The sequence below is a fragment of the Tabrizicola sp. genome (genome assembly GCF_030694085.1).
Taxonomy (GTDB): Bacteria; Pseudomonadota; Alphaproteobacteria; order Rhodobacterales; family Rhodobacteraceae; genus Tabrizicola.
The window spans coordinates 656,638-710,275 of the sequence record NZ_JAUXZE010000035.1 but is presented as its reverse complement, the minus strand read 5'-3'; the positions used below and the strand labels follow the sequence as shown (position 1 = coordinate 710,275).

Annotated in this window: 63 protein-coding genes and 1 tRNA gene (1 of these 64 cut by a window edge); 49 read left to right on the top strand and 15 right to left on the bottom strand. The window is 63.3% G+C overall.

Annotated elements, in window-relative coordinates:
* The 35 genes from rplP to Q8M85_RS08455 all read left to right on the top strand — a co-directional run.
* A protein-coding gene (gene rplP / locus Q8M85_RS08625; RefSeq protein ID WP_103259186.1) for a 50S ribosomal protein L16 crosses the window boundary here: on the top strand, window positions 1–243 show its 3' portion. 171 nt of this gene lie to the left of the window's left edge; the window shows 243 of its 414 coding nt (coding positions 172–414); its start codon lies beyond the left edge, outside the window; its stop codon occupies window positions 241–243.
* A 77-nt stretch (window positions 244–320) separates the two neighbouring features.
* A complete protein-coding gene (locus Q8M85_RS08620; protein WP_305542938.1) occupies window positions 321–944 on the top strand; it encodes a TIGR02466 family protein in 624 nt (207 codons plus the stop codon).
* Window position 945: 1 nt separating this feature from the next.
* Window positions 946–1,605 (top strand): hypothetical protein, encoded by a 660-nt coding sequence (locus Q8M85_RS08615; RefSeq protein ID WP_305542936.1) that lies wholly within the window; start codon window positions 946–948, stop codon window positions 1,603–1,605.
* Window positions 1,606–1,776: 171 nt separating this feature from the next.
* A complete protein-coding gene (gene rpmC, locus Q8M85_RS08610) occupies window positions 1,777–1,977 on the top strand; it encodes a 50S ribosomal protein L29 (RefSeq protein ID WP_103259183.1) in 201 nt (66 codons plus the stop codon).
* 11 nt (window positions 1,978–1,988) lie between these two features.
* Window positions 1,989–2,228: a 30S ribosomal protein S17 gene (gene rpsQ / locus Q8M85_RS08605; protein ID WP_125324990.1), complete on the top strand. Its 240-nt coding sequence runs from the start codon at window positions 1,989–1,991 to the stop codon at window positions 2,226–2,228.
* 58 nt (window positions 2,229–2,286) lie between these two features.
* Window positions 2,287–2,655: a 50S ribosomal protein L14 gene (gene rplN, locus Q8M85_RS08600; protein ID WP_091302592.1), complete on the top strand. Its 369-nt coding sequence runs from the start codon at window positions 2,287–2,289 to the stop codon at window positions 2,653–2,655.
* Window positions 2,655–2,960, top strand: a complete 306-nt coding sequence (gene rplX, locus Q8M85_RS08595; RefSeq protein ID WP_305542919.1) for a 50S ribosomal protein L24 — start codon at window positions 2,655–2,657, stop codon at window positions 2,958–2,960. Before rplN ends, rplX begins: the two co-directional genes overlap by 1 nt.
* The gene (gene rplE / locus Q8M85_RS08590) at window positions 2,960–3,520 is read left to right on the top strand and encodes a 50S ribosomal protein L5 (RefSeq protein WP_305542916.1); all 561 of its coding nucleotides are present in this window, start codon (window positions 2,960–2,962) and stop codon (window positions 3,518–3,520) included. Before rplX ends, rplE begins: the two co-directional genes overlap by 1 nt.
* A gap of 18 nt (window positions 3,521–3,538) precedes the next feature.
* Entirely contained in the window at window positions 3,539–3,844 is a 306-nt protein-coding gene (gene rpsN / locus Q8M85_RS08585) for a 30S ribosomal protein S14 (protein ID WP_295077076.1), read from the top strand.
* Window positions 3,845–3,857: 13 nt separating this feature from the next.
* The gene (gene rpsH, locus Q8M85_RS08580) at window positions 3,858–4,256 is read left to right on the top strand and encodes a 30S ribosomal protein S8 (protein WP_305542909.1); all 399 of its coding nucleotides are present in this window, start codon (window positions 3,858–3,860) and stop codon (window positions 4,254–4,256) included.
* Window positions 4,257–4,266: 10 nt separating this feature from the next.
* On the top strand, window positions 4,267–4,800 hold the full coding sequence (rplF, locus tag Q8M85_RS08575; RefSeq protein WP_305542906.1) for a 50S ribosomal protein L6: 534 nt from the start codon (window positions 4,267–4,269) through the stop codon (window positions 4,798–4,800).
* 10 nt (window positions 4,801–4,810) lie between these two features.
* The gene (rplR, locus tag Q8M85_RS08570; protein ID WP_305542903.1) at window positions 4,811–5,170 is read left to right on the top strand and encodes a 50S ribosomal protein L18; all 360 of its coding nucleotides are present in this window, start codon (window positions 4,811–4,813) and stop codon (window positions 5,168–5,170) included.
* A gap of 132 nt (window positions 5,171–5,302) precedes the next feature.
* Entirely contained in the window at window positions 5,303–5,893 is a 591-nt protein-coding gene (rpsE, locus tag Q8M85_RS08565) for a 30S ribosomal protein S5 (protein ID WP_305542901.1), read from the top strand.
* A 2-nt stretch (window positions 5,894–5,895) separates the two neighbouring features.
* Window positions 5,896–6,108 carry a 50S ribosomal protein L30 gene (rpmD, locus tag Q8M85_RS08560; RefSeq protein WP_305542899.1) on the top strand — a complete coding sequence of 71 codons (213 nt, stop codon included), beginning with the start codon at window positions 5,896–5,898 and terminating at the stop codon, window positions 6,106–6,108.
* Between the two features lie 190 nt (window positions 6,109–6,298).
* Window positions 6,299–7,885: an FkbM family methyltransferase gene (locus Q8M85_RS08555; protein WP_305542896.1), complete on the top strand. Its 1,587-nt coding sequence runs from the start codon at window positions 6,299–6,301 to the stop codon at window positions 7,883–7,885.
* A gap of 198 nt (window positions 7,886–8,083) precedes the next feature.
* Entirely contained in the window at window positions 8,084–8,524 is a 441-nt protein-coding gene (locus Q8M85_RS08550; protein ID WP_305542893.1) for a GFA family protein, read from the top strand.
* Window positions 8,525–8,752: 228 nt separating this feature from the next.
* Window positions 8,753–9,232, top strand: coding sequence for a 50S ribosomal protein L15 (rplO, locus tag Q8M85_RS08545; protein ID WP_305542890.1), 480 nt, complete (start codon window positions 8,753–8,755; stop codon window positions 9,230–9,232).
* Window positions 9,233–9,360: 128 nt separating this feature from the next.
* A complete protein-coding gene (gene secY / locus Q8M85_RS08540) occupies window positions 9,361–10,722 on the top strand; it encodes a preprotein translocase subunit SecY (RefSeq protein WP_305542888.1) in 1,362 nt (453 codons plus the stop codon).
* Window positions 10,723–10,727: 5 nt separating this feature from the next.
* Window positions 10,728–11,378: an adenylate kinase gene (locus Q8M85_RS08535; RefSeq protein ID WP_305542886.1), complete on the top strand. Its 651-nt coding sequence runs from the start codon at window positions 10,728–10,730 to the stop codon at window positions 11,376–11,378.
* A gap of 180 nt (window positions 11,379–11,558) precedes the next feature.
* Window positions 11,559–11,927 (top strand): 30S ribosomal protein S13, encoded by a 369-nt coding sequence (rpsM, locus tag Q8M85_RS08530; RefSeq protein WP_305542885.1) that lies wholly within the window; start codon window positions 11,559–11,561, stop codon window positions 11,925–11,927.
* Between the two features lie 13 nt (window positions 11,928–11,940).
* Window positions 11,941–12,336: a 30S ribosomal protein S11 gene (gene rpsK, locus Q8M85_RS08525; protein ID WP_305542883.1), complete on the top strand. Its 396-nt coding sequence runs from the start codon at window positions 11,941–11,943 to the stop codon at window positions 12,334–12,336.
* 120 nt (window positions 12,337–12,456) lie between these two features.
* Window positions 12,457–13,473: a DNA-directed RNA polymerase subunit alpha gene (locus Q8M85_RS08520; protein ID WP_305542881.1), complete on the top strand. Its 1,017-nt coding sequence runs from the start codon at window positions 12,457–12,459 to the stop codon at window positions 13,471–13,473.
* A 133-nt stretch (window positions 13,474–13,606) separates the two neighbouring features.
* Window positions 13,607–14,017: a 50S ribosomal protein L17 gene (gene rplQ, locus Q8M85_RS08515; RefSeq protein WP_305542879.1), complete on the top strand. Its 411-nt coding sequence runs from the start codon at window positions 13,607–13,609 to the stop codon at window positions 14,015–14,017.
* Window positions 14,018–14,189: 172 nt separating this feature from the next.
* Window positions 14,190–14,801, top strand: coding sequence for an autoinducer binding domain-containing protein (locus Q8M85_RS08510; RefSeq protein ID WP_305542876.1), 612 nt, complete (start codon window positions 14,190–14,192; stop codon window positions 14,799–14,801).
* A gap of 52 nt (window positions 14,802–14,853) precedes the next feature.
* The gene (locus Q8M85_RS08505; protein ID WP_305542873.1) at window positions 14,854–15,441 is read left to right on the top strand and encodes an acyl-homoserine-lactone synthase; all 588 of its coding nucleotides are present in this window, start codon (window positions 14,854–14,856) and stop codon (window positions 15,439–15,441) included.
* A gap of 96 nt (window positions 15,442–15,537) precedes the next feature.
* A complete protein-coding gene (locus Q8M85_RS08500) occupies window positions 15,538–16,155 on the top strand; it encodes an autoinducer binding domain-containing protein (RefSeq protein WP_305542870.1) in 618 nt (205 codons plus the stop codon).
* Window positions 16,156–16,508: 353 nt separating this feature from the next.
* Complete coding sequence (locus Q8M85_RS08495; protein WP_371135221.1) at window positions 16,509–17,879, top strand: trypsin-like peptidase domain-containing protein; 1,371 nt, start codon at window positions 16,509–16,511, stop codon at window positions 17,877–17,879.
* A gap of 29 nt (window positions 17,880–17,908) precedes the next feature.
* A complete protein-coding gene (locus Q8M85_RS08490; protein ID WP_305542866.1) occupies window positions 17,909–19,216 on the top strand; it encodes a replication-associated recombination protein A in 1,308 nt (435 codons plus the stop codon).
* 262 nt (window positions 19,217–19,478) lie between these two features.
* Window positions 19,479–19,829: a fluoride efflux transporter CrcB gene (crcB, locus tag Q8M85_RS08485; RefSeq protein WP_305542863.1), complete on the top strand. Its 351-nt coding sequence runs from the start codon at window positions 19,479–19,481 to the stop codon at window positions 19,827–19,829.
* Window positions 19,826–20,872 (top strand): RluA family pseudouridine synthase, encoded by a 1,047-nt coding sequence (locus tag Q8M85_RS08480; protein WP_305542860.1) that lies wholly within the window; start codon window positions 19,826–19,828, stop codon window positions 20,870–20,872. The genes crcB and Q8M85_RS08480 overlap by 4 nt, the downstream gene beginning before the upstream one ends.
* Window positions 20,869–21,576, top strand: a complete 708-nt coding sequence (locus Q8M85_RS08475; protein ID WP_305542857.1) for an ATP12 family chaperone protein — start codon at window positions 20,869–20,871, stop codon at window positions 21,574–21,576. The genes Q8M85_RS08480 and Q8M85_RS08475 overlap by 4 nt, the downstream gene beginning before the upstream one ends.
* 233 nt (window positions 21,577–21,809) lie before the next feature.
* Entirely contained in the window at window positions 21,810–22,826 is a 1,017-nt protein-coding gene (locus Q8M85_RS08470; RefSeq protein WP_305542856.1) for an amino acid ABC transporter substrate-binding protein, read from the top strand.
* Between the two features lie 139 nt (window positions 22,827–22,965).
* Window positions 22,966–24,243 carry an amino acid ABC transporter permease gene (locus tag Q8M85_RS08465; protein WP_305542854.1) on the top strand — a complete coding sequence of 426 codons (1,278 nt, stop codon included), beginning with the start codon at window positions 22,966–22,968 and terminating at the stop codon, window positions 24,241–24,243.
* A gap of 1 nt (window position 24,244) precedes the next feature.
* The gene (locus Q8M85_RS08460) at window positions 24,245–25,684 is read left to right on the top strand and encodes an amino acid ABC transporter permease (RefSeq protein WP_305542851.1); all 1,440 of its coding nucleotides are present in this window, start codon (window positions 24,245–24,247) and stop codon (window positions 25,682–25,684) included.
* A gap of 9 nt (window positions 25,685–25,693) precedes the next feature.
* Window positions 25,694–26,461: an amino acid ABC transporter ATP-binding protein gene (locus Q8M85_RS08455; RefSeq protein WP_305542849.1), complete on the top strand. Its 768-nt coding sequence runs from the start codon at window positions 25,694–25,696 to the stop codon at window positions 26,459–26,461.
* 184 nt (window positions 26,462–26,645) lie between these two features.
* Here Q8M85_RS08455 and Q8M85_RS08450 read toward each other — a convergent pair whose 3' ends face one another.
* Both Q8M85_RS08450 and Q8M85_RS08445 read right to left on the bottom strand, forming a co-directional pair.
* Complete coding sequence (locus Q8M85_RS08450; protein WP_305542846.1) at window positions 26,646–27,752, bottom strand: Gfo/Idh/MocA family protein; 1,107 nt, start codon at window positions 27,750–27,752, stop codon at window positions 26,646–26,648.
* A 10-nt stretch (window positions 27,753–27,762) separates the two neighbouring features.
* Complete coding sequence (locus Q8M85_RS08445; RefSeq protein ID WP_305542843.1) at window positions 27,763–28,464, bottom strand: GntR family transcriptional regulator; 702 nt, start codon at window positions 28,462–28,464, stop codon at window positions 27,763–27,765.
* Window positions 28,465–28,552: 88 nt separating this feature from the next.
* On the opposite strand from Q8M85_RS08445, the gene Q8M85_RS08440 reads away from it, so the two are divergent.
* Genes Q8M85_RS08440 through dctP form a run of 6 tightly spaced genes read left to right on the top strand, consistent with a single transcriptional unit; the run spans window position 28,553 to window position 34,138 of the window.
* Window positions 28,553–29,710 (top strand): LLM class flavin-dependent oxidoreductase, encoded by a 1,158-nt coding sequence (locus Q8M85_RS08440; protein ID WP_305542841.1) that lies wholly within the window; start codon window positions 28,553–28,555, stop codon window positions 29,708–29,710.
* Between the two features lie 5 nt (window positions 29,711–29,715).
* A complete protein-coding gene (locus Q8M85_RS08435; protein WP_305543023.1) occupies window positions 29,716–30,606 on the top strand; it encodes an aldo/keto reductase family oxidoreductase in 891 nt (296 codons plus the stop codon).
* Window positions 30,606–31,115, top strand: coding sequence for a flavin reductase family protein (locus Q8M85_RS08430; RefSeq protein WP_305542838.1), 510 nt, complete (start codon window positions 30,606–30,608; stop codon window positions 31,113–31,115). Before Q8M85_RS08435 ends, Q8M85_RS08430 begins: the two co-directional genes overlap by 1 nt.
* A gap of 37 nt (window positions 31,116–31,152) precedes the next feature.
* Window positions 31,153–31,749 carry a TRAP transporter small permease gene (locus tag Q8M85_RS08425; RefSeq protein WP_305542835.1) on the top strand — a complete coding sequence of 199 codons (597 nt, stop codon included), beginning with the start codon at window positions 31,153–31,155 and terminating at the stop codon, window positions 31,747–31,749.
* Window positions 31,750–33,039: a TRAP transporter large permease gene (locus Q8M85_RS08420; protein ID WP_305542832.1), complete on the top strand. Its 1,290-nt coding sequence runs from the start codon at window positions 31,750–31,752 to the stop codon at window positions 33,037–33,039.
* Between the two features lie 37 nt (window positions 33,040–33,076).
* Window positions 33,077–34,138, top strand: a complete 1,062-nt coding sequence (gene dctP, locus Q8M85_RS08415; RefSeq protein WP_305542830.1) for a TRAP transporter substrate-binding protein DctP — start codon at window positions 33,077–33,079, stop codon at window positions 34,136–34,138.
* 103 nt (window positions 34,139–34,241) lie between these two features.
* On the opposite strand, the gene Q8M85_RS08410 is transcribed toward dctP, so the two are convergent.
* The 4 genes from Q8M85_RS08410 to Q8M85_RS08395 are packed head-to-tail and all read right to left on the bottom strand — an operon-like array spanning window position 34,242 to window position 38,039.
* Window positions 34,242–35,264, bottom strand: a complete 1,023-nt coding sequence (locus tag Q8M85_RS08410; RefSeq protein ID WP_305542827.1) for an extracellular solute-binding protein — start codon at window positions 35,262–35,264, stop codon at window positions 34,242–34,244.
* Between the two features lie 15 nt (window positions 35,265–35,279).
* The gene (locus Q8M85_RS08405; RefSeq protein WP_305542825.1) at window positions 35,280–36,083 is read right to left on the bottom strand and encodes an ABC transporter permease; all 804 of its coding nucleotides are present in this window, start codon (window positions 36,081–36,083) and stop codon (window positions 35,280–35,282) included.
* Complete coding sequence (locus Q8M85_RS08400) at window positions 36,076–36,978, bottom strand: ABC transporter permease (RefSeq protein WP_305542822.1); 903 nt, start codon at window positions 36,976–36,978, stop codon at window positions 36,076–36,078. The genes Q8M85_RS08405 and Q8M85_RS08400 overlap by 8 nt, the downstream gene beginning before the upstream one ends.
* Window positions 36,978–38,039: an ABC transporter ATP-binding protein gene (locus tag Q8M85_RS08395; protein WP_305542819.1), complete on the bottom strand. Its 1,062-nt coding sequence runs from the start codon at window positions 38,037–38,039 to the stop codon at window positions 36,978–36,980. Before Q8M85_RS08395 ends, Q8M85_RS08400 begins: the two co-directional genes overlap by 1 nt.
* Before the next feature lie 92 nt (window positions 38,040–38,131).
* Between Q8M85_RS08395 and Q8M85_RS08390 the strand changes: the two genes are divergently transcribed.
* Genes Q8M85_RS08390 through Q8M85_RS08370 form a run of 5 tightly spaced genes read left to right on the top strand, consistent with a single transcriptional unit; the run spans window position 38,132 to window position 42,612 of the window.
* Complete coding sequence (locus Q8M85_RS08390) at window positions 38,132–38,818, top strand: TetR/AcrR family transcriptional regulator (RefSeq protein ID WP_305542817.1); 687 nt, start codon at window positions 38,132–38,134, stop codon at window positions 38,816–38,818.
* A complete protein-coding gene (locus tag Q8M85_RS08385) occupies window positions 38,815–40,464 on the top strand; it encodes an amidohydrolase (RefSeq protein ID WP_305542815.1) in 1,650 nt (549 codons plus the stop codon). Before Q8M85_RS08390 ends, Q8M85_RS08385 begins: the two co-directional genes overlap by 4 nt.
* Complete coding sequence (locus Q8M85_RS08380) at window positions 40,454–40,930, top strand: DUF3237 family protein (RefSeq protein ID WP_305542812.1); 477 nt, start codon at window positions 40,454–40,456, stop codon at window positions 40,928–40,930. Before Q8M85_RS08385 ends, Q8M85_RS08380 begins: the two co-directional genes overlap by 11 nt.
* Window positions 40,931–40,945: 15 nt before the next feature.
* Complete coding sequence (locus Q8M85_RS08375) at window positions 40,946–42,205, top strand: flavin-dependent oxidoreductase (RefSeq protein WP_305542809.1); 1,260 nt, start codon at window positions 40,946–40,948, stop codon at window positions 42,203–42,205.
* Window positions 42,202–42,612, top strand: coding sequence for a DUF3237 domain-containing protein (locus tag Q8M85_RS08370; RefSeq protein ID WP_305542806.1), 411 nt, complete (start codon window positions 42,202–42,204; stop codon window positions 42,610–42,612). Before Q8M85_RS08375 ends, Q8M85_RS08370 begins: the two co-directional genes overlap by 4 nt.
* 239 nt (window positions 42,613–42,851) lie before the next feature.
* Here the strand turns inward: Q8M85_RS08370 and Q8M85_RS08365 are convergent.
* From Q8M85_RS08365 to Q8M85_RS08350, 4 genes are all read right to left on the bottom strand, one after another.
* Window positions 42,852–42,928: transfer RNA gene (locus tag Q8M85_RS08365), tRNA-Arg, on the bottom strand.
* 49 nt (window positions 42,929–42,977) lie between these two features.
* Window positions 42,978–44,318, bottom strand: a complete 1,341-nt coding sequence (locus tag Q8M85_RS08360) for a HAMP domain-containing sensor histidine kinase (RefSeq protein WP_305543020.1) — start codon at window positions 44,316–44,318, stop codon at window positions 42,978–42,980.
* Window positions 44,319–44,411: 93 nt separating this feature from the next.
* Window positions 44,412–45,827, bottom strand: coding sequence for an NAD(P)/FAD-dependent oxidoreductase (locus tag Q8M85_RS08355; RefSeq protein WP_305542803.1), 1,416 nt, complete (start codon window positions 45,825–45,827; stop codon window positions 44,412–44,414).
* On the bottom strand, window positions 45,828–46,556 hold the full coding sequence (locus tag Q8M85_RS08350) for a TVP38/TMEM64 family protein (RefSeq protein WP_305542800.1): 729 nt from the start codon (window positions 46,554–46,556) through the stop codon (window positions 45,828–45,830).
* A 264-nt stretch (window positions 46,557–46,820) separates the two neighbouring features.
* Between Q8M85_RS08350 and rpmH the strand changes: the two genes are divergently transcribed.
* Genes rpmH through yidD form a run of 3 tightly spaced genes read left to right on the top strand, consistent with a single transcriptional unit; the run spans window position 46,821 to window position 47,640 of the window.
* Window positions 46,821–46,955 (top strand): 50S ribosomal protein L34, encoded by a 135-nt coding sequence (rpmH, locus tag Q8M85_RS08345; RefSeq protein WP_103259146.1) that lies wholly within the window; start codon window positions 46,821–46,823, stop codon window positions 46,953–46,955.
* Between the two features lie 32 nt (window positions 46,956–46,987).
* Window positions 46,988–47,395, top strand: coding sequence for a ribonuclease P protein component (gene rnpA, locus Q8M85_RS08340; protein ID WP_305542793.1), 408 nt, complete (start codon window positions 46,988–46,990; stop codon window positions 47,393–47,395).
* Window positions 47,392–47,640 (top strand): membrane protein insertion efficiency factor YidD, encoded by a 249-nt coding sequence (gene yidD / locus Q8M85_RS08335; protein WP_305542790.1) that lies wholly within the window; start codon window positions 47,392–47,394, stop codon window positions 47,638–47,640. Before rnpA ends, yidD begins: the two co-directional genes overlap by 4 nt.
* Window position 47,641: 1 nt before the next feature.
* On the opposite strand, the gene yihA is transcribed toward yidD, so the two are convergent.
* From yihA to ttcA, 5 genes are all read right to left on the bottom strand, one after another.
* Window positions 47,642–48,292, bottom strand: a complete 651-nt coding sequence (gene yihA, locus Q8M85_RS08330; RefSeq protein WP_305542787.1) for a ribosome biogenesis GTP-binding protein YihA/YsxC — start codon at window positions 48,290–48,292, stop codon at window positions 47,642–47,644.
* Window positions 48,292–49,053 (bottom strand): MOSC domain-containing protein, encoded by a 762-nt coding sequence (locus Q8M85_RS08325; RefSeq protein ID WP_305542784.1) that lies wholly within the window; start codon window positions 49,051–49,053, stop codon window positions 48,292–48,294. Before Q8M85_RS08325 ends, yihA begins: the two co-directional genes overlap by 1 nt.
* Window positions 49,050–50,894: a membrane protein insertase YidC gene (yidC, locus tag Q8M85_RS08320; RefSeq protein ID WP_305542781.1), complete on the bottom strand. Its 1,845-nt coding sequence runs from the start codon at window positions 50,892–50,894 to the stop codon at window positions 49,050–49,052. Before yidC ends, Q8M85_RS08325 begins: the two co-directional genes overlap by 4 nt.
* Before the next feature lie 176 nt (window positions 50,895–51,070).
* The gene (locus tag Q8M85_RS08315; RefSeq protein WP_305542778.1) at window positions 51,071–52,558 is read right to left on the bottom strand and encodes a bifunctional diguanylate cyclase/phosphodiesterase; all 1,488 of its coding nucleotides are present in this window, start codon (window positions 52,556–52,558) and stop codon (window positions 51,071–51,073) included.
* Between the two features lie 78 nt (window positions 52,559–52,636).
* Entirely contained in the window at window positions 52,637–53,503 is an 867-nt protein-coding gene (gene ttcA, locus Q8M85_RS08310) for a tRNA 2-thiocytidine(32) synthetase TtcA (protein WP_305542777.1), read from the bottom strand.
* Window positions 53,504–53,638: the final 135 nt, after the last annotated feature.

Here is a 53,638-nt window from a genome sequence, read left to right as displayed (position 1 = left end):
ATGAAGCGTCAGGGCCGGGTCTGGATCCGGATTTTCCCGGATGTCCCGGTCTCGGCCAAACCCGTCGAAGTTCGTATGGGTAAGGGCAAAGGCTCCACCGACTACTGGGCGGCCAAGGTCAAACCCGGTCGGATCATGTTCGAGATCGACGGCGTGAACGACGAAATCGCGCGTGAGGCCCTGCGTCTGGGCGCGATGAAACTCCCGGTCACCACGCGCATCGTCGCGAAGGAAGACTGGTAAGAGTCGGGGTTTACCCCGACCTACGATATCGGCCCCCGCTGGAAACGGCGGGGGCCTTTTCAAATCTGGAGCCGACCATGCCCTACATCACCTCCCTCTTCGTCACCCGCCTTTATCGCGCCGGTCTGAATGACCTTGCGAAGAAGAAGGTCGACTATGCCGAACTCCGCCAGACCTGCGACATGGTGGCCGAGGATGACGAGGCCGGGCAGGAGTGGTGCGAGGCGAACGGCTATCCCGGCTACACCTCCTATGCTTCCTTGGACGACCTCCCTTGGCGGATGCCGATCTTCGGCGATCTGGAAAGGGCGCTGAATCTCCACGTCGCCGCCTTCTGCAAGGACCTTGGCTTCGACCTGGGCGACAAGAAGCTGAAGTGCAATTCCCTCTGGATCAACATCCTGCCTGAAGGCGGCACCCACGCCAGCCACATCCACCCGCATTCGGTGATCTCGGGCACGACCTATGTGGCGATGCCGGAAGGGACCTCGGCGCTGAAGCTGGAAGATCCCCGCCTGCCGATGATGATGCTGGCCCCCGTCCCCCTGAAGACCGCACCACAAGAGCTGCAACGCTTCGTCTACGTCAAGCCGTCGGTGGGCGAGGTTCTCCTGTGGGAAAGCTGGCTGAGACACGAAGTCCCGATGAACTTGTCCGAGGAAGAACGGATCTCGGTCAGCTTCAACTATGGGTGGGCGTGAGATGGATGATGACTTTGACTATATAACCACCCAGAACTATAGGTATCGCGACTTTTGGAAGGTTCGAAACATCTTCTTCGAGAGTTTGTGCGCAGCCGAGCAGCACTGGTTTTTCGTCCAGGGTCACGACGCCTATGTTCAACAGCTATACTTGCCGGCTCTGTCCTCCCTGCTCAACGGGATCGAAGCGACACTGAGAGTCACGCTTCACCAGATTGACGCGGAGATCAGCAACAAGACTGCCGAATTGTCTCCGTATCGCGTCTTGAGCAACAACCTCATCCTTCAAGCAAGCGAGAAAGGTATGGAGGTCAGGTATCTTGCATTTAATGATGAGCAAGACTTTATGGAGAAGCTGCATTCTTCGAAGCCGAACCGCCGTGATGTTGAAATAGTTCGACTGAGAAACAACATTTGCCACGGCAATGTTTTCGAGTTCATCAATCGTGACCTCGGTGCGGAAAATAGCTTCTTTTCGCCCGAGGCGCTCAAGTTGGTTACGGAGAAAGTTCTGGCGATAAGTGCGGACTGGTGTGAAAGCTTAGGTAGTTTTCGCCGCTCTCATGGGCTTCTCCACTACAACAAGCCGAGCGACCCGCAGCGAGAGAAAGACTTCGCTCTCTACGATGCTGTCATCCGGGCGGCCAAGACCAAACCATGAGCCTTCCGGGAGTAGCCCCCCAACTTCCCCCTTGCCTCCCACCCCCATCCCCCCTATACGGCCCCATCCAGCGATTCCGGGACACCGGATTCGCTGGTCTGTCATTGATCCGCCAGGTCCTCGGTGACCCTCCAGCAGGGGCCGTCTGGCGATTGTGGAAAAGGAAGCGGCATGAAAGCCGAAGAACTGAAGTCGAAAACGCCGGACCAGCTGCGCGACAGCCTGGTTCAGCTCAAGAAGGAAGCGTTCAACCTGCGCTTCCAGCAGGCGACCAACCAGCTTGAGAACACCGCCCGCATGCGTGCCGTCCGTCGTGACGTCGCCCGCATCAAGACCGTTCTCGGCCAAAAAGCCGCCGAAGCTGCGAAGTAAGGGGAACCGCCATGCCGAAACGTATCCTGACGGGCACCGTCACCTCGGACAAGAACGAGCAGACGATCACCGTCTCTGTCGAACGCCGCTTCAAGCACCCGCTGCTGCAGAAGACCGTGCGTAAGTCGAAGAAGTACCGCGCCCACGACGCGGAGAACAAGTTCAAGGTCGGCGACACCGTGCGCATTGAAGAATGCGCGCCGATTTCGAAAACGAAACGCTGGACGGTGGTGGTCGACGCAACCGCGTAACCCCCTCCGTCTCTAACGAAACCGCGGGGCGTGTCCCTGCAGGTCGGGAGACTACCAAATGATCCAGATGCAGACGAATCTGGATGTGGCTGACAACTCCGGCGCTCGCCGAGTTCAGTGCATCAAGGTTCTTGGCGGCTCGCACCGCCGTTATGCTTCCGTCGGCGACATCATCGTGGTGTCGGTCAAGGAAGCTATTCCCAAAGGCCGCGTGAAGAAGGGGGACGTCCGCAAGGCCGTCGTCGTTCGCACCGCCAAGGAAGTTCGCCGTGAAGACGGCACCACCATCCGTTTCGACCGCAACGCCGCCGTCATCCTGAACAACCAGGGCGAACCGGTCGGCACCCGCATCTTCGGGCCGGTCGTGCGCGAGCTGCGTGCCAAGAACTTCATGAAGATCATCTCGCTGGCTCCGGAGGTGCTCTGATGGCTGCGAAACTCAAGAAGGGTGACACGGTCGTCGTGCTCACCGGCAAGGACAAGGGCAAGAAGGGCGAGATTTCCGCCGTCATGCCGACCGACAACAAGGCCATCGTCGATGGTCTGAATGTCGCGATCCGCCACACCAAGCAGTCGGCGAACAGCCAGGGCGGCCGCGTTCCGAAAGCGATGCCGATCGACCTGTCGAACCTCGCCATCGTGGACAAGAACGGCAAGGCCACCCGCGTCGGCTTCCGCATGGAAGGTGACAAGAAGGTCCGCTACGCCAAGACCACCGGGGAGGTGATCTGATGCTGGATCAAGCCACCTACACGCCGCGCCTGAAAGCCGAATACAAAGGCAAGATCCGCGCCGCGATGAAAGAAGAGTTCGCCTACAAGAACGACATGATGATCCCGCGTCTGGACAAGATCGTCCTGAACATGGGCGTCGGCGAGGCGGTCAAGGACACCAAGAAGGTCAAGCAGGCCGCCGAGGAACTGTCCCAGATCGCCGGTCAGAAGGCTGTCATCACCAAGGCCAAGAAGTCGATCGCCGGCTTCCGCGTCCGTGAAGAGATGCCGCTGGGCTGCAAGGTCACCTTGCGCGGCGACAAGATGTTCGAATTCCTCGACCGCCTGATCAACGTGGCGCTGCCGCGCGTTCGCGACTTCCGGGGCGTGAAGGGCAGCAGCTTTGACGGCAATGGCAACTACGCCATGGGCCTGAAAGAGCACATCGTGTTCCCCGAAATCAACTTCGACAAGGTCGACGAGGTTCTGGGGATGGACATCATCATCTGCACGAACGCGAAGAACGACACCGAAGCCAAGGCGCTGTTGAAGCATTTCAACATGCCCTTCACGTCGTAACCGCGAGGAACCGAAGATATGGCAAAGAAATCCATGGTGAACCGCGAAGTGAAGCGCGCAAAACTTGTGAAGCAGCATGCTTCCAAGCGCGCCGCGCTGAAGGCGGTGATCAACGACCAGGCGAAACCGGTGGACGAGCGCTTCAAGGCGACGCTGAAACTGGCCGAGCTGCCCCGCAACTCGTCCGCCGTCCGGCTGCACAACCGCTGCCAGCTGACCGGCCGTCCGCATGCGTATTACCGCAAGCTCAAACTCAGCCGCATCATGCTGCGTGATCTCGCCTCGTTCGGCCAGATCCCCGGCATGGTCAAGTCCAGCTGGTAAGGGAGGAAAGACGATGTCTATGAACGATCCTCTCGGCGATATGCTCACGCGTATCCGCAACGCACAGATGCGCGGCAAGTCCACTGTCGTGACCCCCGCATCCACCCTGCGCGCCCGCGTCCTCGACGTGCTGCTGTCCGAAGGCTACATCCGTGGCTATGAAAAGGCAGACACGGCGAACGGCCAGGGCGAATTCACCATCAGCCTGAAGTACTACGAAGGCGAGCCCGTGATCCGCGAAGTCAAGCGTGTCTCGAAGCCCGGCCGTCGCGTGTACATGGGTGTGAGCGAGCTTCCCTCGGTCCGCAACGGCCTTGGTGTCGCGATCGTCTCCACGCCCAAGGGCGTTCTCACTGATGCAAATGCACGCGCGGCCAATGTTGGCGGCGAAGTGCTTTGCACCGTGTTCTGAGGAGGGTGCAATGTCTCGTATCGGCAAGAAACCCGTCGAACTGGTCAAAGGCACCTCGGCCTCGATCAGCGGCCAGACCATCGAAGTAAAGGGCCCGAAAGGGACCCGCAGCTTCACCGCAGGCGACGACGTCACCCTCACCATCGAGGGCGACGCGATCAAGGTCACCCCGCGGGGTCTCTCCAAGCGCGCGCGCCAGCAGTGGGGCATGACCCGCTCGATGGTCGCGAACCTGGTGACCGGCGTCTCGGATGGCTTCAAGCAGGACCTGGAAATCCAGGGCGTCGGCTACCGCGCAGCGATGGCCGGCAACGTCCTGAAACTGTCGCTGGGCTATTCCCACGAAGTGAACTTCGACGTGCCGAAGGGGGTGACCATCACCGTCCCGAAGCAGACCGAAATCACCGTGGAAGGCATCGACCAGCAGCTGGTCGGCCAGGTGGCAGCGAACATCCGCGAATGGCGCGCGCCCGAGCCCTACAAGGGCAAGGGCATCCGCTACAAGGATGAGTATATCTTCCGCAAGGAAGGCAAGAAGAAGTAAGGGTGGCAAAATGGCTTTGAACAAGAGAGAGCTGTTCCTCAAGCGCCGCCTGCGCGTCCGGAACAAGATCAAGGCGACCTCGCATGGTCGTCTGCGCCTCAGCGTGCACCGTTCGTCGAAGAACATCAGCGTCCAGCTGATCGACGACGCGAAGGGTGTGACGATTGCGGCGGCCTCCAGCCTGGAGAAAGACCTGGGCGTGGTGGGCAAGAACAACGTCGAGGCTTCCGCGAAAGTGGGCGCCGCGATTGCCGAGCGGGCCAAGAAGGCCGGGGTGGAAGAGTGCTACTTCGACCGTGGCGGCTTCCTTTTCCACGGCAAGATCAAGGCGCTTGCCGATGCAGCCCGCGAAGGCGGACTGAAGTTCTAACCCCGCCCGCGCAGGCGGGCAAACTGAAAGAAGACGCGGGCGGTGGCAACACCGCCCCGATGATCCGGGTCCGTCTGGACACCAGGATTGGTATCAACGGCGCTCCGCGCGCCACCACGAAGGAATTGCCTTATGGCAGAACGTGATAACCGCCGGGAAGGCCGTGGCAACGACCGCCGCGACAACCGCCCGGAAGAAACCCCGGAATTCGCCGACCGTCTGGTCGCGATCAACCGCGTCTCGAAAACCGTCAAGGGTGGCAAGCGCTTCGGCTTCGCCGCACTCGTCGTTGTCGGCGACCAGCGTGGTCGCGTCGGCTTCGGCAAGGGCAAGGCCAAGGAAGTGCCGGAAGCGATCCGCAAGGCCACTGAACAGGCCAAGCGCTCGATGATCCGCGTGGCGCTCAAGGACAGCCGCACGCTGCACCACGACATGGAAGGCCGCCACGGCGCCGGGAAAGTCGTGATGCGGACCGCCGTGGCCGGTACCGGCATCATCGCCGGCGGCCCGATGCGCGCCGTGTTCGAGATGCTGGGCATCCAGGACATCGTCGCCAAGTCGATCGGCTCCGCGAACCCCTACAACATGATCCGCGCCACCATCGACGGTCTGAAGCACGAAGCCTCGCCCCGTTCGGTCGCTGCGCGTCGTGGCAAGAAGGTCGCCGAGATCCTGCGCAAGCCGGAAACCGAAGCGGCTGCCACTGAAACCGTGGAGGCCTGATCATGGCGAAGAAACCCACCGAAGCGGCGAAGAAAACCATCGTCGTGAAGCAGATCCGCTCGGCCGCCCGCCGTCCGGCCGTGCAGACTGCGACCCTGAAAGGTCTCGGCCTGAACAAGATGAACCGCACCCGCGAGCTGGAAGACACGCCTTCTGTCCGCGGCATGGTGAACTCGATCCGCCACCTCGTCGAGATCATCGAAGAGCGCGGGTAAGGCCGACCGCTCCGCGGTGGAGTGGGCCGCCAACGCCCGACGTAACTTCAACGCCCCCATGGTTGAATTGGGGGCGTTTTGCGTCGCATGCAACGCCAGTTCAGGACACGAAAACTGACCTGAACGCACCATTCTGCCGGATGCTGTCCTTAGCTTATCAGTATGTGAGGCTGAGATAGGAGGTCTGTCTATGAAGTTCCTCAGGAAAATCCTGGCTGCTTTCGGGTGGCGGTCCGCGCGAATTGACGAACAACTGAGCCCGCAAGTTGAAAGCCGTCTAGGCCTAGTTCCGGCATTGGATGAGGGTACGGCGGGACACAATTGCCTGCTGGAGATATTCTTCACATTGCTCGCCGAAGTTCGCCCCGCAGTGTTTTGCGACATTGGCGCGAACCAGGGTGAAGCAGGTCGACGGGCGATTGGAGCCAGTACCGGCGTCAATGTGTTTTCCTTCGAGGCCAATCCAGAAATCCACGAACGCTATCGCGAGATCAACGAAGCGGCTGGAGTGCATTGGATGAACCTCGCCGTCTCGGAGGAGAACGGCCACGTCACGCTTAACATACCACGGGTGCTGGACCGGGCATTGGTGCGGGGCCGACTGGTTCAAGGCAAGCGGACAGAAGCCCGGGATACCGGCAAGGCGTCTCTCTTGTTCAGGGACGAGAACGCCATCTACGACCAGATCGACGTCACTTCGACCACGATTGACGACTTCCTCGCTCGCGAGGCTCCTGAGGGCAGTGTCGTGTTATGGCTCGACGTCGAAGGTGCCGCCTCAAAAGTACTGAGCGGTGCGGCACATACATTGCGCAGGACCGACCTGCTGATTGTCGAGGTCGAGGGGTTTGCCTTCTGGAGGGGCCAGAAGCTGATTGACGAAGTGCTAGATATGCTTTCACAGCAAGGCTTTATTCCTGTTTTGCGCGACCGTGAATATGGCGACGCACAGTTCAATGTTGTTTTTTTGCGCGGCTCAGCTGCGGTGGCTGCTGGTCTGGTCGATCGCATCGCCTCTGCACTGGATAAGCCACGCTTGTCCGAAAACTCGGCGATCCCTGCAAGAACGGCGATAACTCCTTCAAGTGTGCCCGTCCTGATTCCGTGCTTCAACAATCCCACATACGTGTACCAGATGCTTGAGCAGCTTGTGCGTCTTGGGTTCAAAGACATCACCCTCGTTGATAATGCGTCCGACAGTACCGAAATGCTGGCCCTGTTGTCTCGTGTAGAAAATGAGGGCATCCGCGTTGACCGCTTGGCGCAGAATCTTGGCCCGCATCTGTCCATCTTCACCAAAGAGCGTCTTGCAGGCCTGCCCAAGTATTTTTGTGTGACCGACCCTGATCTTGTCTTCAACCCGTTTCTGCCACCCGACTTCCTGCAGACCATGCGCTACACTCTCGAAGTACATGGGGGGTTCAAGGTCGGCTTCGCCTTGGACATCAGTCAGCCCTGGCGGCTGAAGCAGGACAAATTCACCATCGGGGATCGCCGCTATCGGATCTACGAATGGGAAGAGCGGTTCTGGCGCAAGCGCCTAGGGTTTACTGCCGGAGGTGATGCCATCTTCCGGGCCGAAGTTGATACGACGTTCGCTCTTTACGACCGCGACAGGCTAAATATGAAACAATTGGTGTCCGGCTTGCGTTTGGCGGGGCGTTTTACGGCAGAACACCTGCCGTGGTTGGGGCAGGCGACCATGTCTCGTTCCGAGGAGGACCATTATCGCAGCAGCCAGAAATTCTCATACTATCTCGGTTCTCCTTCGTCCTGAGCGACGTGCTTGGGCTTCCGGCCCAGCGCAGGGTGCGTCCGGTCGATCAGTCAAAAATCGAGCGAGCGTGGTCTTCATTCCCTCCTTCTCACCCGACTTAAAATCTCACATTCCTGACTTGGCAAATGCTACCCTTCACCCGGCGACTCATGTCTTACCCCAACGAACGGCAGGGGGCCGCCACCAGGGAGGAAGCCAATGACCACCCATTACGCGGGCGGCTGCCCGCATGTCCATGTCACCGCCACCGCCGAGCCGATCGACAACCACGAATGTCACTGCAATGTCTGCAAGTCGGTGACCGGCCAGCACACCACGCATGTCGCCTTTTTCAACCACGGTGACATCCAGGCTGACCACCCCGAGAAGATGAAGCGCGTGCCCTTCAACGCGCAGAACCCGGACGGGCCGCTGGAAATCTGCCTTTGCACCGATTGCGGCGCGGTCCTGATGCTGGACGACAAGCAGAAGCGGATCCGTGTCGCGGTGCCTAACGTGATGGGCTACGACGATGCCAGTTTCCCCAAGGCGACCTACCACGCCTTCTGGGACGAGACGAAGGGCTATCCGGCCCCGACCGATGGCCGCCCGGTATACTCCGGCCTCCGCCCGGAATTTCACTGGCCCGCAGGCTCGTAGGTCGGGCTTCAGCCCGACTCTGAAAGGTTAACGCCACCCTAACAGAAAATCCTAACCAGTTGGAAACATTGTATAAGCCCAGACTGTCCACCGTGGACAGCCTCGCCCTTGCTTTTCGGGGCCGCCTCATGTATCGCCCCCGGGTGGCCAAGTCCGGCCATGAGAATCAAGAAAAGCCGTGGTCGTCCCGTTCTCGCTTCGGGGGCGCATCCGGCAAGGAGAAGCGAAATGAAACTGCATGAACTCGCCGACAACGACGGCGCGGCGAAGAAGAAAAAGCGCGTTGCTCGCGGCCCCGGCTCGGGCAAGGGCAAGACCGCCGGGCGCGGTATCAAGGGTCAGAAGTCCCGCTCGGGCGTCGCCCTGGGTGGCTACGAAGGCGGCCAGATGCCGCTCTATCGCCGCCTGCCCAAGCGCGGCTTCACCAAGCCGAACCGTCTGGAATTTGCCGTCGTGAACCTTGGCCTGATCGAGAAGTTCATCGCCGCCGGCAAGCTGGATGCGAAATCCGAAATCACCGAAGACGTGCTGGTCGCGGCTGGCGTGACCAAAAGCAAGCACGACGGCATCCGTGTGCTGGCCAAGGGCGAGATCAAGGCCAAGATCAACCTGACTGTCACCGGCGCCTCGGCTTCAGCCGTGGAAGCGATCGAAAAGGCCGGCGGCAAGGTCACGCTCCTGGCACCCGTCGCAGCAGCCGCTGAGTAAGGGCCTGGTCGCGTAGGCGACTGATCGGGCTTGTGAGCGGCTGCAAGGTCGCTTACATCACCAGAAGTTTTCCCGCGCCGCCGAACCGGAGAACGGTCCGGCGGCGCTTGGCTTGAAAGAGACCTGACATGGCATCTGCTGCAGAGCAAATGGCGGCAAACCTCAGCTGGGGCATGCTCGGCAAGGCGACCGACCTGCGCCAACGCATCTTCTTCACGATCGGGTTGCTGATCGTCTACCGCCTCGGCACCTTCATTCCGGTCCCGGGTATCGACGGGGAAGCGCTGCGGGACACGATGGCGCAGGTGACGCAGGGCGTCGGCGGCATGCTGAACCTCTTCACGGGTGGCGCCCTGTCCCGGATGGGGATCTTTGCGCTGGGGATCATGCCCTACATCTCGGCCTCGATCATCGTGCAGCTTCTTGGAACCATGTATGGCCCCTGGCAGCAGCTGAAGAAGGAGGGCGAGCAAGGGCGCAAGAAGCTGAACCAGTACACCCGATACGGCACCGTCGCCTTGGCGATCCTGCAGGGCTACGGTATCGCCATGTCGATCCAGACCGGCGGACTTGCGCACAACCCCGGACCGTTCTTCATCGCGTCCTGCGTCATTACCCTGGTTGGCGGCACGATGTTCCTGATGTGGCTGGGCGAGCAGATCACCGCGCGTGGCATCGGCAACGGGATCTCGCTGATCATCTTCGTCGGCATCGTCGCCGAAATCCCGGCGGCCATCGCCCAGTTCTTCGCTCAGGGCCGGTCGGGTGCGCTGTCGACGCCGGTGATCCTGGGGATCATCGTGATGGTGATCGCAGTCATCACCTTCGTCGTCTTCATGGAGCGGGCGCTGCGAAAGATCTCGATCCTTTATCCGCGTCGCCAAGTCGGGATGAAGGTCTACGAAGGCGGCTCGTCGCACCTGCCGATCAAGGTCAACCCGGCGGGCGTGATCCCGGCGATCTTCGCGTCGTCGATCCTGCTCCTGCCCACGACGGTCAGCACCTTCTCTGGTGGCTCGACCAATCCTGTCCTGTCATGGCTTGCCGCAAACCTTGGGTACGGCCAGCCGCTTCATCTACTGTTCCTGGCGGCGATGATCGTGTTCTTCGCCTATTTCTACACTTTGAACGTCTCGTTCAAGGTCGATGAAGTGGCTGAGAACCTGAAGAACCAGAACGCCTCGGTTCCAGGTATTCGCCCCGGCAAGAAGACCGAAGAATACCTGGAATATGTGGTCAACCGTATCCTGGTGCTTGGTTCGGCCTATCTGGCGGCCGTCTGCCTGCTGCCCGAAGTCCTGATCGCCGAGTTGGGAATTCCCTTCTACTTCGGTGGCACCTCGGTGCTGATCGTGGTCTCGGTCACGATGGACACGATCCAGCAGGTTCAGTCGCATCTTCTGGCCCACCAGTATGAAGCCCTGATCGAGAAGTCGCAGCTGCGCGGGAAGAAGAAGCCCGGCGCGCCCAAGGCGCCAGCCCGGCGCTGACCCAGATGACGAACATCATCCTTCTGGGACCGCCCGGTGCGGGAAAGGGAACGCAGGCCAAGCGTCTGGAAGAGGCGCGCGGCATGGTTCAGCTTTCGACCGGCGACATGCTGAAAGAGGCCATCGCCAAAGGCACCGAACTGGGCCGTCGCGTCGAAGGCATCATGGCGCGGGGCGAACTGGTCACGGACGAGATCGTTATCGGCCTGATTGAGGCCAAGATGAACGACGGCGCCAAGGGCGGCTTCATCTTCGACGGCTTTCCCCGGACGCTGAAGCAGGCGGATGCCCTGGGCGAGCTTCTGTCCCGAACCGGGCAGACCCTGGACGCAGTGATCGAGATGCAGGTGGATGACGCGGCCCTGGTCGCCCGGGTTACCGGTCGCTTCACCTGCGGAAATTGCGGCGCGGTCTACCATGACGTGACCCACCCGACCAAAGCGCCTGGCCTGTGCGACGTCTGCGGGTCGACCAACATGAAGCGGCGGGCCGACGACAACGAGGAAACCCTCAAGACCCGGCTGATGGAATACTACAAGAAGACCTCGCCCCTGATCGGCTATTACTACGCCAAGGGGCAGCTTTCCGCCGTCGACGGCCTGGCCGAAGTGGATGACGTTGCCAACGCCATCGCCAAGGTTCTTGACAAACCATGAAAAACTGCTCTCGCGGCCTTGACGGCCACGGGAAAAGCCCCTAATGCACGGCGTCCCGCGGTGGAATCGCCTTGCGGGTCTTCCATATTGGAAGTTCGTATCGCCGGGTTAACTGCCCGTGCGGTGTTGTGAAAAAAGGTTCTGGTACGACGGAACCGCAACAGAAGAAGGACGACACGTTTGGCACGTATTGCTGGCGTCAACATTCCCACCGCGAAGCGGGTTCCGATCGCGCTGACCTACATCACCGGCATTGGTCCGACCACCGCCAAGGCCATCTGCGAGGCGCTGAAGATCGACGACGCGCGTCGCGTGAACCAGCTGACCGACGCTGAAGTTCTGGCTATCCGCGAATACATCGACGCGAACCTGACCGTCGAAGGCGACCTGCGTCGCGAAACCACGATGAACATCAAGCGTCTGATGGACCTTGGCTGCTATCGCGGCCTGCGTCACCGCAAGGGCCTGCCGGTCCGCGGCCAGCGCACCCACACCAACGCCCGCACCCGCAAAGGCCCCGCGAAGGCCATTGCCGGCAAGAAGAAATAAGGGGGTCTGACCAATGGCACGTGATACCAAGACCGCCCGCACGAAGAAAAAAGAACGCAAGAACATCGCCGCTGGTGTGGCGCATGTGAACTCGTCGTTCAACAACACCAAGATCCTGATCTCGGACGTCCAAGGCAACGCGATTGCCTGGTCGTCCTCGGGCACCATGGGCTTCAAGGGGTCGCGCAAGTCGACGCCCTATGCCGCCCAGATGGCCGCCGAAGATGCGGGTAAGAAGGCGCAGGAACATGGCGTCCGCACGCTGGAAGTCGAAGTTCAGGGTCCGGGTTCGGGCCGTGAATCGGCTCTGCGCGCGCTGGCTGCCGTCGGCTTCCAGATCACCTCGATCCGCGACGTGACGCCGCTGGCCCACAACGGCTGCCGTCCGCCGAAGCGCCGCCGCGTCTAAGTTACTGTTTTCTGCCGGGCCGTGGGGGTGTTCCCTCACGGCCCGGTTTTCGTCGTTTACGATCCTCGGGCGTCCGCCTGCTTACGGACATCGGCAGCGGACAAGAATAGGGGCTTCAGAATGATCCATAAGAACTGGCAGGAACTCATCAAGCCGACGCAACTGGTCGTGAAGCCGGGGGCCGATGCCGCCCGCGTCGCGACGGTGATCGCCGAGCCTCTGGAGCGTGGCTTCGGCCTGACGCTGGGCAACGCGCTGCGCCGTGTGCTGATGTCTTCGCTGCAGGGCGGGGCCATCACCTCCGTCCAGATCGACAACGTCCTGCACGAATTCTCGTCGGTCGCGGGCGTCCGTGAAGACGTGACCGACATCGTCCTGAACCTGAAGGGCGTGAGCATCAAGATGGACGTGGACGGCCCGAAGCGGCTGTCGATCTCGGCCAAGGGGCCGGGCGTCGTGACCGCGGGCGATATCTCGGAGTCCAATGGCATCGAGGTTCTGAACAAGGACCACGTCATCTGCCACCTGGACGACGGCGCCGACGTGTTCATGGAACTGACCGTGAATACCGGCAAGGGCTATGTCTCGGCCGACAAGAACCGTCCTGAGGATGCACCGATCGGGCTGATCCCGATCGACGCGATCTACTCGCCGGTGAAGAAGGTTTCGTATGAAGTCACCCCGACCCGTGAGGGCCAGGTGCTGGACTACGACAAGCTGACGATGAAGATCGAGACCGACGGCAGCCTGACCCCGGATGACGCGGTGGCCTATGCCGCGCGCATCCTGCAGGACCAGCTGTCGATCTTCGTGAACTTCGAAGAGCCTGAATCGGCCAAGGTCGGCGAGATCGACTCTGGGCTGGAGTTCAACCCGCTGCTGCTGAAGAAGGTGGACGAGCTGGAACTTTCGGTCCGTTCGGCCAACTGCCTGAAGAACGACAACATCGTCTACATCGGCGACCTGATCCAGAAGACCGAGGCGGAAATGCTCCGTACCCCGAACTTCGGCCGCAAGTCGCTGAACGAGATCAAGGAAGTGCTTTCGGGCATGGGTCTGCATCTTGGGATGGACGTCGAAAGCTGGCCGCCGGAGAACATCGAGGATCTGGCCAAGCGGTTCGAGGACCAGTTCTGACAATCGGGGGTGGGCAGATTGCCCACCCTACAAATGCCCGCACATGCGGGGAATGACTGGCGCAAGCCCAAGGTGAGCGGGACCACACGTAGGCCCTGCCGGACAAAGCAAAACACGCGGATAGGAGATTCCAATGCGTCACTCTAGCGGCTACCGGAAGCTGAACCGGACCCACGAACACCGCAAGGCGATGTTCGCCAACATGTGCGGCTCGCTGATCGAGCACGAGCAGATCAAGACCACCCTGCCCAAGGCCAAGGAACTGCGCCCGATCATCGAGAAGCTGATCACGCTGGCCAAGCGCGGTGACCTGCATGCGCGCCGTCAGGCCCATGCTGCCCTGAAGCAGGACATGCACACCGAGCGCCTGTTCGCGATCCTGGGGCCGCGTTACAAGGACCGTCAGGGCGGGTATGTTCGGATCATGAAAGCCGGCTTCCGTTACGGCGACATGGCCCCGATGGCGATCATCGAGTTCGTGGACCGCGACACCTCCGCCAAGGGTGCGGCGGACCGGGCCCGGGTCGAAGCTGCCGAAGCCTGAACCGCTACTTTCGTCGAAAATGTGAAGGCCCGCCACACGGTGGGCCTTTTCCATTGAAAAGGTTGAATTCTTAACTTGTTTCCGCCATGCATTAGCTATCTTGAAAAGGTAGCCGTTAGGGCCAAGATCAATTGTCAGTAGAATCAAGGTGCGAGTAGGGAAGTGATCGGGAATGTCCGAACGGAAGGCGATAACGGTGTTGCTTGAGCAGCTCGATCGGCTGGCCCCCATGGGCTACACCGTCGGGCTTCACATCCGTTTTGCCACGCCGCTGATCTACAAAAGCTCGTATCCGCAGTCGTGGGTCGAACATTACAACAGCCATTCCTACTATCTGCGCGATCCGCTTGTCTTTTGGGGCGTCGGTGTCGAGGGAACTACCCGCTGGAGCGCGATCCCGCTGCCTGATCCATTTGGCGTCATGAAGAAGGCCGCTGGCCACGGCCTGAAATTCGGCGCCGTGTCTTCTTATGGGCCCATCACCTCGCGTTCGATCGTCGGCATCAGCCGATCGGACCGTGAATTCACCGATGAGGAGATTGGGCAACTCAAGGAAGTGACTATCCAGCTGCACATAGAGGCAAAGCCACCCTCCGATCTGACGAAAGCGCAGATCGAAGCGTTGCAATGCCTTGCCAACGGGGACAGGCATGCTGCGGCGGCGGAAAAACTAGGCATCACGGAAAGCGCCTTCAAGGCGCGCGTCCAGTCGGCAAGAATCCGGCTGGAAGCGCGCACTGCATCGGAAGCAATCCGCAAGGCCCGGGAATATCGGCTGCTTTGATTCAGACTGTCCCTTCCAAGGTTCTGATCGACCAAAAGAAGGAGAATGAAGAATGGAAGCCACCACGTTGTCATACGACAACCTTCACAACCACGGCGAGCTTTTCGCCAACATGTTCCGGGCCCGGCACCGGACCTTCATCCAGAACGCGAAATGGGATCTGCCCGAAGCGAACGGGATGGAGTTCGACCAGTATGACACGCCCGCCAGCCGCTGGGTCTGCGTTCACAAGGACGGAGACGTGATGGCCGGGGTCCGCCTGACGCCCACGACACACCGCTGCGGCATCTACACCTACATGATCCGGGACGCACAGCGCGGTCTTCTGGAGACTATCCCACGCAACCTTCTGAACTTCGAAGCGCCAATCGATCCGAACATCTGGGAATCCAGCAGGGTCTTCGTCTCGAACGACGTCCCGGCCGCCGATCGCCTTCGGGTCCAGATGCAGTTGATACACGAAATGGTCGTCTCGGCTCGCCAACTTTGCGCAACCATGCTTCTGGGGATCATCCCCGAGCATTCGCCGCGCCTTGCCCGGCGGGTTGGTCTGGACTGTGTGCCCTCGGGTCCGGTGATGGACACCGGTGGCAGCCGGTCGGTCTGTGTGACGATCAGCATGGCAACCAAGCTGCATTGACGCGCAGCTCTGCCGCGCCGTTGCTTCGGGGTCTTGTGGTCCCCGACTGCGCGCACCTGCGCCAGCCTGCTGGCGCGCGATCCAAAAGGCGAGTGAATGCTGGTTCCCATAACCTCTGATACGGACGGGACTCTTGACGAGCTGCGGCTGCTTGCCCCGGCCGGATATTTCATCGGGCTGCACATCCGATTCACCTCGCCGCTGATGACATATCAGACCTACGATCATCGCTGGGTAGAGCACTATACAGCGAATGCCTATGTCCTCCGCGATCCGGCGACAATCTGGGGCATGGCAAATACCGGAGTGATCCGGTGGAGCGACCCGGCCTTTTCTGATCCGCACCGCATCCTGCCCGAGGCGGCGGTCTTCGGGCTTCGGTACGGTCTTACAGTCGCCTGCGGCCCAACGAGTTCTCGCAGCATTGCCGGATTTGCGCGCGCGGACCGCGAGTTCGAGACGCAGGAGATCCGCATGATCCAGTCTTGCGTCAAGCGGATGCATGACCGCTTTGCCCTGCCCACTTCGCTGACGCAGGCGCAGCTTGAGGCGCTGCGTTGTCTGGCTGGTGGTGATCGACATTCAGACGCCGCGTCTCGCCTGGGAATTTCGGAAAGCGCCTTCAAGGCCCGCATCGTATCTGCGCGGGAAAAATTGTCGGCCCGCACGACAGCAGAGGCGATCCGGCGGGCGCGAGATTACCGCTTGTTCTGACCACGGCTCTGGCCTCGAGCCGCGCCGGTGACCTCCCTGCCGAAAGGGTGACACCGGGCAGACCACGACGCTCCCATGTGCCAACAGGTGCAGTCATACGATGCCTTGGCGCCACGCATTGCCGACACTGCTCGCCGCAACCTGGCCTCGCTGGGCTGACGGGGTGGGCGTCAAGATGCGGGCGATGGGGCCGGTCCTGGTGATTGACGGGATCGAGAACCAGGTGGTCGAAATGGACGTTCCGGCACCAAGCATTGATCCAGCTGCGTGCAGGCGGCGGGTCTCTCCTGTTGCCTGTCCTGCGGTCAGCGCCCAGATTGAGCGGGACCTCAGTCCTGCGAGTCGTTATCATGCTGCGTCTTGTCCTGCTGCTTTTCCTGTATCTGCCCGGACCGCTTTCCGCCGAGACCGCCGTCCCGCAGTCCAGTGCCGATATTGCGCTCTCCTTTGCTCCGGTGGTGCGCCAGACGGCGCCAGCGGTCGTGAACATCTATGCACGCCAACTGGTCCAGGACCGGTCGAACCCCTTTGCGGGGGACCCATTCTTCGATCAGTTCTTCAAGGATCTGAACGGTCCCCCGCGGGTCCGCAATTCGCTTGGGTCGGGCGTGATTGCCGGGGCGGATGGCGTTGTGGTGTCGAACTACCATGTGATTGCAGACGCCACCGACATTCGCGTGGTCTTGGCCGATCGTCGCGAGTTCGCGGCCCGTGTGCTGCTGGCGGACCCACAAAGTGATCTTGTGGTTCTGAAGGTTGAGGCGGACGAACCTCTGCCCGCGCTGCAGCTTGGTGACAGCGACGCCTTGCAGGTGGGCGACCTCGTGCTTGCGATCGGCAACCCCTTCGGGGTCGGGCAAACCGTAAGCTCGGGCATCGTTTCCGGTCTGGCGCGGTCGGCGCTCCAGGTGGGGGATGGCACTGGGTATTTCGTGCAGACCGACGCGCCAATCAACCCGGGAAACTCGGGCGGGGCGCTGGTTGACATGCAGGGGCGGCTGGTGGGGATCAACACCGCGATCCTGACCAAGGACGGCGGGTCCAACGGGATCGGCTTTGCGGTGCCGTCGAACCTGGTGGCTGCGGTGATCGCCCAGGCGAAGACCGGAGAAACGCAGTTCCGCCGTCCCTGGGCCGGGATTTCGGGACAAGAGGTGGATGCTGCACTGGCCGACGCCATCGGAATGGACCGGCCGCTTGGGGTGATGATCACGGCGCTGCACCCGCAAAGTCCCTTTGTTGCGGCGGGTCTGGCGGAAGGCGACGTTGTGCTGTCGCTGGGCGGCGACGGGGTCAACACTCCGCAAGAATTTCTGTATCGGCTGTCGGTGCTTGGGACTGGCGCGCAGCCGGTGACCTATGTGCAGGACGGCGCAGTCGCCGAGGCGGTGGTCACGCTGGGGCCCGCCCCGGACGAGCCGGACCGCCAGCAGACGCGTGTCACCCAGGATATCATCCTGCGCGGGGCCGTTCTGGCTCGGATCAACCCGGCCATCATCGCCGAGTTTCACCTGCCCGTGCAGGCCGAAGGCGTCATCCTGCTTGAGACTTCGGATCTGGCCTTCGACATCGGCTTGCAGGCCGGTGACATCCTGATCGCGATCAACGGGCAGGGGATAACCACTCCGGCAGACGCGGTGGTGGCGGCGCAAGTGCCATCGCGGCGCTGGCAGATCGACCTGATCCGAGGGGGCGAGCCGACGCGGCTGCGCTTCCGGCTTTAGTCCCGCAGTCCGCTTGGGTAAGGTGGCGCATGGCCGACCTGTTCGACATGCCTTCACAACCCGCCGGTGGCCCCCGCCCGCTGGCCGACCGTCTGCGACCGAAATCGCTGTCCGAGGTGATCGGCCAGGAAAAGGTTCTGTCCCGCGACGGCCCTTTGGGCGCGATGCTGGCGGCGGGATCCTTGTCCTCGCTGATCCTTTGGGGCCCGCCGGGGGTGGGCAAGACCACCATAGCGCGGTTACTGGCGGATGAGACCGACCTGCATTTCGTGCAGATCTCGGCGATCTTCACCGGCGTCCCCGACCTTCGGAAGATGTTCGAGGCCGCGAAGCTGCGCCGCCAGAACGGCAAGGGGACGCTTCTGTTCGTCGACGAGATCCACCGTTTCAACAAGGCGCAGCAGGATGGTTTCCTGCCGCATATGGAGGACGGCACGATCCTGCTGGTCGGGGCGACGACGGAAAATCCGTCCTTCGAGTTGAACGCGGCGCTGCTGAGCCGAAGCCAAGTCATTGTCCTGGAACGGCTTTCTCTGACCGATCTGGAGCGTCTGGCGCAGCGGGCCGAGCAGGACCTGGGCCGGGCGCTGCCGCTGAAGGGCGAGGCGCGCGAGGCGATGCTAGAGATGGCGGATGGGGATGGGCGGGCGCTTCTGAACCTGATCGAGCAGGTGGCGGCGTGGAAGGTGGATGCTCCGCTCACGCGCGACCAGCTTGCCCAGCGGCTGATGCGGCGGGCGGCGAAATACGACAAGTCGGGCGAGGAGCATTACAACCTGATCAGCGCCCTGCACAAATCGGTGCGGGGATCAGACCCGGATGCGGCACTTTACTGGTTCGCCCGGATGCTGGAGGGCGGCGAAGACCCGCGCTTTCTGGCCCGCCGGATCACCCGGATGGCGGTGGAGGATATCGGCCTCGCCGACCCGCAGGCCGAGGCCGTTTGTCTTGACGGATGGCAGACTTACGAGCGTCTCGGCTCGCCGGAAGGGGAGTTGGCGCTGGCGCAGGCGGTGGTCTATCTTGCACTCGCCCCGAAGTCGAACGCGGTCTATACGGCCTACAAGGCGGCCCGGGCGGCGGCGCGGGAAACCGGCAGCCTGATGCCGCCGAAGCACATCCTGAACGCGCCGACCCGGATGATGAAGGAGATCGGCTATGGCTCGGGCTATGCCTATGACCATGATGCCGAGGACGGGTTCTCGGGACAGAACTACTTCCCCGAGGGAATGAAGCGGCCCGTCTGGTACCTGCCCCCCGAGCGCGGATTCGAGCGTGAGCTGAAGAAGCGGGTGGAGTACTTCGCCAAGCTGCGGGCGAAACGGCAGGACGGTTGATCTTGGTTTCTGAAAGGTGGACGTGGGTCTGGCGAGGGGCCACGCAACACCCTTGACCCTGGCGGCGAAACACTTGGAATCGCTGGATTAACCCCTGCAGTTTTCGGACATTCCGACCGTATGGAGGGGGTATGGTTCCGGTATGGAAAGCGTCCATACGCGCGTATGTCCGAAAAGCTGTTAACCAAGCTTGGCGAATCGCGGGGAACGGCGGCAAGGTCCCTGCATTGACAAACCGCCCATCCCGCCGCAAAGCAGGCCAATGTCCCTGACCCTTCCTCTGATCGCGCTTGGCGGCGCTGCGGGCTCTGTCCTGCGTTACCTGATGGTTTCGGCCATCGGCGCGCCGCTGGGCACCGCCGCGGTGAACGTGCTGGGCAGCCTTGTGATTGGCGTGTTGTTCGTCCTTATCGGCAACCGCGAAACCTGGCACTTCCTGCTGATGACCGGCCTTCTGGGCGGGTTCACGACCTTCTCGGCCTTCTCGCTGGACACGCTGAAGTTGGTCGAGTCCGGCCAGCCCTTGCAGGCCGCTGCCTATGTCCTGGGCTCTGTCGCCCTGTCCCTGATCGCCGTCGCGCTTGGCGTGGCCATTGCCCGGAGCCTAGCATGACCGTCCAGAACCTGACCGTGACCGAGGATGAAGGCGAACAGCGCCTGGACAAGTGGTTGCGCCGCCGCTTCCCGCAACTGAACCAGGTTGCCGTCGAAAAGCTGTGCCGGACGGGTCAAGTCCGGGTCGACAGCGGGCGAGTCAAGGCCTCGGACCACGTGAAGCCGGGCCAGATGGTGCGGGTTCCGCCACTGCCGGATCAAGTCGCACGGACCGAGGCGCGCATCCAGGGTGTTTCGGCGGCCGATGCCAAGATGATCCAGGCGGCGGTCCTGTGGAAGGACGAACACATGATCGTCCTGAACAAGCCCGCCGGTCTGCCCTCGCAGGGCGGGTCGGGGCAGGGGGATCGGCATGTGGACGGTTTGGCCGAGGCGCTGAAGTTCGGCTACAAGGAAAAGCCCAAGCTAGTGCACCGGCTGGACAAGGACACTTCGGGCCTGCTGATGCTGGCCCGCACCGACCGTGTCGCCCGCGCGCTGTCGGAAACGCTGCGCCACCGTGCGGCGCGCAAGATCTACTGGGCTGTCGTGGCAGGGGTTCCGCATCCCCGGCAGGGGTCGATCAAGTTCGCGCTGGAGAAGGCTCCGGGTGGGCGGGGCAGGGGCGGCGACAGCGAGAAGATGCTGTGCGTCCATCCCGCCAAGTTGGCCGACCATCCCGATGCCAAGCGCGCGCAGACCGATTACTTCACCCTGTGGTTCCTGGGTGCGCGGCTGTCGTGGATGGCTCTGGAGCCGGTCACGGGCCGGACCCACCAGTTGCGCGCACACATGGCCGAGATCGGGCATCCGATTCTGGGTGACAGCAAATATGGCGGCGGCGAAGCGGACAACCTGGGCGATGGCTGGGGCGCGGGGGCGGGCGGCGATCTGTCAAGGAAGCTGCACCTTCATGCGCGCAGCCTGACCATCGAGCACCCGGTCACCAAGAAGCAGATCACCTTCACCGCGCCTTTGCCCGAGCATATGGCCCGGACCTGGAAGCTGCTGGACTGGAAGGAAGACGACGTGCCGGCAGACCCGTTCGAGGTGATAAGGTGAGCACCTGGACGGCCCGTCGTTTCTGGACCGCCGCAACCGCTGTGCCCGTGGAGAGTGGGTTCACGGTCCACCTTGATGCCCGTCCGGTTCGCACGCCGCTGAAGGCTGCGCTGGTCCTGCCGACGCTTGCGCTGGCCGAGGCGGTCGCGGCGGAATGGCAGGCGCAGGAGAAGACCGTCAATCCCGAGACGATGCCTTTCACCCGCACGGCAAACTCGGCCATCGACACGGTGATGCCGCAGTTCGCCGCGGTGGCGGACATGCTGGCGGAATACGGCGGCAGCGACCTTCTGTGCTACCGGGCCGAGGGGCCAGCCGCCCTGGTCGCGCGTCAGGCGCAAAGCTGGGACCCGCTGCTGGACTGGGCGCGGGACGACCTTGGCGCCCCCCTGCGACAGGCGACGGGCGTGATGCACGTGGCCCAGCCGGAGCCAAGCCTTGCGGCGTTGCGGACCCATGTCCATGCCATGAGCGCTTACCAGCTTGCAGCTTTCCACGACCTTGTTGCGATCTCGGGTTCGCTGGTGCTCGCGCTGGCCGTGGCACGGGGCCGGATCAGCGCCGACGAGGCCTGGACCATGTCGCGCGTGGACGAGGACTGGCAGATTTCGCTGTGGGGTGAGGACGACGAGGCCGCCGAAGCTGCTGCCCGAAAGCGGGCTGCCCTGCTGCAGGCTGACCGATTCTACGCATTGTGTGGGTGACATTTCTGCCCGAAAACTGTGCAACCCCGACTTCGAAGGCGGAACGCCTGCCGTAAGCGGTCGGAAACAAGCATTTTTCCCGAATCCGACAGTGCCCGCTTGACCTACAAAAGCGCTTTCGTCGAAACTGTACGGCAGTGGGGGGCAGCTCCCCCTGCATCCACCACAGCGCGACCCGATCGCGCAAAAAAAGAACTGGCCCTGGAAGGCCACTTACTCAGGAAGAGGTAAGAATGAAAAAATCCGTATTCTTCGGCGCGCTCGCGGCCACCACGCTTGTCGCGGGTCTGGCTGGTGCGGCGACCCTTGACGACGTCAAGGCGCGTGGCGAGCTGCTTTGCGGGTCGAACACCGGACTCACCGGCTTCGGTGCCCCGGACGCAAGCGGCAACTGGGCCGGCTTCGACGTCGACCTGTGCCGTGCCGTGGCTGCGGCGGTTCTGGGCGACGCGAACAAGGTTAAGTTCGTCCCCACCACTGGCGAGACGCGCTTCACCGCGCTGCAGTCGGGCGAAGTCGATCTTCTGGTCCGCAACTCGACCTGGACCTCGTCGCGCGACAGCGAACTGGCACTGGATTTCGTGGCCGTGAACTACTACGACGGCCAGGGCTTCATGGTGAAGAAGGACCTCGGCGTCTCCTCGGCCAAGGAACTGGATGGTGCGACCGTCTGCATCCAGACCGGCACCACGACCGAGCTGAACCTGGCTGACTTCTTCAAGCAGAACAACATCAGCTACCAGCCGGTGACCGTGTCAGACGACTCGGAAGCACAGCGCCAGTATCTGGCAGGTGCCTGCGACGCCTACACCACCGACGCCTCGGGTCTGGCCGCCAGCCGTGCGACCATGCCGGACGCTGAAAACCACGTCATCCTTCCCGAGATCATCTCGAAGGAACCGCTGGGTCCGGTCGTCCGTCATGGCGACAACAACTGGGGCGATGTGGTCCGCTGGACCTACTACGCGCTCTTGATCGCTGAAGAAAAGGGCGTCACTTCGGCCAATGTCGAGGAAGTCCTTGCCTCGACCACCGACGAGGAAGTCAAGCGTCTGCTGGGTGCCTCGGGCGACATGGGTGCCAAGTTCGGCCTTGATAACGACGCCTTCAAGCGGTCGATCGCTGCCGTGGGCAACTATGGCGAGATCTTCTCGCGCAACATCGGCGAAGGCACGACCATCAACCTCGCCCGCGGCCTGAACGCGCTGTGGACCCAAGGCGGGCTGCAGTACGCGCCGCCCTTCCGTTGATATAGGTCACCTTCGGGGGCGCCACGTGGCGCCCCCGAATTCTTGCTTCAACGACATAAGTCCGACAGGCCAGGGGCGCGATCGATGACCCCGCAGCACCTGGAATACCAGGGCCGCCGCTCGGAAACAGGGGGTAGCCATGACAATGGCAACTGACGCGCCGAAAGATGGCTTTCGGCTCTCGATGCTCGTCTACGATACGCGGTACCGGTCCTACACGATCCAGATCGTGGTTCTGGTCCTGTTTGCTCTGGCTGTGGCCTGGCTTCTGAACAACACCGTCCAGAACCTGGCGGCACGCGGGAAGGAGTTCAATTTCGGGTTTCTCTGGCAGCGTGCGGGCTATGACATCGGCCAGCAGCTCATCCCTTACAACAATGACGACAACCACTTCCGTGCCCTGCTCATCGGGCTTTTGAACACGATCGTCGTCGCCATCTTCGGCTGCATCTTTGCCACAATCCTTGGCGTGATCATCGGCGTCCTGCGCCTGTCGAAGAACTGGCTCGTCAGCCGGCTGATGACAATCTACGTCGAAATGTTCCGCAACGTGCCGCTGCTGCTGTGGATCCTGCTGTCCTATGTCATCCTGTCCGAAGTGACGCCGCAGCCGCGCGACTTCCGGGTTACGGACGAGATGGTGGCAGCCGGGGAAGAACCCGCAGCCTCGATGATGCTGTTCGACACTGTTGCGGTGACGAACCGTGGGACCAACATCCCCTCCGCGCTGTTCGAGCGGGGACTCGGCAAGCTGGACCTTGGGTTCGTCTCGCTGAACCTGGATTTCTGGGCCATCCTGGCGGTCCTTGCCGCTTCGGTCTTCATCAACCTGCGGATAATTCGCAGCGCCCGTGCGACGCAGGAAGCCACGGGGGTGCGCCCCGTGACCTGGTGGAAATCGATCCTGGTCCTCTTTGTGCCAGTGATCGCGCTGATTGTTGCGATGGGCTTCCATCTGGATATCCCGACGCTGCAGGGCTTCAACTTCCAGGGCGGTATTCTGGTCGCCCACAGTTTCACGGCCCTTCTGATCGCGCTGACGCTGTACACCGCCGCCTTCATCGCCGAGATCGTGCGCGCGGGCATCCAGGCCATCAGCCGGGGCCAGTCCGAGGCCGCCTTTGCCCTTGGCCTGCGCCCGAACCGGACGATGAACCTGATCATCCTGCCGCAGGCGTTGCGGGTCATCATCCCACCCTTGATCAGCCAGTATCTGAACCTGACCAAGAACACCTCGCTTGGTATCGCGGTCAGCTACCTGGACCTGCGGGGCACCCTTGGCGGCATCACGTTGAACCAGACCGGACGCGAGCTGGAATGCATGCTTCTGATGATGCTGATCTATCTGTCCATCAGCCTGATGATCTCGGCGGTGATGAACATGTACAACAATTCCGTCCAGCTGAAGGCGCGCTGACATGGCCCAAGGCTTTACCCGCACTGAAATTCTTCCAGCGTTGCCGCCGCCGATCACCGAACGCGGCGCGGTCAAATGGATGCGCGAGAACCTGTTCTCGACACCCCTCAACATCGTGCTGACTGTCCTGGGCGCGCTGTTCGTCTACTGGATCGTCGCGTCGTCGCTGCCCTGGTGGTTGAACTCCGTCTGGAACGCCGAGAGCCTGTCGCAATGTCGCGAGATCGTGCAGGCCAAGGCCGGCGAAGGCGCGACCGGGGCGTGCTGGGCCTCGATCCGGGTGTGGTGGGGGGCCTTCCTGTTCGGCTTCTACCCGCCTGCCGAATGGTGGCGTCCAATCCTGGCGTTCGGGCTGCTGTTTGCGGCACTTGCGCCCGTGCTGTATGCCGGGCAAAGGGGCAACCTGACCCTTGTTCTGGGCGTCGTGGCGGCCTTCCTGCTGGTCACACTCTATCTTTCGCAGGCGCCCACGTCGGCCTTTGTGATGGTAGTGGTTCTGGTTGCGGGGCTGATCGCGCTGGCGCAGGTCCTTCCCGGCAAGCTCTTGTGGTTCACGCTGGTCTATCCGGCATTGTGCTTCTGGCTGCTCTGGGGCGGGTCGATCTGGTCGCCGATCGTGGCGATGGCAGGCTTTGCAGTCCTTTATGCGGTGTTCCGCCTGACATCCCCCCTGATCGGCCTTGCGCCAGCTGCCGGCGCCGGCATCGTCGCGGCGGCGCTATGGTGGCTTTACCTTGACGTGCCGCTGCTCAGCGCCCTCCACTCGATGCTTCCGCTGGAGATCCGGTCCATCAATTCGGACCAGTTCGGCGGCTTTCTGCTGGCAACCGTGATCGGGGTAACGGGGATTTCGTTCTCGCTGCCGATCGGCATCCTGCTGGCGCTGGGCCGCCAGTCGGACATGCTGATCGTCAAGACACTGTCCGTGGGCTTCATCGAATTCGTGCGCGGCGTGCCGCTGATCACGCTGCTTTTCACCGCCTCGCTGCTTCTGCAGTACTTCCTGCCACCGGGGACGAACTTCGACATCATCCTGCGCGTGATCATCCTGGTGACCTTCTTCGCCGCTGCCTACCTGGCCGAGGTGATCCGGGGCGGTCTGGCAGCCCTGCCGCGCGGTCAGTACGAGGCGGCGGATGCGCTGGGCCTGGACTACTGGCGGGCGCAACGCCTGATCATCCTGCCGCAGGCGCTGAAGGTGTCGATCCCTGCCATCGTCTCGACCTTCATCGGACTGTTCAAGGACACGACGCTGGTCAGCTTCGTCGGTCTGATGGACCCGTTGCGCGGCGTGACCACGATCCTGCGCGCCGACATCAACTGGAAGGGCATCTACTGGGAGCCCTACATCTTTGTCGGCGCGATCTTCTTTCTCATCTGCTTCGGCATGTCGCGGTACTCGATGTACCTGGAGCGCAAGCTGAAGACCGATCACCGTTAAGGGCACATCATGGCAGACGCAGCAAAGATGCAGATCTCGGACGAAGTCGCGATCCAGATCACCGGCATGAACAAGTGGTACGGTCAGTTTCACGTCCTGCGGGACATCAACATGACCGTGCAGCGAGGCGAGCGGATCGTGATATGCGGCCCCTCGGGGTCCGGCAAGTCGACACTGATCCGCTGCATCAACCGGCTGGAGGAACACCAGCAGGGGCAGATCATCGTTGACGGCACCGAGTTGACGAACGACCTGAAGAACATCGACAAGGTGCGATCCGAAGTCGGGATGGTCTTCCAGCACTTCAACCTTTTCCCGCACCTCACGATCCTCGAGAACCTGACGCTGGCCCCGATCTGGGTCCGCAAGGTTCCGAAGCGCGAGGCCGAGGAAACCGCGATGTACTTCCTGCAGAAGGTCAAGATCCCCGAGCAGGCCAACAAGTATCCCGGTCAGCTTTCCGGCGGTCAGCAGCAGCGCGTTGCCATTGCGCGGTCCCTGTGCATGAAGCCCCGGATCATGCTGTTCGACGAGCCGACTTCGGCCCTGGACCCCGAGATGATCAAGGAAGTTCTGGACACGATGATCCAGCTTGCTGAAGAGGGCATGACCATGATCTGCGTCACGCACGAAATGGGTTTCGCCCAGGCCGTCGCGAACCGGGTGATCTTCATGGACCAGGGCCAGATCGTCGAGCAGAACGAACCGAAGGAATTCTTCAACAATCCGAAAAGCGACCGGACCAAGCTGTTCCTCAGCCAGATCCTGGGTCACTGATCCGGCACCTACGTCCTCCCTACGGTCTTTGGCGTCCTGAGGTTTCGGGACGCCGAACCTATTGCGCCAGCCGTTGCAGATAGATCATCATATCTGGGCGACGTCAGTGCCGAAGCCAAGCCATGCGGACCGACGACCACCCCTGCACGGCTTATGTCGTCGTCAGGAAGAATGGACGAATGTTTCAGCGCGGTCTGTACTTGGAGGGGCGCAGACTTACCGCCCTGCCTGTCCTTGCACTTTGCTGTGCCGCCATCCCCATCGCGACTGCCCACCACCCATCCTCCAGCGAAACCTCGGGGTCCTGGTTGCCCATCGCTGTCCGCTGAAAACCCTGATGCTGGAAAAAGGTCGAGCCGTTGTGGTCCCCTGCAGCAAGCAGCATTGGTTCGACGGGAATGTCCAGTTCGATCGGTCCGGCGGGGTGGCGCGGGCTGACAATGACCTTGGGCACTGGCGCCTCCCCCAGGTGTGCCGGCCAAAAGCGGCCCGGTCCGGGAACAAGACATTCAATCTTGCCCAGTGGACCCACGGCCGAGATTTCCTCTTGATAGCGGCTGCCCTCGGCGAACATGCAAAGTTCCAGCATCCCCCGCAGGCCGGATTCAAAGTCGACAATGACATAGGCGTGGTCCCAGATGTCGGAACGCTTGCCGTCGTAAACCTCGTCCAGGTGGTTCACGGCCTGCCCGCCACTGGCCATGACCCGGATCGGGTTGCAGCCCGCGACCAGGCGCATCAGGTCGAAGAAATGGCAGCACTTTTCCACCAGCGTCCCACCCGAATTGCGGTTGAAGCGGTTCCAGTCGCCGACCTTCGGCAGGAATGGGAATCGGTGTTCGCGGATCGTCAGCATCCTGACCCCACCCGTCGCCGCCTGCGCCTCGCGCAGAAGATGCGCCACGGGAGGCATGTAGCGGTATTCCATCGCCACCCAGATGGGAGCGGGGTATGCGGCGCGCAACGCAGCCAGACGAGGCGCGTCGGCGGCGTCGGTGAACAAGGGTTTTTCACACAGGACCGGCAGGGGGCGGATACGGGCGATCTCCTCCAACTGCGGCAGATGCAGGTGGTTCGGGCTGGCGATCAGCAGGCAATTCACCTCGGGCACGGCCAGGACTTCGGCGACGGAGTCGACCATCCGCGCGTCTGGAACAAGGGCCGATGCAGCAGCGCGCATATTGGCATCGGGTTCAAAGATAGCGGCTACCGATGCCCCTTCCAGCAGCGCGATGTTGCGCAGATGCTCCTGCCCCATCATTCCGCAGCCGATGATCCCATATCGCAACATCACGGGGGTCCTATTTCAGGCGCGCAACATAGCGCACGGTTTCGGGGTCGTACCAGGTCAGCGAGGCTTCGACCGACCGGCCATCCTGCGCCCAGCTGACGCGGGTGATCCGTGGCAGGGGCGTGCCCGGCCGGTGTGGAAACTCGGCTGGGGCCCAGTCGGGCAGGGGGCCTTGTCCGATACTGTCCTCGGCCCGCGCGATCCAGATGCCAAGCCGCTGCCGGTAGTAGAGATACAGTGACTCTGACAGGTCTGCCTGTGCGATGCGCTCGGCCTCGGCGCCGTCGAGCCAGATCTCCTCAACCGCCGCGACCTTGCCGGACAGAAAACGCAGGCGGCGGATGCGGTGGCCTTCGTGATGCGCGCCAAAAGGGGGCAGGGCGGGGTTCTTGGCGCAGCGGTCGACCGACAGGACGCGCGCGGTCGGCAGGCCGCCGCCTTCCACCCGCTCCAGCCGGAACAGCGCATAGACCGAAGCCGCGTCCGCCTTGGCACGGATATAGTTGCCCGACCCCTGCACCCGGTCCAGCAGCCCCTTTTCGGTCAACGATTTCAGCGCCTGCCGCAGGGTGCCGACTGCAATTCCCATGTTTGACGCCATGTCGCGCTCGGGCGGCAGGCGTTCGCCGTCGATCAGGCGCCCCGCCGCGATGTCGCGGATCAGAAGTTCGGCGATCTGCTGGTAAAGCGGCAGCGATCCAGGGTGAGCCATTCCGTCGCATCCAGAATTGATACATGATTGATCTACATCAAAGCGGATGCTACGCAAGAGGAAAGCCACAGCCGGAGACAAGAGAATCATGTCGGTCGTGCCGATCACCTCTCCCGACCTTGATGCCTGCGAGGTCAGCTGGTTTGCCGCGCTCTGTTCCGACGACTACCAGTTCCTTGGCGTGCCGGACGGCGACCTGCGGTCCAGCTGGGCGCATTGCTCGTCGATCGTGAAGCGGGCCGAAGGGCACGGGTTCCGCAACATCCTTTGCCCCTCGTCGTATCAGGTCGGGCAGGATACGCTGTCCTTCGTTGCCGGCTGTGCGCCGATCACCGACCGCATCAACTTCCTGGCCGCGATCCGTTGCGGCGAGATGCAGCCGGTGATGCTGGCCCGCACGGTGGCCACGCTTGACCACATGCTGCAGGGTCGGCTGACGCTGAACGTGATTTCCTCGGATTTCCCCGGCGAGGTCGCCGACAGTGCCTATCGCTACAAGCGCAGTCATGAGGTGGTCGAGATCCTGCGCCAGGCCTGGACGCGCGATCACATCGAATATTCCGGCGACGTCTACCAGATTTCGAAGATCACGACCGACCCGGCGCGCCCTTACCAGCAGAACGGTGGCCCGCTTCTGTACTTTGGTGGCTATTCCCCCGACGCGCTGGAACTGTGTGGGGCCCAGTGCGACGTCTACCTGATGTGGCCGGAACCGAAAGAGGTGCTGGCCAAGCGGATGCAGGATGTCCACGCCCGCGCTGCCGCGCATGGCCGGACGCTGGACTACGGGCTGCGGGTCCACATGATCGTGCGCGACACGGAAGGTGAGGCGCGCGACTATGCCGACTACATCGTGTCCAGGCTGGACGACGAATACGGGCGCATGATCCGCGACCGGGCGCATGACTCGATCAGTCTGGGCGTGGCGCATCAGGCGCGGGCGCGCGAACTGGCGGACCAGTTCGGCTATATCGAACCAAACCTCTGGACCGGGATCGGCCGGGCGCGGTCAGGCTGCGGGGCGGCGCTTGTCGGATCGGTCGATCAGGTTATGTCCAGGATTCAGGAATATCAGGCGATGGGAATCCGGGCCTTCATCTTCTCGGGCTATCCGCACCTGGACGAATGCGACCATTTCGGAACCAAGGTCCTGCCCGAACTCAAGACCTGCTCTTTGCCACATGCCTATGGCCGGGTCCCGGCCACGACCCCCGCCACCCCTCTTGGGACCGGAGAGCGCCGCTGATGACGATGGACCGTGTCACCCTTGGCCCAATCACGATGTCGCGCCTCGTCTACGGCATGTGGCGTCTGGGCGACGACCCCGACACCTCGCCCGCCCATGTCCAGGCCAAGGTCGAGGCCTGCCTTGCGCAGGGCATCACCACGATGGATCAGGCCGACATCTATGGTGGCTACACGGCCGAGACGCTGCTGGGTGCTGCCTTGCGGGCTGCACCGGGCTTGCGCGACCGGATCGAGATCGTCACCAAGTGCGATATCGTCGCGCCCGTCGGTCGCCATTCGGCGGCACGGGTCAAGTACTACGACACTTCAGCTGCGCACATTACCGCCTCGGTCGAGGCCAGCTTGCGCGAGATGGCGACCGACCGGATCGACCTGCTGTTGATCCACCGCCCCGACCCCCTGATGGACCAGCATGAGACCGGCCGCGCGCTTGATGCGCTTGTCGCGGGCGGAAAGGTGCGCAGCGTGGGCGTGTCGAACTTCCGGCCCTGGGACTTCACGCTATTGCAATCGGCGATGACCACGCCCCTGGTCACCAACCAGATCGAACTGTCGCTGAACTGCCGCGCCCCGTTCACCAACGGCGACCTGGCCTTCCTGCAGGAACGCGGGATTGCCCCGATGGCGTGGAGTCCCTTGGCAGGTGGCCATCTGCGCGCCGAGGCGGGCGGTGGTCTCAGCGCCCGGCTGGACGCGATCGGCAAGGCGGCTGGCACCGACTGGACCGCCGTTGCCGTGGCCTGGCTTCTTCATCACCCGGCGAAGATCCTCCCCGTTCTTGGCACCAACACCCTGTCGCGGATCGCCACGATCTCGGACGCGGCTCGCGTGCCGATGGACCGCCAGACCTGGTTCGAGCTGCTCACGCTTGCCCAGGGGCACGAGGTCGCGTGATGGCGGATGGCGGCCTTAAGACAGCAGAGATCGTGCCGGACGCGGCCAACGCACGGGTGTTCCGCGATGCGCTGGGGCGCTTTGCAACGGGAGTGACCGTGGTCACGATCCAGGGGCCGGACGGGCCGATGGGCTTTACCGCCAACAGCTTTTCCAGCCTCTCGCTGGACCCGGCGCTTGTGTTGTGGTCGCCTGCCAAGGCCTCGCAACGTTATCCGTTCTTTGCCGCCGCAAGCCATTACGCCATCCATGTTCTTGGCCAGCACCAGTCCGACCTGCCCGCCCGGTTCTCGCGCGGCGGTTCGGGGTTCGACGGCCTTGACTGGCACCGGAACAGCGAGGGCGTGCCGGTCCTGCCGGGGGCACTGGCGCGCTTTGACTGCGCACAGCATGCAACGCACGACGGCGGCGATCATCTGATCATCGTGGGACAGGTCCTGCGGCTGGCCCTGGAGGAGGGCGAGCCGCTGGTCTTTGCGAAAGGCAGGTTCGGAAGCTTTACCGGCTGAAACACCCCCCAAGGGAGAGGGGGCGAAGGGAGGAGACGTGACCGCACTTCTGGCCATCTGCAACGGCCTGGGCCTGATCAACGGTGCGCTGCTGGCGCTTGGCCGCTGGATCGGGGCTGCCTGCCTGGGATTGATGGTCGTGGTGATCCTGTTGCAGGTCTTCTTCCGCTATGTCCTGAACAACGCCCTGCCCTGGCCCGAAGAAGCCTCGCGCTTCCTGATGCTGTGGTCCACCGGGCTGATGGCCCCGACCGCCTTTCGCCGGGGCGGTTTTGTCGCCATCGACATGGTGATCCGCATGCTGCCCCGCATGGTGGCGACCGGGCTGTCGGTCTTCCTGATGGCAGTGACGATCCTTGTCCTCTGGATCGCCCTGGGCATCGGCTGGTCCGAGGTGACAGGCCTGGGCGGCCGGTTCGAGACCGACTCTCTGCGCGTGCCGGTCAGCCTGGATCTTGCGACCTGGATGAAAGTGCCGAAGTCCTGGATGATGGCCTCGCTTCTGGTCGGCGTGGCGCTTCTGCTGCTGGTCGCCGTGGAACTGGCCCTGCGCAACCTTTATGCGCTGATCCGGGGTCCCGAAGGCCTGCGCGACATTCCCGATACCGTCATGCTGGGATCGGGAGCCGAATAGATGCTGTCGTTCTTCCTGCCCCTGTTCCTGGTCTTCCTGATGCTGGGCCTGCCGGTGGTCTTCGGCCTGCTGGCCGCGCCCGCCCTGCTTCTGTGGCTGAACGGGCAGGAACGCGACATCGTCCTGCTGTACCGCAACGTCTATGAGGGGATGAACTCGTTCCCGCTGATGGCGATCCCGTTCTTCATGCTGGCGGGCGAGCTGATGAACCGGGGCGGCATCTCGGCCCGGATCGTCGGCTTCGCGCAGGCGATGGTCGGCCATTTCCGGGGCGGGTTGGCGCAGGTCAACGTCGTCGACTCGATGCTCTTTGCGGGGATCTCCGGCTCGGCGGTGGCAGATGTCTCGGCGTTGGGGTCGATCATCATCCCGCAGATGGAAAAGAAGGGCTACCCAAAGCCCTTTGCCGCCGCGATCACCGCCGCCAGCGCGATCATCGGGCCGATAATCCCGCCATCGGGGATCATGATCATCTACGCCTATGTGATGGGCGAAAGCGTCGCCGCGCTGTTCCTGGCCGGGATCGTGCCGGGCGTCCTGATCGGGGTCGCGCTGATGATCACCGTCAAGCTGATGGCCGACCACTACAAGCTGCCCGAGGCGCGCGAGAAGGCCAGCTGGGCCGAGGCAGGCCGCGCCGCCGGGGCCGCCTTCTGGCCGCTGATGACGCCGGTTCTGCTGATGGGGGGCATCCTGTCGGGCGTCTTCACCCCGACCGAGGCGGCTGCGGTCGCGGTGGGATACAGCTTCGTCATCTCGATCTTCGTCCTGAAGACCCTGACCTGGCGCGACATTCCGGGTGTGCTGACCCGTGCCGGGATCACCAGCTCTGTTGTCATGCTGCTGGTCGGCGCGGCGATGGCGTTCAAGACCGTAGCGGCACTGGCGCATACGCCGGAACTGCTGGCGTCCACGCTGCTCAGCATCACGGAAAACCCGCTGCTGCTGCTGCTCCTTGTGAACCTCTTGCTGTTCGTCGTCGGCATGTTCCTGGACGCCGGGCCCGCGATCATCATCCTGGGGCCGATCCTGGGGCCGATCTTCGTCTCGCTGGGCGTCGACCCGGTGCACTTCGCCGTTGTCATGGTGGTGAACCTGACCGTGGGCCTGCTGACGCCACCGATGGGGCTGGTCCTGTTCGCCACGTCAGCCGTCTCGGGCCTGCGGGTGGAAACCATCGCCCGCGCGGTGATGCCGTTTCTGCTGGTGGAGTTCCTGGTGATCCTCATGATCACCTATGTCCCCGCCATTTCCCTGACCTTGCCCCGACTACTGGGGTTCGTGGACTGACCCTTTCAACACCGACAAGAAACCAACAGGAGGAACCATGTTGAAATCATCCCTGAAATCCCTCGCGCTGGCCGCGCTTCTGGCGGGCACCGCTGGCGCAGCCTTCGCGCAGGACATCATGCTGCGCGCCACCGCCAATTCGAACGAACAGGACGAGGATTACGACGGCCTCGTCGTGTTCAAGAACTATGTCGAGAATGCCTCGAACGGCGCGATCGGCGTGGAAATCTTCATGGGCACCCAGCTGTGCGCCAAGGGCGACGAGTGCCTGGCGGGTGTCGCCGACGGGACCATCGACGTCTACATCTCGACCTCGGGCGGGGCGGCGGGCCTGTTCCCCTATATTCAGGTTCTCGACCTGCCCTACCTGATGAGCGATGACCGCGTGGCCGAAGAGGTCCTGACCGGCACCGACTTCACCGCAAAGCTGCGGGCGATGGCCCTGGCGGACAGCGGCGACAAGATCCGTCTGATGACCATCGGCAACACCGGCGGCTGGCGGAACTACGCCAACACCAAGAAGCGCATTGCCGCGCCCGGTGACCTTGCCGGACTGAAGATGCGGACCGTGCCCGCCGACCTGCCGCAGACGCTGGCGACCACGCTGGGCGCCTCGCCCACGCCGATCCCGTGGCCGGAGCTGTTCACCTCGCTGCAGACCGGCGTCGTTGAAGGCACGGCGAACGGGATCACCGACATCATGTCGATGAAGTTCACGGATGCGGGCATCAAGTACCTGACGCTGGATGGCCACAGCTACATGGGCGCCTTCTGGTGGATGGGCAACGACCGCTTCAAGTCGCTGACGCCAGAGCAGCAGCAGATCGTGGTCGATGGCTTCGCCGCCCTGCAGCAGGCGACCTTCGCCAGCCCGAAGCGCAAGGAAATCCAGGCCTATGCCGATTTCCGCGCGGCAGGAGGAGAGATCTATGTCCCGACCGCCGAGGAAAAGGCGGCCTTCAAAGCCGCCGTCGAGCCGGTTTTCGAGTGGTTCAAGGCCAACGTGAAAGGCGGCCCGGAAGTGCTGGATGCCTTCACCGCAGCCGTTGCATCTGCCGAAACGGCGGTCTCGGTCGACCGCGCAGGCGAGATGAATTAAGCACACCGGCTGCAGGCAGGATCCACTTGCCTGCAGCCATGCTTGCGATCCCTGGACCAGCCGGCCCACTTGACCAGGCTTCTTCGCCGCCGCCAGCGGGGTCCTATTTGGTCAGATCAGTCCAGATCCGCGAGTAGAGGTCTTGTATCTCGGGCGGGCAGGTTTGCTGGAAATGGCCCACTGCTTTTGCCGCCTCGGGGATCGTCATTTCCGGCGCGGCCAGAAGGTCGGCGGACATGAAGGCCTCGCTACCCTGGATGGAGTTGCCGTAACCCGTGTAGGTCGAGATCAAGGCGGCGTTTTCCGGGTCCATGATGAAGTTCAGGAACAGCTTCGCGTTGTCCATGTTTTGCGCGTCGGCCAATATCGCAACGTTGTCCTGCCAAAGCGAGAAGCCCTCTTTCGGATAGCCATAAGCAAATCCCGGATTTTCAGCCCGGATGCGCATGGCGGCCCCGCTCCAGAAAACCGAGGCCTGCAGGTCCTCGTTGATGAACTTCTCGAAGCTGGCGTAGTCGATCGAGGCCCAGAATGGCTTGGCCGCCACCAGCTTGTCACGGGCGGCCTTCAGGACCTCCCTGTCGGTGGTGCAGGACTCGCCGCCGACCGACCAGATCGCCATGTCGATCACATCGTTCATCGCGGGAACGACATTGATCTTGCCTTTCAACTCCTCTGGCGGGTTCAGGAAGATGTCGGAGGTGTTGATGTCGCCCTTGTAGATGTCGGTATTGACCATCACGCCCGTCGTGCCCCAGACGTAAGGAACGGTGTAGGACCGGCCTGGGTCCCAGGAGACATCGACCCAGTCGGGGGCGAGGTGCTTGAAGTTTTCCATCGTGTTGGGGTCCGACTTCAGCAACAACCCCTTCTCGATGTAAATCGGCACGACCGCAGCCGAGGGGACGACGATGTCGAAGCCGTGACCGCCGGCCTCGATCTTGGCTATCGCGGTTTCATTGCTGTCGTATTCGGTCAGGGTGACGCTCACGTCGTAGGCCTTTTCGAACTTCGCGATCAGGTCCGGGGGCGTGTAGAGCCCGAAGTTGTAGATGTTCAACGTCCCTTCGGCCCAAGCGGGCAAGGCCAGGGTCACAAGGGCGGTGGTCAGGGTCAGACGTTGCATTGGCGGTCCTCTCTGTCAGGTCTTTTTTCGGGTCAGCAGCCAGGACCCCCCGACGATCAGCACGCTGATCAGCAGAAGAAGCGAGGAGATGGCATAGATTTCCGAGGTCAGGTTCCGCTTCAACTCGCCCAACAGGTAGGTGGGCAGCGTGTCCTGGCCGGGGGATTTGAGAAAGTCCGAGATCACCACGTCATCCAGCGAGATGACGAAAGCCAGCATGAACCCGGCCAGGATCGCAGGGGCCAGAAGCGGCAGCGTCACCTTTCGGAAGGCGTAGAAGCGACTGGCGTAAAGGTCCGCCGCGGCGGTCTCCAGGGTCAGGTCCATCCCCTCCAGCCGGGCGCGGATCGGCATATAGGCGAAAGGGATGCAGAAGGCGCTGTGGGCGATGACCAGATATCCCAGGCCGCTGTACCCGGTGGCCTGCTTGATCTGTGCGATGATGATCAGCAGCGCGATGGCCAGCACGATCTCGGGCACCATGATCGGCTGGTTCAAGGTGATATGGATTGCGCCCTCACCCTTGAAGCCGCGCGTGCGGGTGGTGGCAAGTGCTGCCATCGTTGCGGTGATGGTGGCGATCATCGCGGCCAGTGTGGCAAGGATCAGCGATGTCTTTGCGGCTGCCACGAATGCTTCGTTTTGCAGGGCCTTGCCGTACCAATGCAGCGAAAGTCCCTCCCACTGGCCGATGACCCGCCCTTCGTTGAACGAGTTGGCGACCAGGATCACCATCGGGAGGTAGAGGATGGCGAAGCAGGCGATGGCCAGCGTCGCGGCACCAGGCAGGCGGCGGGTGTCGAACGCGCGGTCAGCCACGGCGTTTCCCCGCAGTCAGGCGCGTGTACCAAACCAGGGCCACCAGAACCAAGGCGGTCAGGGTCAGCGACAGGGCGGCCCCCAACGGCCAGTTCCGGCCCTGGCCGAACTGCATCTCGATCAGGTTGCCCAGCATCATCGACTTGCCGCCACCCATGATCCGGGGGGTGACATAGGCGCCAAGTGACGGGACGAAGACCAGGATCGACCCGGCGATGATCCCCGGACGGACCAGCGGCAGGATCACCTTGCGCAAGCAGTAGAGGCGGGATGCGTAAAGGTCATAGCTGGCTTCGGCGAGGCGGAAGTCGAACTTCTCGATCGCGGCATAGACCGGCAGGACCATCAGCGGCAGGAAGACATAGGCCATGCCGACCAGCACCGCGAAGTTGGTGAACATCATCTGGATCGGCGCATCGATCAGACCGACAGACAGAAAGAGGTTGTTGAAGACGCCCTCGGACCGGATCATTTCCTGCACCGCAATGGTGCGGACCAGAAGGTTGGTCCAGAACGGGATGGTAATCAGGAACAGCCAGAAAGCCCGCTGCCGCGCAGGCCGGGTTGCAATGAACCAGGCGGTCGGGACACCAAGGATCAGCGTGATGACCGTCGTCGCCAGCGACAGCGCGACCGACCGGCCAAGGATCGTCAGGTGGGCGTCCGACAGAGTGACGGTGTCGTCGAAAATGTCCCGCTCGAACAAGACCGAGAACCATCCCTCGACCGACAACTGCCAGCGGACGCCGCCGAAGTCTCCGGGGGCCAGAAAGGAATAGATGACCACCACGACCAGCGGCAGGATCGAAAACAGCGTGATGATCGTGACCGCAGGCAGCGCAAGGCCCCAACGGCGCAGGGTGTCCGAGCGGATTTCCTGGGCCTGGGCGTCCATCAGCCGGCCTCTTGCGGCAGGAGGTGCAGGGCGTCGCCGGGTAGCGACACCGGAATCGTTTCGCCCTGACGGCAGGGCAGGCCGCCGCGAAGCCCGTTCTGCACCCGCGCAACGAGGGTGCAACCATCAGCGAGGTGCAGATGCACGTGGGTATCTGTGCCGAAATAGACCAGCCGGTCGACCTGCGCCGTCAGGGTCAGTGCGTCCGGCTGTGCCCCGGCCAGCACGACGTGTTCGGGGCGCACCATCAGCGTGACTGGCCCGTCGGCATGAGCCACCGGCAGCGTGGTAGCCGCCTGCGGCAGGATCAGCCGACCCGCGGCACAAGTCGCCGCAAGGAAGTTCGTCTCGCCGATGAAGCCAGCGACGAAGCGGTTGGCGGGCTGGTCGTACAACTCGCGCGGGGAGGCGATCTGCTGGATGCGACCGCCGCCCATGACGGCGATGCGGTCGGACATGGTCAGGGCCTCTTCCTGATCGTGTGTCACGAAAATGAAAGTCAGCCCAGTTTCCTGCTGCAGCCGCTTCAGTTCGACCTGCATCTCCTTGCGCAGCTTCATGTCCAGCGCCGACAAAGGCTCGTCCAGAAGCAGGATCCGCGGCTTTGGGGCCAGCGCACGGGCCAGTGCCACACGCTGCTGCTGTCCTCCCGACAGCTCGCCGCTCTTGCGCTGCGCGAGGTGTGACAGTTGCACCAGATCAAGCATCCGGGTCACAGTCTCGGCGATTTCCACCTTTGGGCGGCCCTGTGCGCCAAGTGCGAAGCCGACATTCTCGGCCACGGTCAAATGGGGGAAGAGGGCGTAGTTCTGGAAGACCGTATTCACGGGACGGCGGTTCGGAGGCGTATGGGCAATGTCCCGGCCGTCCAGCACCAAAGCCCCGCTGGTTGGTGGCTCGAACCCTGCGATCAGGCGCAGCAGGGTGGTCTTGCCACAGCCCGAGGGACCAAGAAGCGTGAAGAATTCGCCCTCGGTGATCGAGAACGACACCTCGTGCAGGGCCGTCACGGCACTGTCGCCCTTGCCGAAGCGTTTGGTCAGGTTACGTAGATCCAGCATCAGAACATCACCTCTGGTCCACTCTAGGCGTATTGACAAAAAGATTTTAGTCAATAAAAATTTTTATTGACGTAAGTTTTTGGGATGCCCGCATGACCGCCCAGTCCAAACTGGAAGCCCCCGTCGAACCCGGCCTGCGCGACCGCAAGAAGGCCCGTCGGCGCGACGAGATCATTGCGGCGGCGAAGGACCTGTTCGCCCGGCAGGGGATCGACGCCACGACGATGGCGGATATCGCGGCGGCTGCGGGGATATCGTCTCCAACGGTCTTCAACTACTTCGGATCGAAGGACGGCATCCTGATCGCCATGATCACCGAAGGCACGATGGAAGCGCGGGAAAGCGACCGGGCGCTGCACTGGCGCGAAGGGGATGACCTCGCCGGGCTGATCACCGGGCTGTTCGTCCGGGTCTCTTCGCGCACGCTGGAGATCGCGGGCAAGCGGGTCTGGCGCTATGCCGAGGCAGCCGCAATCCGGCACCCTGATGCGGAGCTGTCACGGCAATACGCTGCCGTTTCGGCGGCGCTGATTGACGTGGTGGCGGATTTCTTTGCTGATATTTCTCTGACCACACGAGCCGGGACAGACTGCGCGCCGGACTGGCTTGCGGCTGTGTTCCACGACCTCTGGATGCCGTGCTTCATCCGGCTGATCACCGACGAGAAGGAGACACTGGCCGAACACGAAGCCACGCTTCATGCACGCTTCGGGCCGCTGGTGAAAATGCTTTTCACGGATGACTGTGCCTCGCACCCCCGTCGGAAGATGCGGGGATGAGCGTGGATCTGGCAATTCTGAACGCCTCCGTCCTGACGATGGATGATGCCGCCCCGCGCGCCGAAGCAGTGGCGGTCGGCGGTGGCAGCATACTGGCCGTTGGCAGGACGTCGGACATTCGGGCGCTGGCGGGGCAGGAGACCCGGATAATCGACGCTGAGGGTGCGACGCTGCTTCCCGGTTTCGTGGAATCCCATCTGCATCTCTTTTCCGGCGCCTATGGCCGGACGCTGCTGCAACTGGCCGATGTCCGCGGTTTCGACGCCATGCATGCCGCTGTGAGGGCCTTTGCAGCTGCAAAGCCGCAGGAGCGGCTACTGTTCGCGCAAGGTGCTGATTACGAGATCCTCGGCCAAGGTATCCCGCTTGACCGTCACGTGCTGGACCGGATGTGCCCGGACCGGCCGCTTGCCGTCATGGCCTATGATTTTCATACGCTGTTCGCCAACACCGCCGCCCTGACCGCCGCCGGTCTTCTGCATGGCCGGGCGCTGCCTATTGGCAGCGAAGTCGTGATGGGCGCGGACGGTCTGGCCACCGGAGAGCTGCGCGAGAAGTTCGCGCTGCTGCCGGTCCTCGACCTGCGCACCAGCGGCGGGCGCGAGATGCTTGGAATGTCGGGGATCGAGCCTCCCGTGCCCCCGACCCCTGCCGAATGGCGTGAGGATGTCGAGGTGCTGAAGGACGGCCTGCGGTTTTGTGCATCCAAAGGCATCACGTCGATGCACAACATGGACGGCAACCGGCACCTGCTGGAATTGCTGCGCAGCGTGGAAAAGGAAGGCGACCTGATCGCGCGCGTTTCGGTTCCCTTCCATTACACCCGCGAGATGCCGCTTTCAGACCTGGACCGCGCCAGCAGGATGGCGGCGGATTTCACCGGCCCGTGGCTTGCCAGCAACCGGGTGAAGATCTTCATTGACGGCGTGATCGAAAGCGGGACGGCGGCGCTGCTTGCGGACTATTCCGACCGCCCCGGCCATCGGGGCGAGCCGATCTTCGACGCTGAAAGCTTTGCCGAGGCGGCTATCGAGATCGACCGTCGCGGTCTGCAGATCGCCGTCCATGCCATCGGTGACGCCGCCGTCCGCATCGCCCTGGACGGCTATGCTGCCGCCCGCAAGGCCAATGGCGCCCGTGACAGCCGCCACCGGATCGAACACATCGAGGTCATCGACCCCTCGGACATACCCCGGTTGGCGGAACTGGGTGTCATCGCCTCGGTCCAGCCGCTGCACGCTCCGCAGGGCGAAAGTCCCACCACGCGCAGCATCGGTCCCGACCGTGCGCCCCATGCCTATGCCTGGGCCGCATTGCATCAGGCAGGCGCGGTCGTCGCCTTCTCCTCTGACTGGCCCATCGTGCAGGTTGACCCACTGCTGGGCATCCAGACCGCCCTGACCCGTCAGCCGCATTTGCCCGGCCTGCCCGATCAGCGCCTGCCGCTGACCCAGGTGCTGAAGGCCTTCACCTGTAACGGTGCCCATGCCGGGTTCATGGAGCATCGGACAGGGACCATCCGCCCGGGGATGCTGGCGGACCTTGTGCTGTTGGGCGGGGACATCGAGGCGACCCCGGCCGACCGGATCGCCGAGCTTGGGATCGCATTGACCCTCTGTGACGGGCGGATCACCCATGAAGCCTGACCTTGGCATCCGTGCCCTTGGTGCCGCGCGGGCGCCAGAGCAACCCTTGCTGCGCCGCGCCATCGTGATCCGGGCCGACCTTGGCCCGGCCGTGGAATTCGTCACCACGCACGGCACCATCCGTGCCATGTTCCCCATAATCGGCGGCGAAGCACGTGCCGAGGGCTGGACCGCCCGACTCCTGTCCGGTGGGGCTGACTTTGCCCTTGGCCTGCCCGATGGGTCCTACGCCGTCGAGGCGCGCTATTGCCTGGAACTGGACGACGGCACACCCGTCATGGTGACCAACGCCGGGCGCATGGTCCCGCAGCCCGACGGCAGCTACCTGGGCCGCACCCGCGCCGCGTTGGAGGTGCCCAACGGTCCGCACCGCGCGCTGGGAGACGCAGTCTACTTCGGCACCGCCCTGGCCGAATCGGGCGACACCAACCACGTCTTCATCGAGCTTTGGGAGGCGCCGGTCTGACCCGGCGGGATACGCATGACAATCCTGATAGCAGGGGGCGGGATCGCCGGGCTGGTGCTTGGCCTGACGCTGCACCAGTTGGGCCTGCCGTTCCGCATCTTCGAACGGGTGGCCGAGCCGAAGCCGTTGGGCGTGGGCATCAACCTGCAACCCAATGCCGTGCGCGAACTGATCGACCTGGGTCTTGAAGCGCAGCTCGACGGGATCGGCGTGCGCACGCGGCATTATGGGTTCTACACCAAGACCGGCCTGCCGATCTGGGTAGAGCCGCGTGGCACGGCGGCAGGCTATGCCTGGCCGCAGTTCTCGCTGCACCGGGGCAAGCTGCAGATCCTGCTCCTCGAAGAGCTTCGTCGCCGGGCGGGGCCGGATGCGGTCGTGACCGGAGCTGGCGTCGAAGGGTTCGAGACGACCGACCAGGGTGCGACGCTGCTCATCTCTGGCGGGCGGCGGGTCGCGGGTCGCGTCGCAATCGCTGCCGACGGTATCCACTCGGCGATCCGGCGCCAGATGGTCCCCGAAGAGGGCGAGCCGATCTGGAACGGAGCGATCATGTGGCGGGGGACATCTCCTGGCCGCCATTTCCTTGGCGGCAATGCGATGTTTCTGGCAGGTCACGACAGCCAGCGCTTCGTGGCCTATCCGCTGACGGCCGAGGACCCGGCAACCGGCCTTGCGACGATCAACTGGATCGCCGAGCTGCGCGTCGACCCGGCCCGTGCCATGGCAAAGGGCGACTGGAACCGCCCCGCCAACAAGGCTGATTTCATGCCAGCCTTCGACGGCTGGGACTTCGGTTGGGTCGACTGCCCCGGCCTGATCCGCGCGTCAGGTCTGGTCTACGAGTATCCGATGGTCGACCGAGATCCGCTGCCTGCCTGGACTGACGGCTGCGTGACGCTGATGGGCGACGCGGCCCATGCGACCTATCCGGTCGGGTCGAACGGTGCGACCCAGGCGATCATTGACGCGCGCAAGCTTGGGGCCGCCTTCCGGGATCACGGCGCCACGCGGGAGGCGTTGCTGGCCTACGAAGCCGAAATGCGCCCCCGCGCCGAGGGCATCCTCCGCGCAAACCGCGGCAAAGGACCGGATGCAGTGATGCAGATGGTCGAAGACCGCTGCGGCGGCGTCTTCGCCGACATCGAGACAGTCATCCCTCGCGCCGAGCTTGCCGCGCACGCCGAACACTACAAGAAGCTTTCCGGTTTTTCCATCGACACTCTGAACGCCCAGCCGCCGATCATTGGCCCGTTCACGTCGATCCCTGCATGACGCCCTTTGCCGAATTCCGTGTCGAAGTCGGACCGCCCCTCACCTTGGGCAACGACGGCTTTGGGGAAGCGCGCATCGTGCCGATCCTGGGCGGGACGGTATGGGGCGACACCTTGTCCGGCGCCATTCTTCCGGGCGGATCCGACGAACAAAGAGTTCGGGCTGACGGGCTGACCCGGATCCATGCGCGCTACGTGATCCGAACCCAGAAAGGCGATCTTGTGCGGGTGGACAGTCAAGGCCTGCGGCATGGACTAATACAAGGGGACCCGACACGACCCTATTTTCGGACAGTCATCCGCCTTGAAACTTCGGCACCTGAACTCCAACCGCTGAACCTGTCGCTCTTTGTCTCTGATGGTCAGCGGATGGCAAACCATGTTCTACTGTATGTGATGAAGCTCTAGAAGAATTTGCCCCGAAAGAGTGGAGAGCACCATCGGGCAAGAACAAAGCTTTTCGGACGTTGGCGCGCCTGTCTTCCCGCCCTGACGGACCTGCCGGGAACACCGCTTTTCCTGACGGCGATCTTCATCTTCCACAGGCTTTTGGGGAGGGTTCTCCGTCGGGACGCAAAATGCATGATGGGCCCAAAAATGGGGCAGGCGCGATCAGGGCGCACATACATTGTCATTGTCATGTGAAGTGGCGGACCCGGAGCGATTCGAACGCCCGACCCTCAGATTCGTAGTCTGATGCTCTATCCAGCTGAGCTACGGGTCCGCAATGCCGGGCGATGTAGCCTTGCGCGGCGGGCAATGCAAGGGCGAAATCACGGGGCGGGCTCTGTTGTCTCCTTAGGAAGATGGATGGCAAACTCGGTCCCTTCGGCGTCGCTGCGCACAAGGTCCAGCCTGCCTCCGTGGCCGCGGACCAGTTCGGCGGCGATGGCAAGTCCAAGGCCCGTGCCGCCCTTGCGCGCCCCGCCCTGGAACGCTGCAAAGAGGTGCTCGCGCGCCTTGGGGGGCAGGCCCGGTCCGGTGTCGCCGACCCTGATCCACCATTCGCCCTCGTCCTCGCCGGCCGAGACCTCGATGGTGCCGGGTTGGCCCGTCGCCTCGATCGCCTGACGGGCATTGCGGATCAGGTTGGACAGGACGCGGTAAAGCTGCTCACCGTCGGCGCGGATGATCAGGCCGGGGGGCACATCAGTCAGGCAGGTGATCGAGCTTTCGGACCCCAGGGCTTCGCCCTCGGCCACTTCGCCCACCAACTGCGCGAGGTTCAATCGGCGCAGCTGCGGTGGCGGCTCTTCGGCCTTGCCGAAGGCCAGGGTCGATTCGCACAACGAGACCGCCCGGCTGATCGAGTTGATCAGCTTCGGTGCAGCCCGGGCGACGACGGGGTCGGCGCTGCCCTCCAACCGGTCAGCGAAAAGCTGCGCCGTAGTCAGGATATTGCGCAGATCGTGGCTGATCTTTGCCACCGCCCCACCCAGCTGGGCCAGCCGTTCCTTCTGCCGCAGCGCATTGGTCAATTGCATCTGCATCGACTGCAGAGCCTCTTCCGCCGAGCGCAGCTCTTCGACATCCGCGTTGGGTTCGATCACCCGGCGCGCATCTTCGGGCGCTTCGGCATAGGTCTTCATGTGATGCACCACGCGCCGGATCGGCGTGACGATCAGGCGCTGCACCGCAAGGAACAGCAAAAGCGCGGTCACGATCGAGATCAGCGCCGACAGGATCAGGATGCGCAACCCATAGTCCAGCATCGAATCGCGCAGGGGCTTCGTCTCGATTGTCACTTCGATCAGGGTGCCTGCGTCCTGCACGGGGTAACCGATCACCCGAACAATCCGGTTCTGCGGGTCGAACAGCACCACGAAGGCGTCACGGATCAGCTCCCACGGGCCGGCCATGCGCAAATCGAACGTGTCATGGATCTCGCCGGGAACCGGCGAAGACAGGACCAGCTGCCGCACCTCGTCGCGCCGCAAGACGACGTTGTACACCTCGGCATTGGCCAGAAGCTCAGCCTCCAGTTCCGGCGAGACCATGTCTTCGGCCGCAAGCTGGGTCAGGGCGGCAATCTGCGCCTGCTTCAGACGGGTCAGCATGAAATCGGCCCGGAATCGCGCGATGGAGGGGACAAAGATCAGCACTTCGGCCAGCATCACGAAGATGACCGTCAGAATCAGGAAGCGCCCCGAAAGCGTCTTGAGAAATCTCTTGCGTCTTTCGGCCACCCGAACCTTCCTTGTCCGGCTTCATGGAACCCAGCGTTGCACGACCCTGACCAGGCGCTTCAACGTCGGATTTTCAAACAGCTTGGGGCTAAAATAGGCACCCGCCGCGCGTTTGGAAACCTCTCCCAGTGTCGGATACGGCGCGACCATCCCGGCAATGGCCGACATCTTCAGCCTGGACGAGATTGCCAGCGCCCAAAGCCCGATCAATTCGCCTGCCTGGGGCCCGACGATGCTGGCGCCGACCGGGCGTCCCTTGACGACCATTACCTTCAGCAGCCCCTTGCCCTTGCCCTCGGCCAGCGCGCGGTCGTTGTGGGCGAACTCGGCCCGCACCACAGTCACCTTTTCGCCATGCAGCTTGCGCGCTTCAGCCTCGGTCAGACCCGCCTGGGCCAGCTCGGGGTCGGTATAGGTGGCCCGCGACAGGGCGCGCGGGTCCACCTTGGCGGGCAGGCCCAGGACGGCCTGGCGGATCACGATGCCCGCGTGCCAGGCCGCGACATGGGTAAACTGCAAGCCACCCGCCACGTCGCCCACCGCATAGACGCGCCGGTTCGACGACCGCAACCGGGCGTCCACCGTGACGCCCTTTGACGTATAGGCCACGCCGGCAGCTTCCAGGTTCATCCCGTCCAGCGCCACCTTGCGGCCAACGGCCATCAGAAGGTGCGAGCCCTTGATCTGCCGACCGTCGCCCAATGTGACCTCGACCGCACCGGCGATGCCCGACAGCCGAACGACGGGCTGCCCCTCGACCAGGGTGATCCCCTCTGCCAGCAGCGCCTCGATCACCTCGGCAGCAAGCTCGGGGTCCTCGCGGCCCAGGACCCGCGCGCCCTCGATCACCGTCACCTCGCAGCCCAGCCGCCGATGCGCCTGCGCCATTTCCACTCCGATGGGGCCACCGCCGATGACGATCAGATGCTCTGGCCGCTCACGCAGGCCGAAGATCGTCTCGTTGGTCAGATAAGGGACCGTTTCGATGCCCTGGATCGGTGGCACCATCGCCCGCGAGCCGGTTGCGATCACGAAGCGCCGGGCGCGGACCGTCGTTTCCCCTGCCTGGACTTCCCGCGGGGCGGTGAAGCGGGCGAAGGCGCGGATCACGGTGCAGCCAAGACCCTCGAACCGGTCCTGGCTGTCAACCGGGGCGATCTCGTCGATCACCGCTTGCACGTGATCCTTCACTGCGGCGAAATCCACCTGTGGCGTGACCGAAGCGACCCCGCGGAACCCGCGGCGCTGCGCTTCGGCCACTTTTGCCGCCGCGATCAGCGCCTTCGAGGGCACGCAGCCCGTATTCAGGCAGTCGCCGCCCATCTCGTCCGCTTCGATCAGCACCACGCGCGCGCCCATCTGCACGGCCCCGGCCGCAACCGAAAGGCCACCGGACCCGGCCCCGATCACGCAGATATCCGTCTCGATGCGCTTCATTCACTGCGCTCCCTTGAAGGCCCGCATCAGCATCGGCAGCGCCGCCAGTGCGGCAAGGCCAAGAAGCGGCAACAGAACGGGCGGTGTGAAGATGATGCCAAGGTCCGGGGCTTCGCCTTTGGCAAAGACCTCGCCCAGGCCTGATCCGACCGAGGTGAAGACCAGCGCCCCTGGAATGATCCCGACGAAGGTCGAAACGGCAAAGCGGGCAAGACTGGTGCCGACGAAGGCCGGGATCAGGTTTGCGATGAAGAACGGGACCAGCGGGACAAGGCGCATCAGGAACAGGACCGACCATTCGTTTTCGCGCAGGGCCGCCTGCAGCTTTGCCGCCTTGCCGCCCGCCGTTTCCAGCCTTTGCGCCAAGGCCGCGCCGAACCCGCTGCGCGCGGCCAGGAACACCAGGACCGCCCCGGTGCCCGCGCCCGCCACGTTGTAAAGCACGCCGGGGAAAAGACCGAAGAGGAAGCCGCCCGTCAACGTCGCGACCGTCCCGCCCGGCAGGCTAAGCGCCACGATCACCACATAACCCGCGACGAACCCCAGCACGGCCCACAGGTAATGCGCATCGCGGAACGCCAGCAGGTCCTCACGGTGGCGGGCGAGTGTCTCGAAGCTGAGCTCATCGCGCAGCGCGATTGCACCCAGCAGGGCGGTTGCCAGAATCACCAGGATCGGCAGGCGCTTCAGCCATGAACGGGCACCAGATGTCGTTGCGGCGGGGGGCATGTCAGGTCCTTGCATGGGGGCCGAACATGGCGCAGGACGCGACGGGGCGACAGGGGTTTCACGCGGCCTTGATCCGTCGCGGTGCGATCCGGGGCAGACTGAAACATTTACTCGGCCCGCTGAGGTGAAATGTTGCAGGAAATCCGCGTGGCCTGCGTTGACTTGGGCTGAAACCGCCCGTAAAGGACGGGCTTCAAGTTATGGGCCCCCCCGAATCCGCATCGGAATCCACCGGGTTCGGGTCAAGTCTAATGGAGAGCCGCGATGAAGCGCACCTTTCAACCGTCGAACCTGGTTCGCAAGCGCCGCCACGGCTTTCGTGCGCGCATGGCCACCAAGAATGGCCGTCTGGTCCTGGCCGCCCGCCGCGCCAAGGGCCGTCACAAGCTGACCGCCTGATCACGCGCCCCCAGGGGCGTCAGGACAAGCACATGACACCGCCGGAGACCCAGGGCCAAGGCATCGCTGCCGCAGCGCCCAACGGCTCTCCGGCGGTTTCGCTTTGCGTGTTGACCAAGCGGGCCGACTACCTCAAGGCCGCGTCGGCGCGGCGCCAGGGAACCGGGGGCTTCCTGCTTCAGGCCCGGGACCGGGCAGATGGCAACCCGCAATCCCGCATCGGCTTTACCGCGTCGAAGAAGATCGGCAACGCGGTCCTGCGCAATCGCGCCAAGCGTCGCCTGCGGGCCTTGGCGCGTGAGGTGCTTGCCCCCCGCGCATTGCCCGGCTGGGACTACGTTCTTGTGGCCCGGCCCGAAGCCACCGTGGCGCGCGCCTACGCCGACCTGCGGGCGGATCTGGAGCAGGCTTTGCTGTCGGTGCATCGGGGGCGGGGATGACTCCGCTTGCGCATCTTGTCGCGCTGCCCGTACGCGCCTACCGCCTGCTCTTGTCGCCCTGGGTCGGACATGGCTGCCGTTTCCAGCCCACCTGCTCGGCCTATGCGCTTGAGGCGCTGGAACAGCATGGCGCGGTCAAGGGCAGCTACCTGACCGTGCACCGCATCTGCCGCTGCCACCCCTGGGGCGGCCAGGGCTATGACCCGGTGCCTGGGGCCGACCCTGACCACGACGCGGGCCGCTAGGTCACTCCATGGTGGCGATAATCGCGCGCAGGGTTTCGATCCCTTCGCCCTTTTCGGAACTGGTCACGACAAGCTCGGGATAGGCCGCTGGATGTTTGCCCAGTGCGCCCTTGACCTGTTCGATCACCGCTTCGCGTTCCACGCGGTTGATCTTGTCGACCTTGGTCAGCACCGCCTGGAACGTCACTGCCGAGCGATCCAGAAGCGTCAGGATCTCTTCGTCCACCGCCTTGACCCCGTGCCGCGCGTCGATCAGCACGAATGCGCGGCGCAGGGTGACCCGGCCGGACAGATACTGCTTGAGCAGCGCCTGCCACTTTGCCACCACCGCCACCGGAGCCTCGGCATAGCCATAGCCGGGCAGGTCGACAAGGTAGCGGTCCTCGCCAAGGGCGAAGTAATTGATCTCTTGCGTGCGGCCCGGAGTGTTCGAAGCCCGCGCCAAAGTCTTGCGCCCGGTCAGAGCATTTATCAGACTGGATTTTCCCACGTTCGACCGTCCGGCAAAGCAGACCTCCAGACGATCGGCAGGGGGCAGGCCGGACATCGCCACCACGCCCTTCACGAAGGTGACGGGACCTGCGAACAGCAACCGCCCGGCCTCGCGGGCTTCATCCTCGGGTTCGGGGGTCAGAGTGAAGGTCATTGCCATCAGCGCACCTCGTCTCCTACGGCGATCCTGCCACCTGAAACGACCCGGGCAAAGACGCCGAAGTCGGTGTGGCCGTAATGGGCTTCCAGAGCACCCATCGTATCGACGTCCTGTTCCCCGGTCTCGGGGTTCGCCCCGGTCGCACGGCACCTGCCGATGGGTTCCTCGATCCGCAGCCGTGCCTCACCAACGGTGATCTCGTTCCCGACCAGATCCAGTTCGGCCCAGGGTGCCCAGCCTTCGACCCAGATGTTGCCGCGAAAGCGGTGCACTGACAGGGGCTTGCCCAGCCGCGTCGAAAGGTCTGCCAGTGAGGCGACCGAGTTGATCGAGATCAGCGGCTGGTCCTGATCGGTCAGCGCCTGTCCGGGCACCCGGACAACGCGGGTGGGCTCGGGCCGGTTCTCCGGCCAAAGCGGACGCAGCCACTCGATCAGTCGCGCGGCGTCTGCTGGATCATCGAGGCAGAAGCTGGCCGTCGGTCGCCTGGGATGGCCAAGGGTGACCTGAGCAGTGCGTGGGTCGGACTGGCAGGAGACGGCCATCAGATCGGCCGAACCCCAGCCGCGCAGGAACTGCAGCTTGGAAGCCCAGGTCACCGGCTCGGACAGGCGGGCTGCGGCATGGGCGACGGCCCAGATCCGGTCAAAGGGAAAGGCAGCGCCTTCGGTCAGGACGGCATCGGCAACCGGTTCATACCCGGCGGACTTGATCGGGTGACGCACCAGTTGGGTGATGCGTCCACCGGTGAGGCCGGTCACTTCTTGCCCTTCTTCGGCGCCGGGGCCGGAGGCGTGGGGGCTTTCGGGCTTGTCTTGGCCGCCACCCGGGCCGCCTTGGCCTCACGGATGTTGCCGAAGATGTCGGGTCGTTTGCCGTGGCTCCACATGATCAGATACTGCTGGACGAAGGTGATCGTGTTGTTGGCGATCCAGTAGACAACCAGGCCGCTGGCGAAACCGCCCAGCATGAACATGAAGACCCAGGGCATCCAGGCGAAGATCGAGGCCTGCACCGGGTCGGTCGGTGCCGGGTTCAGCTTCTGCTGCAGCCACATGGTGATGCCCAGAAGGATCGGCAGGATGCCAATGAAGATCAGGTGCAGGACAGATCCTTGCACGGGGGCGTCCCAGGGCAACAGGCCGAAGAAGTTGTACAGCGAGGACGGATCAGGTGCCGACAGGTCCCTGAGCCAGCCGAAGAATGGGGCGTGGCGCAGTTCGATGGTGACGAAGATCACCTTGTAAAGCGCGAAGAAGATCGGAATCTGGATCAGGATCGGCAGACATCCTGCGGCCGGGTTGACCTTCTTGTCCTTGTAAAGCTGCATCATCTCGCGCTGCAGCTTCTGCTTGTCCTCTCCCGCGCGTTCCTTCAGCGCCTCCATCTCGGGCTGAAGCTCCTTCATCCGCGCCATCGAGACGTAGGATTTGTAGGCCAGCGGCAGCACCAGGAACTTGAGGAAGAACGTCAGTGCAATGATCGCCAGGCCCATGTTGCCAATGAACGCATTCAGCCAGTGCAGGACGGCGAAGATCGGCTTCGTCAGGAAATAGAACCAGCCCCAGTCGATCGAATCGACGAAGCCCGGGATGCCACCTTCGTTCTCGTAGGCGCGGATCGTGGCCCATTCCTTGGCACCGGCGAAGAAGCGGATCGACGACGTGGCCGTCGCGCCCGGGGCGACCGAGACGACAGGCTGACGCACTTCGGCCTGGTAGATGCCCGCGCTCGGGACATATTTCAGGACCGACTTGAAGGCCTTGCCCTGTTCGGGGATCAGTGTCGTCATCCAGTAATGGTCGGTAAAGCCGATCCAGCCATCGGAACTGGCCTCAAGCACCTCGGCGGGCAGTCCCTCGCGCGTGTCGACCTCAAGCTCGGTGATGTCGGCATAGTCGGTCTCGGTCAGTTTGCCGTCGATCCGCTGAACCGCGCCTTCATGCACGACAAATATGTTCTGCAGCTTTGGCAGGCCGTGGCGGGCGACGATTCCATAAGGCTGCAGGGCCACCGCGGCGGACGAGCCGTTCTGGACGGTATCGGTCACGGTAAACATGAAGTCCGCGTCGACGGCGACCTCGCGGATGAAGGTCAGCCCCTTGTCATTCTCCCAGCGCAGAGTGACGGGTTGACCTGGCGCCAGCGTGACGTCGGCATCGGCGGTCCAGGCAGTGTTGGCGTCGGGGACATCGGCGCTTTCCAGCCCGGTGCCGGGAAGCCAGCCGAAGACCGAATAGTAGGAGAGGTCCTCGCCCACCGGCGACAGCAGCCGCACGATCGGAGATCCCGGGGCCAGTTCTTGGCGGTAGGTCTTCAGCGAAAGATCATCGATCCGACCGCCGCGCAGGGAAAGCGAGCCCGCAAGCTTTGGCGTGTCGATGGTCAGGCGGGGGGCGGCAGGCACCGGGTCGGCCTCGGTCTGAACCTGAGTCGGCGTCGTCTGGGCCGGTGCCGTCGCAACCGTCTCGGTGCCGGTCTGGCCAATGGTCGCAGTCTGCGCAGGCGGTTCCGGCGGCGGGAAGAAGATGAACCAGACAAGCATCACTGCCGCGCTGAGAACCATCGCCAGGATGAGGTTCTTGTTGTTCTGCTCTTCCATTCCGCCAACCACCGTGCTGATCGATCAGCGGTGCTTCAACGACAGGGGCGGGCAAAGGTCAAGCAGTTTCGCCCCGTCCCGGCAGGAGGTCCGATCAATTCGCGGCCCGCCGTGCCCGTGGTTCTGGACCCCTGCTCTTGCACAGCGACAGCATCGGCGGGGTTCGCGCAGACCGCCTAGCGCGCCTGCACACCGATGCGGATCGCCTCGCGCTGGTGGTCGCGATGGGCTGCCAGCCAGCGGACCAGATCGCCAACCGGCATGGGCTTGGCAATGACGTACCCCTGCACATGCCCGCAGCCAAGTTGCGCCAGCAGCGTATGTTCGGCAGGGGTTTCCACCCCCTCGGCCAGAGTCTCGAGTCCAAGCCTTTCCGCAAGCGAAAGGATCGCGGTCACCAGTTTCTGCTGCTCGCGGTTCTGGTCCACCTCGCGCACGAAGCTGCGGTCGATCTTCAGCCGGTTCAGGGCAAACCGGCGGATCGCGGTGATCGAGGCGTTGCCAGTGCCGAAATCGTCCAGGTCAACGCCGCAGCCCATCGCCGCAATCCGGCTGATGTTCGAGGCGATCACTTCGTCGCCATCGCCGGCGACGACAGATTCCAGCACTTCGACGGTCAGCCGCGACGAAGCCAGCCGGAAACGGTCAAGCGTCCAGCGCAGGCGATCGGGCAATTGTGGGTCACGCAGCTCTTGCGCCGAGAAATTGACCGCGACGGTGGGCACCCGCAGGCCCCGGCGGTCGAACTCGGCCAGTGCCGCAAGCGATTGAGCCAGCATGGTCTGACCCAGCAATTCCATCAGGTCCGAGCCCTCGATGGCGGGAAGGAAGCTGCCCGGAGCAAGCAGGCCACGCTCGGGATGCTGCCAGCGGACCAGGGCCTCGATCCCCGAAACCTCGCCGCTGTCGGTCGAGAGCTGCGGCTGAAACCACGCCTGGATTTCGCCCCGGTCAACCGCCTGCGAGAAACCCGCCCGCAAGGCATCCCGGTCCGCCCGTGCCCGGGCCAGATCATCCGAATACCCCCGGATGGCGCCCGGACGGTGGCGTGCCGCTTCATCCCCGGCGACCTGTGCCGCGTCCAGAAGCGCGCGGCCGCCGGGCTGGCGGAGCTGTTGCGAATGGCAAAAGCCGATGGAACAGGTCACTTGCGCCGGGCCATCCGCAAGGGACATCGGCTGCTGCACCACAAGATGAAGCCGGGCTGCAATACGCACCATGATCTCGGCATCAAGCCGCGGGGTAGCGGCGAGAGTGACCGCCAGACTGCCGTCCTCCATCGGATAGAGCATGTCGCCGGGCCGAAGTGCCCCACCCAGTCTTGCGATGGACGCTGCCAGAACCTCGCACTGGCGGGTCCTGCCCAGCCGGTCGGCCAGGTGCGCGGCATCATCGAACTGGATCACCAGGCAACCCGTCGCGCCCCCCTTTGCCCGGGTGTCGACGAGGGTCCGGTCCAAGCGGGCGATAACCTGGTCCGAAATGGCAAGTGGCGCTGCGCGATGAAGATGGAAATGGTAGGCAAGCACGCCAAGCGGCAAGGCCGCAGCCAAGGCGACCATTGCCACTTCGCCCCCCGCCCAATAAGCGCCAAGCGCCAGGACAGGCAGCAGTGCGACAAGCTGCCAAGGCAGGTCGGACCCGCGCGGAAACCCAAACGACATGGCAGCCTTCCCCTTCTGTCGGCGGACGCAAGGCCCGCGGCTTGGGATCAGGCTAGCCGGATGTTCATGATCGGTTCCTTAATGCTCACCCGGAAGTTGCGTAGAATTTTCACCATCGGCCATCGCCGCGGCAAGGCCGGCAAAGTCGAACAGCGTCGGGTCCGCCAGGTGCGAGGGCCGCACGTTCATCAGCGACCGGAACATCACCTGCCGCCGACCGGGCGTCCGCGCCTCCCAATCGTCCAGAAGCTTCTTCACCTGGGCGCGCTGCAACCCTTCCTGGCTGCCGCAGAGGTCGCAGGGGATGATCGGATAGCCCATCGCCGCAGCGAATTTTCCGCAATCCTCTTCCGAAACGAAGGCCAGCGGTCGGGCAACGAACAGATCTCCGTCCTCGTTCAAGAGGCGCGGCGGCATCGAGGCAAGGCGCCCACCGTGGAACAGGTTCATGAAGAAGGTCTCAAGGATGTCGTCGCGGTGGTGGCCCAGAACCACGGTCGAGCAACCTTCCTCACGCGCGATGCGGTAGAGGTTGCCCCGCCGCAGCCGAGAACACAGCGAACACATCGTTCCGCCCGGCTTGATCTTGTCGATCACGACCGAATAGGTGTCCTGGTAGTCGATCCGGTGCGGGACGCCCATCCTGGTCAGGAAATCGGGCAGGACGGTCGCCGGAAAGTTCGGCTGGCCCTGATCCAGGTTGCAGGCCAGAAGGTCGACCGGCAACAGCCCGCGCCACTTCAATTCGTGCAGGATCGCCAGCAGCGTGTAGCTGTCCTTGCCGCCCGACAGGCAGACCAGCCAGCGGTCGCCCGGTTTCGCCATGCCATAGGTGTCGATGGCTTCACGCACCTGTTGCACCAGGCGTTTGCGCAGCTTGCGGAACTCCAGCCCCTTCGGGGCGCCGTGGAACAGCGGGTGGATGTCGTCGGTGTCGTCAAGCATGGAGGCCTCGCCCGGATGCGTTCTTATGCCAGAGGACGGGCGGGAGGCAAAGGCCCGGCGGTCTGGGCGCCGCTCATCGCTTCCTTCGGTCGCTCTTCGCAAGGGCCGCACGCGAAGAGCGACCGAAGGAAGCGA

Excerpts from the sequence above, each read along its gene's own strand:
- Q8M85_RS08615 (WP_305542936.1), top strand. The coding sequence starts at position 946 with ATGGATGATGACTTTGACTATATAACCACCCAGAACTATAGGTATCGC.
- crcB (WP_305542863.1), top strand. The coding sequence starts at position 19,479 with ATGTCCCTGACCCTTCCTCTGATCGCGCTTGGCGGCGCTGCGGGCTCT.
- Q8M85_RS08450 (WP_305542846.1), bottom strand. The coding sequence starts at position 27,752 with ATGTTGCGATATGGGATCATCGGCTGCGGAATGATGGGGCAGGAGCAT.
- Q8M85_RS08380 (WP_305542812.1), top strand. The coding sequence starts at position 40,454 with ATGAAGCCTGACCTTGGCATCCGTGCCCTTGGTGCCGCGCGGGCGCCA.
- Q8M85_RS08555 (WP_305542896.1), top strand. The coding sequence starts at position 6,299 with ATGAAGTTCCTCAGGAAAATCCTGGCTGCTTTCGGGTGGCGGTCCGCG.
- Q8M85_RS08400 (WP_305542822.1), bottom strand. The coding sequence starts at position 36,978 with ATGGACGCCCAGGCCCAGGAAATCCGCTCGGACACCCTGCGCCGTTGG.
- Q8M85_RS08445 (WP_305542843.1), bottom strand. The coding sequence starts at position 28,464 with ATGGCTCACCCTGGATCGCTGCCGCTTTACCAGCAGATCGCCGAACTT.
- rpsH (WP_305542909.1), top strand. The coding sequence starts at position 3,858 with ATGTCTATGAACGATCCTCTCGGCGATATGCTCACGCGTATCCGCAAC.
- rpmH (WP_103259146.1), top strand. The coding sequence starts at position 46,821 with ATGAAGCGCACCTTTCAACCGTCGAACCTGGTTCGCAAGCGCCGCCAC.
- dctP (WP_305542830.1), top strand. The coding sequence starts at position 33,077 with ATGTTGAAATCATCCCTGAAATCCCTCGCGCTGGCCGCGCTTCTGGCG.
- Q8M85_RS08620 (WP_305542938.1), top strand. The coding sequence starts at position 321 with ATGCCCTACATCACCTCCCTCTTCGTCACCCGCCTTTATCGCGCCGGT.
- Q8M85_RS08350 (WP_305542800.1), bottom strand. The coding sequence starts at position 46,556 with ATGCCCCCCGCCGCAACGACATCTGGTGCCCGTTCATGGCTGAAGCGC.
- Q8M85_RS08410 (WP_305542827.1), bottom strand. The coding sequence starts at position 35,264 with ATGCAACGTCTGACCCTGACCACCGCCCTTGTGACCCTGGCCTTGCCC.
- Q8M85_RS08360 (WP_305543020.1), bottom strand. The coding sequence starts at position 44,318 with ATGCTGGCCGAAGTGCTGATCTTTGTCCCCTCCATCGCGCGATTCCGG.
- ttcA (WP_305542777.1), bottom strand. The coding sequence starts at position 53,503 with ATGCTTGACGACACCGACGACATCCACCCGCTGTTCCACGGCGCCCCG.
- Q8M85_RS08455 (WP_305542849.1), top strand. The coding sequence starts at position 25,694 with ATGGCAGACGCAGCAAAGATGCAGATCTCGGACGAAGTCGCGATCCAG.
- rplF (WP_305542906.1), top strand. The coding sequence starts at position 4,267 with ATGTCTCGTATCGGCAAGAAACCCGTCGAACTGGTCAAAGGCACCTCG.
- Q8M85_RS08385 (WP_305542815.1), top strand. The coding sequence starts at position 38,815 with ATGAGCGTGGATCTGGCAATTCTGAACGCCTCCGTCCTGACGATGGAT.
- yidC (WP_305542781.1), bottom strand. The coding sequence starts at position 50,894 with ATGGAAGAGCAGAACAACAAGAACCTCATCCTGGCGATGGTTCTCAGC.
- Q8M85_RS08510 (WP_305542876.1), top strand. The coding sequence starts at position 14,190 with ATGTCCGAACGGAAGGCGATAACGGTGTTGCTTGAGCAGCTCGATCGG.
- Q8M85_RS08520 (WP_305542881.1), top strand. The coding sequence starts at position 12,457 with ATGATCCATAAGAACTGGCAGGAACTCATCAAGCCGACGCAACTGGTC.
- rpmC (WP_103259183.1), top strand. The coding sequence starts at position 1,777 with ATGAAAGCCGAAGAACTGAAGTCGAAAACGCCGGACCAGCTGCGCGAC.
- secY (WP_305542888.1), top strand. The coding sequence starts at position 9,361 with ATGGCATCTGCTGCAGAGCAAATGGCGGCAAACCTCAGCTGGGGCATG.
- Q8M85_RS08460 (WP_305542851.1), top strand. The coding sequence starts at position 24,245 with ATGGCCCAAGGCTTTACCCGCACTGAAATTCTTCCAGCGTTGCCGCCG.
- rnpA (WP_305542793.1), top strand. The coding sequence starts at position 46,988 with ATGACACCGCCGGAGACCCAGGGCCAAGGCATCGCTGCCGCAGCGCCC.
- Q8M85_RS08500 (WP_305542870.1), top strand. The coding sequence starts at position 15,538 with ATGCTGGTTCCCATAACCTCTGATACGGACGGGACTCTTGACGAGCTG.
- rplN (WP_091302592.1), top strand. The coding sequence starts at position 2,287 with ATGATCCAGATGCAGACGAATCTGGATGTGGCTGACAACTCCGGCGCT.
- rpsK (WP_305542883.1), top strand. The coding sequence starts at position 11,941 with ATGGCACGTGATACCAAGACCGCCCGCACGAAGAAAAAAGAACGCAAG.
- Q8M85_RS08390 (WP_305542817.1), top strand. The coding sequence starts at position 38,132 with ATGACCGCCCAGTCCAAACTGGAAGCCCCCGTCGAACCCGGCCTGCGC.
- rpmD (WP_305542899.1), top strand. The coding sequence starts at position 5,896 with ATGGCGAAGAAACCCACCGAAGCGGCGAAGAAAACCATCGTCGTGAAG.
- Q8M85_RS08370 (WP_305542806.1), top strand. The coding sequence starts at position 42,202 with ATGACGCCCTTTGCCGAATTCCGTGTCGAAGTCGGACCGCCCCTCACC.
- Q8M85_RS08420 (WP_305542832.1), top strand. The coding sequence starts at position 31,750 with ATGCTGTCGTTCTTCCTGCCCCTGTTCCTGGTCTTCCTGATGCTGGGC.
- Q8M85_RS08395 (WP_305542819.1), bottom strand. The coding sequence starts at position 38,039 with ATGCTGGATCTACGTAACCTGACCAAACGCTTCGGCAAGGGCGACAGT.
- rplE (WP_305542916.1), top strand. The coding sequence starts at position 2,960 with ATGCTGGATCAAGCCACCTACACGCCGCGCCTGAAAGCCGAATACAAA.
- Q8M85_RS08470 (WP_305542856.1), top strand. The coding sequence starts at position 21,810 with ATGAAAAAATCCGTATTCTTCGGCGCGCTCGCGGCCACCACGCTTGTC.
- rpsN (WP_295077076.1), top strand. The coding sequence starts at position 3,539 with ATGGCAAAGAAATCCATGGTGAACCGCGAAGTGAAGCGCGCAAAACTT.
- Q8M85_RS08465 (WP_305542854.1), top strand. The coding sequence starts at position 22,966 with ATGACAATGGCAACTGACGCGCCGAAAGATGGCTTTCGGCTCTCGATG.
- rplO (WP_305542890.1), top strand. The coding sequence starts at position 8,753 with ATGAAACTGCATGAACTCGCCGACAACGACGGCGCGGCGAAGAAGAAA.
- rplX (WP_305542919.1), top strand. The coding sequence starts at position 2,655 with ATGGCTGCGAAACTCAAGAAGGGTGACACGGTCGTCGTGCTCACCGGC.
- Q8M85_RS08535 (WP_305542886.1), top strand. The coding sequence starts at position 10,728 with ATGACGAACATCATCCTTCTGGGACCGCCCGGTGCGGGAAAGGGAACG.
- rplR (WP_305542903.1), top strand. The coding sequence starts at position 4,811 with ATGGCTTTGAACAAGAGAGAGCTGTTCCTCAAGCGCCGCCTGCGCGTC.
- Q8M85_RS08315 (WP_305542778.1), bottom strand. The coding sequence starts at position 52,558 with ATGTCGTTTGGGTTTCCGCGCGGGTCCGACCTGCCTTGGCAGCTTGTC.
- rpsE (WP_305542901.1), top strand. The coding sequence starts at position 5,303 with ATGGCAGAACGTGATAACCGCCGGGAAGGCCGTGGCAACGACCGCCGC.
- Q8M85_RS08490 (WP_305542866.1), top strand. The coding sequence starts at position 17,909 with ATGGCCGACCTGTTCGACATGCCTTCACAACCCGCCGGTGGCCCCCGC.
- Q8M85_RS08430 (WP_305542838.1), top strand. The coding sequence starts at position 30,606 with ATGGCGGATGGCGGCCTTAAGACAGCAGAGATCGTGCCGGACGCGGCC.
- Q8M85_RS08375 (WP_305542809.1), top strand. The coding sequence starts at position 40,946 with ATGACAATCCTGATAGCAGGGGGCGGGATCGCCGGGCTGGTGCTTGGC.
- rplQ (WP_305542879.1), top strand. The coding sequence starts at position 13,607 with ATGCGTCACTCTAGCGGCTACCGGAAGCTGAACCGGACCCACGAACAC.
- Q8M85_RS08355 (WP_305542803.1), bottom strand. The coding sequence starts at position 45,827 with ATGAAGCGCATCGAGACGGATATCTGCGTGATCGGGGCCGGGTCCGGT.
- Q8M85_RS08435 (WP_305543023.1), top strand. The coding sequence starts at position 29,716 with ATGGACCGTGTCACCCTTGGCCCAATCACGATGTCGCGCCTCGTCTAC.
- Q8M85_RS08550 (WP_305542893.1), top strand. The coding sequence starts at position 8,084 with ATGACCACCCATTACGCGGGCGGCTGCCCGCATGTCCATGTCACCGCC.
- yidD (WP_305542790.1), top strand. The coding sequence starts at position 47,392 with ATGACTCCGCTTGCGCATCTTGTCGCGCTGCCCGTACGCGCCTACCGC.
- Q8M85_RS08480 (WP_305542860.1), top strand. The coding sequence starts at position 19,826 with ATGACCGTCCAGAACCTGACCGTGACCGAGGATGAAGGCGAACAGCGC.
- rpsQ (WP_125324990.1), top strand. The coding sequence starts at position 1,989 with ATGCCGAAACGTATCCTGACGGGCACCGTCACCTCGGACAAGAACGAG.
- Q8M85_RS08440 (WP_305542841.1), top strand. The coding sequence starts at position 28,553 with ATGTCGGTCGTGCCGATCACCTCTCCCGACCTTGATGCCTGCGAGGTC.
- yihA (WP_305542787.1), bottom strand. The coding sequence starts at position 48,292 with ATGGCAATGACCTTCACTCTGACCCCCGAACCCGAGGATGAAGCCCGC.
- Q8M85_RS08505 (WP_305542873.1), top strand. The coding sequence starts at position 14,854 with ATGGAAGCCACCACGTTGTCATACGACAACCTTCACAACCACGGCGAG.